This window comes from Streptomyces zaehneri (genome assembly GCF_032248645.1).
Lineage (GTDB): Bacteria > Actinomycetota > Actinomycetes > Streptomycetales > Streptomycetaceae > Streptomyces > Streptomyces coriariae.
Map to the genome: position 1 here is coordinate 279447 of NZ_JASTTJ010000007.1, position 57671 is coordinate 337117.

46 protein-coding genes (2 of these 46 cut by a window edge) are annotated in these 57671 nt (G+C 70.6%); 31 read left to right on the forward strand and 15 right to left on the reverse strand.

Features of this window, described 5'->3' with window-relative positions; all coding sequences use genetic code 11:
• The 7 genes from QQM72_RS14760 to QQM72_RS14790 form a co-directional block, all read left to right on the forward strand.
• Window positions 1-1103, forward strand: partial view of an AfsR/SARP family transcriptional regulator gene (locus tag QQM72_RS14760; RefSeq protein WP_314221318.1) — the 3' portion only. It extends 727 nt beyond the left edge of the window; only the last 1103 of its 1830 coding nucleotides appear in the window; its start codon lies off the left edge, out of view; it ends in the stop codon at window positions 1101-1103.
• 93 nt (window positions 1104-1196) lie between these two features.
• A complete protein-coding gene (locus QQM72_RS14765) occupies window positions 1197-2561 on the forward strand; it encodes a DUF4190 domain-containing protein (protein ID WP_314221319.1) in 1365 nt (454 codons plus the stop codon).
• Between the two features lie 147 nt (window positions 2562-2708).
• On the forward strand, window positions 2709-3461 hold the full coding sequence (locus tag QQM72_RS14770) for a GntR family transcriptional regulator (RefSeq protein ID WP_314221320.1): 753 nt from the start codon (window positions 2709-2711) through the stop codon (window positions 3459-3461).
• 469 nt (window positions 3462-3930) lie between these two features.
• Window positions 3931-4152 carry an SPOR domain-containing protein gene (locus QQM72_RS14775; RefSeq protein WP_267018579.1) on the forward strand — a complete coding sequence of 74 codons (222 nt, stop codon included), beginning with the start codon at window positions 3931-3933 and terminating at the stop codon, window positions 4150-4152.
• A gap of 30 nt (window positions 4153-4182) precedes the next feature.
• A complete protein-coding gene (locus QQM72_RS14780) occupies window positions 4183-4593 on the forward strand; it encodes a (deoxy)nucleoside triphosphate pyrophosphohydrolase (protein ID WP_314221321.1) in 411 nt (136 codons plus the stop codon).
• Between the two features lie 489 nt (window positions 4594-5082).
• Window positions 5083-5511 carry an ATP-binding protein gene (locus QQM72_RS14785; protein WP_314221322.1) on the forward strand — a complete coding sequence of 143 codons (429 nt, stop codon included), beginning with the start codon at window positions 5083-5085 and terminating at the stop codon, window positions 5509-5511.
• 270 nt (window positions 5512-5781) lie between these two features.
• A complete protein-coding gene (locus QQM72_RS14790) occupies window positions 5782-8430 on the forward strand; it encodes a SpoIIE family protein phosphatase (RefSeq protein ID WP_314221323.1) in 2649 nt (882 codons plus the stop codon).
• A gap of 150 nt (window positions 8431-8580) precedes the next feature.
• On the opposite strand, the gene QQM72_RS14795 is transcribed toward QQM72_RS14790, so the two are convergent.
• On the reverse strand, window positions 8581-10275 hold the full coding sequence (locus QQM72_RS14795) for a hypothetical protein (protein ID WP_314221324.1): 1695 nt from the start codon (window positions 10273-10275) through the stop codon (window positions 8581-8583).
• Between the two features lie 325 nt (window positions 10276-10600).
• Between QQM72_RS14795 and QQM72_RS14800 the strand changes: the two genes are divergently transcribed.
• Together QQM72_RS14800 and QQM72_RS14805 are read left to right on the forward strand one after the other, a co-directional pair.
• Window positions 10601-11716, forward strand: coding sequence for a glycoside hydrolase family 18 protein (locus tag QQM72_RS14800; protein WP_314221403.1), 1116 nt, complete (start codon window positions 10601-10603; stop codon window positions 11714-11716).
• A gap of 73 nt (window positions 11717-11789) precedes the next feature.
• Complete coding sequence (locus QQM72_RS14805; RefSeq protein ID WP_314221325.1) at window positions 11790-12125, forward strand: hypothetical protein; 336 nt, start codon at window positions 11790-11792, stop codon at window positions 12123-12125.
• Here the strand turns inward: QQM72_RS14805 and QQM72_RS14810 are convergent.
• Together QQM72_RS14810 and QQM72_RS14815 are read right to left on the reverse strand one after the other, a co-directional pair.
• The gene (locus QQM72_RS14810) at window positions 12106-12876 is read right to left on the reverse strand and encodes a succinate dehydrogenase/fumarate reductase iron-sulfur subunit (protein ID WP_314221326.1); all 771 of its coding nucleotides are present in this window, start codon (window positions 12874-12876) and stop codon (window positions 12106-12108) included. The genes QQM72_RS14805 and QQM72_RS14810 overlap by 20 nt on opposite strands.
• Window positions 12873-14810, reverse strand: a complete 1938-nt coding sequence (locus QQM72_RS14815; protein WP_314221327.1) for a fumarate reductase/succinate dehydrogenase flavoprotein subunit — start codon at window positions 14808-14810, stop codon at window positions 12873-12875. The genes QQM72_RS14810 and QQM72_RS14815 overlap by 4 nt, the downstream gene beginning before the upstream one ends.
• A 169-nt stretch (window positions 14811-14979) precedes the next feature.
• On the opposite strand from QQM72_RS14815, the gene QQM72_RS14820 reads away from it, so the two are divergent.
• Window positions 14980-16176, forward strand: a complete 1197-nt coding sequence (locus tag QQM72_RS14820; RefSeq protein ID WP_314221328.1) for an RNA-guided endonuclease InsQ/TnpB family protein — start codon at window positions 14980-14982, stop codon at window positions 16174-16176.
• Window positions 16177-16210: 34 nt separating this feature from the next.
• Here the strand turns inward: QQM72_RS14820 and QQM72_RS14825 are convergent, their stop codons facing one another.
• Window positions 16211-17044 carry a hypothetical protein gene (locus QQM72_RS14825; protein WP_314221329.1) on the reverse strand — a complete coding sequence of 278 codons (834 nt, stop codon included), beginning with the start codon at window positions 17042-17044 and terminating at the stop codon, window positions 16211-16213.
• 35 nt (window positions 17045-17079) lie between these two features.
• Window positions 17080-17370, reverse strand: coding sequence for a hypothetical protein (locus tag QQM72_RS14830; protein ID WP_314221330.1), 291 nt, complete (start codon window positions 17368-17370; stop codon window positions 17080-17082).
• Window positions 17371-17701: 331 nt separating this feature from the next.
• On the opposite strand from QQM72_RS14830, the gene QQM72_RS14835 reads away from it, so the two are divergent.
• From QQM72_RS14835 to QQM72_RS14865, 7 genes are all read left to right on the forward strand, one after another.
• Window positions 17702-19912 carry an ABC transporter family substrate-binding protein gene (locus QQM72_RS14835; protein WP_314221331.1) on the forward strand — a complete coding sequence of 737 codons (2211 nt, stop codon included), beginning with the start codon at window positions 17702-17704 and terminating at the stop codon, window positions 19910-19912.
• 151 nt (window positions 19913-20063) lie between these two features.
• Window positions 20064-21971: a translational GTPase TypA gene (typA, locus tag QQM72_RS14840; protein ID WP_314221332.1), complete on the forward strand. Its 1908-nt coding sequence runs from the start codon at window positions 20064-20066 to the stop codon at window positions 21969-21971.
• 674 nt (window positions 21972-22645) lie between these two features.
• Entirely contained in the window at window positions 22646-23680 is a 1035-nt protein-coding gene (locus QQM72_RS14845; protein WP_314221333.1) for an ABC transporter permease, read from the forward strand.
• Between the two features lie 65 nt (window positions 23681-23745).
• Window positions 23746-25551 carry an ABC transporter substrate-binding protein gene (locus tag QQM72_RS14850; RefSeq protein ID WP_314221334.1) on the forward strand — a complete coding sequence of 602 codons (1806 nt, stop codon included), beginning with the start codon at window positions 23746-23748 and terminating at the stop codon, window positions 25549-25551.
• A 122-nt stretch (window positions 25552-25673) separates the two neighbouring features.
• Entirely contained in the window at window positions 25674-26654 is a 981-nt protein-coding gene (locus QQM72_RS14855) for an ABC transporter permease (protein WP_314221335.1), read from the forward strand.
• Between the two features lie 32 nt (window positions 26655-26686).
• The gene (locus QQM72_RS14860; protein ID WP_314221336.1) at window positions 26687-27748 is read left to right on the forward strand and encodes an ABC transporter ATP-binding protein; all 1062 of its coding nucleotides are present in this window, start codon (window positions 26687-26689) and stop codon (window positions 27746-27748) included.
• 47 nt (window positions 27749-27795) lie between these two features.
• Window positions 27796-28917, forward strand: coding sequence for an ABC transporter ATP-binding protein (locus tag QQM72_RS14865; protein WP_314221337.1), 1122 nt, complete (start codon window positions 27796-27798; stop codon window positions 28915-28917).
• Window positions 28918-29091: 174 nt separating this feature from the next.
• On the opposite strand, the gene QQM72_RS14870 is transcribed toward QQM72_RS14865, so the two are convergent.
• Complete coding sequence (locus QQM72_RS14870) at window positions 29092-29841, reverse strand: class I SAM-dependent methyltransferase (RefSeq protein WP_314221338.1); 750 nt, start codon at window positions 29839-29841, stop codon at window positions 29092-29094.
• 97 nt (window positions 29842-29938) lie between these two features.
• Between QQM72_RS14870 and QQM72_RS14875 the strand changes: the two genes are divergently transcribed.
• A complete protein-coding gene (locus tag QQM72_RS14875; RefSeq protein ID WP_314221339.1) occupies window positions 29939-30445 on the forward strand; it encodes a DinB family protein in 507 nt (168 codons plus the stop codon).
• 324 nt (window positions 30446-30769) lie between these two features.
• Window positions 30770-34243 carry an AfsR/SARP family transcriptional regulator gene (locus QQM72_RS14880; RefSeq protein WP_314221340.1) on the forward strand — a complete coding sequence of 1158 codons (3474 nt, stop codon included), beginning with the start codon at window positions 30770-30772 and terminating at the stop codon, window positions 34241-34243.
• Between the two features lie 6 nt (window positions 34244-34249).
• On the opposite strand, the gene QQM72_RS14885 is transcribed toward QQM72_RS14880, so the two are convergent.
• From QQM72_RS14885 to QQM72_RS14910, 6 genes are all read right to left on the reverse strand, one after another.
• Window positions 34250-35035 carry an AfsR/SARP family transcriptional regulator gene (locus QQM72_RS14885; protein WP_314221341.1) on the reverse strand — a complete coding sequence of 262 codons (786 nt, stop codon included), beginning with the start codon at window positions 35033-35035 and terminating at the stop codon, window positions 34250-34252.
• 336 nt (window positions 35036-35371) lie between these two features.
• Complete coding sequence (locus tag QQM72_RS14890; RefSeq protein ID WP_314221342.1) at window positions 35372-36433, reverse strand: ABC transporter ATP-binding protein; 1062 nt, start codon at window positions 36431-36433, stop codon at window positions 35372-35374.
• A gap of 26 nt (window positions 36434-36459) precedes the next feature.
• Window positions 36460-37497: an ABC transporter ATP-binding protein gene (locus tag QQM72_RS14895; protein WP_314221343.1), complete on the reverse strand. Its 1038-nt coding sequence runs from the start codon at window positions 37495-37497 to the stop codon at window positions 36460-36462.
• 48 nt (window positions 37498-37545) lie between these two features.
• Window positions 37546-38526 carry an ABC transporter permease gene (locus QQM72_RS14900; protein ID WP_057603253.1) on the reverse strand — a complete coding sequence of 327 codons (981 nt, stop codon included), beginning with the start codon at window positions 38524-38526 and terminating at the stop codon, window positions 37546-37548.
• 101 nt (window positions 38527-38627) lie between these two features.
• Window positions 38628-40430 (reverse strand): ABC transporter substrate-binding protein, encoded by a 1803-nt coding sequence (locus QQM72_RS14905; RefSeq protein WP_449657428.1) that lies wholly within the window; start codon window positions 40428-40430, stop codon window positions 38628-38630.
• Window positions 40431-40467: 37 nt separating this feature from the next.
• Window positions 40468-41496 carry an ABC transporter permease gene (locus QQM72_RS14910; protein WP_314221344.1) on the reverse strand — a complete coding sequence of 343 codons (1029 nt, stop codon included), beginning with the start codon at window positions 41494-41496 and terminating at the stop codon, window positions 40468-40470.
• 554 nt (window positions 41497-42050) lie between these two features.
• On the opposite strand from QQM72_RS14910, the gene QQM72_RS14915 reads away from it, so the two are divergent.
• The 5 genes from QQM72_RS14915 to QQM72_RS14935 are packed head-to-tail and all read left to right on the forward strand — an operon-like array spanning window position 42051 to window position 47792.
• Window positions 42051-43682, forward strand: a complete 1632-nt coding sequence (locus QQM72_RS14915; RefSeq protein ID WP_314221345.1) for a peptide ABC transporter substrate-binding protein — start codon at window positions 42051-42053, stop codon at window positions 43680-43682.
• 6 nt (window positions 43683-43688) lie between these two features.
• On the forward strand, window positions 43689-44612 hold the full coding sequence (locus tag QQM72_RS14920; RefSeq protein ID WP_314221346.1) for an ABC transporter permease: 924 nt from the start codon (window positions 43689-43691) through the stop codon (window positions 44610-44612).
• Window positions 44605-45615, forward strand: a complete 1011-nt coding sequence (locus QQM72_RS14925) for an ABC transporter permease (protein WP_314221347.1) — start codon at window positions 44605-44607, stop codon at window positions 45613-45615. The genes QQM72_RS14920 and QQM72_RS14925 overlap by 8 nt, the downstream gene beginning before the upstream one ends.
• A 7-nt stretch (window positions 45616-45622) precedes the next feature.
• Window positions 45623-46624: an ABC transporter ATP-binding protein gene (locus QQM72_RS14930; protein WP_314221348.1), complete on the forward strand. Its 1002-nt coding sequence runs from the start codon at window positions 45623-45625 to the stop codon at window positions 46622-46624.
• Entirely contained in the window at window positions 46617-47792 is a 1176-nt protein-coding gene (locus QQM72_RS14935; protein WP_314221349.1) for an ABC transporter ATP-binding protein, read from the forward strand. Before QQM72_RS14930 ends, QQM72_RS14935 begins: the two co-directional genes overlap by 8 nt.
• 156 nt (window positions 47793-47948) lie before the next feature.
• Here QQM72_RS14935 and QQM72_RS14940 read toward each other — a convergent pair whose 3' ends face one another.
• The gene (locus tag QQM72_RS14940) at window positions 47949-50066 is read right to left on the reverse strand and encodes a S9 family peptidase (RefSeq protein WP_314221350.1); all 2118 of its coding nucleotides are present in this window, start codon (window positions 50064-50066) and stop codon (window positions 47949-47951) included.
• Between the two features lie 180 nt (window positions 50067-50246).
• Between QQM72_RS14940 and QQM72_RS14945 the strand changes: the two genes are divergently transcribed.
• A complete protein-coding gene (locus tag QQM72_RS14945; RefSeq protein ID WP_314221351.1) occupies window positions 50247-50441 on the forward strand; it encodes a hypothetical protein in 195 nt (64 codons plus the stop codon).
• Between the two features lie 94 nt (window positions 50442-50535).
• Here the strand turns inward: QQM72_RS14945 and QQM72_RS14950 are convergent, their stop codons facing one another.
• On the reverse strand, window positions 50536-50745 hold the full coding sequence (locus QQM72_RS14950) for a DUF397 domain-containing protein (protein WP_314221352.1): 210 nt from the start codon (window positions 50743-50745) through the stop codon (window positions 50536-50538).
• The gene (locus QQM72_RS14955; RefSeq protein ID WP_314221353.1) at window positions 50742-51620 is read right to left on the reverse strand and encodes a helix-turn-helix domain-containing protein; all 879 of its coding nucleotides are present in this window, start codon (window positions 51618-51620) and stop codon (window positions 50742-50744) included. Before QQM72_RS14955 ends, QQM72_RS14950 begins: the two co-directional genes overlap by 4 nt.
• A gap of 112 nt (window positions 51621-51732) precedes the next feature.
• Between QQM72_RS14955 and QQM72_RS14960 the strand changes: the two genes are divergently transcribed.
• The 6 genes from QQM72_RS14960 to QQM72_RS14985 all read left to right on the forward strand — a co-directional run.
• Window positions 51733-52203, forward strand: a complete 471-nt coding sequence (locus tag QQM72_RS14960) for an ATP-binding protein (RefSeq protein WP_314221405.1) — start codon at window positions 51733-51735, stop codon at window positions 52201-52203.
• Between the two features lie 337 nt (window positions 52204-52540).
• The gene (locus tag QQM72_RS14965; protein WP_314221354.1) at window positions 52541-53416 is read left to right on the forward strand and encodes a helix-turn-helix domain-containing protein; all 876 of its coding nucleotides are present in this window, start codon (window positions 52541-52543) and stop codon (window positions 53414-53416) included.
• A gap of 24 nt (window positions 53417-53440) precedes the next feature.
• Complete coding sequence (locus QQM72_RS14970; RefSeq protein ID WP_314221355.1) at window positions 53441-54319, forward strand: hypothetical protein; 879 nt, start codon at window positions 53441-53443, stop codon at window positions 54317-54319.
• 57 nt (window positions 54320-54376) lie between these two features.
• Entirely contained in the window at window positions 54377-55291 is a 915-nt protein-coding gene (gene mshB, locus QQM72_RS14975) for an N-acetyl-1-D-myo-inositol-2-amino-2-deoxy-alpha-D-glucopyranoside deacetylase (RefSeq protein ID WP_314221356.1), read from the forward strand.
• Window positions 55291-55701, forward strand: a complete 411-nt coding sequence (locus QQM72_RS14980) for a DUF6113 family protein (protein WP_314221357.1) — start codon at window positions 55291-55293, stop codon at window positions 55699-55701. The genes mshB and QQM72_RS14980 overlap by 1 nt, the downstream gene beginning before the upstream one ends.
• Before the next feature lie 153 nt (window positions 55702-55854).
• Window positions 55855-57671: the 5' portion of a hypothetical protein gene (locus tag QQM72_RS14985; RefSeq protein ID WP_314221358.1), read on the forward strand. The gene runs 715 nt beyond the window's last position; only the first 1817 of its 2532 coding nucleotides appear in the window; it begins with the start codon at window positions 55855-55857; its stop codon lies off the right edge, out of view.

Here is a 57671-nt window from a genome sequence, read left to right on the forward strand (position 1 = left end):
CGGACCTGCACGGCTCGGGGGGACCCGCCCTCGCGGCGGGCGGCGCCGAGCCGTCCGGCGACCGCGGGACGGGACCCTCCGCACCGCCCGGGAACGGCAGGCACTACCTGCCCCACGACCTCACGGACTTCACCGGGCGTACCGCGGAACTGGCCACCCTGTCGGCCGTCGCCGCGCAGGAGCCGGGCGGCTCGCCGGTGATGGTGGCGATCGACGGCATGGGCGGGGTCGGCAAGACGACGCTCGCGGTGCGCCTCGCCCACCGGGTCACCGAGCTCTACCCGGACGGGCAGTACTTCATCAACCTGCACGGCTTCAGCGCGACCCGGTCGCCGGTGCCGACCGAGCAGGCGCTCGCCGTCCTGCTCCAGGCGAGCGGCCTCACCGCGCAGGAGATCCCGCCCAGCCTGGAGGAGCGCAGCGCCCTGTGGCGCTCACGTCTGGCGGGCCGTCGCTGCCTGGTCGTCCTCGACGACGCGGCGGACAGCGCCCACGTCACGCCCCTGCTGCCGGGCACCGGGGGCACGCTGGTGCTGGTGACCAGCCGGCGCAAGCTCACCGCCCTGGACGGCGCCCTGCCGCTCTGCCTCGACGTGCCGCCGCCCGCCGACGCCGTGACGCTGTTCCGGCGGATCGTCGGAGAGCCGCGCGCGCGGCGCGAGCCGGCGCAGGTCGCGCAGGCCGTGGAGCTGTGCGGCCGGCTGCCGCTGGCCCTGCGCATCGCCGCGACCCGGCTGCGCGACCGTCCGGCGTGGGCCGTCGCCGACCTCGTCGAGCGCCTCGCGCACCCGGCGCAGCGGGCCCGCTGTCTCCAGACCGCCGACCGTGACCTGATGGCCGTCCTGCGGGTGTCCTACGACCATCTGAGCGCGCCCGAAAGGCGGTTCAGCAGGCTCATCAGCCTCCAGCCGTCCGCCTCCTACGACATCGCGCACGCGGCCCTCGTCACGGGGCTGCCTGCCGGGGACGTGGAACACCACTTCGACGCACTGATCGAGAACAACCTGATCCGGGAGGACACCCCGGCCCGGTTCTCCTTCCACAGCCTGATCCGGGACTGCACCCGGGAGCTGCTCGCCGAGGAGGCGGGCGCGGCCGTCTGAAGCGAATCTCCGTTCCGCCCCTGGTCGTGCCGCGCTTACGATGCGCGCAGTCGTACAACTGCCTGAACCGTCTGAACCAGGAGCACGGTACTCGTGTCCATACCCCCGCCTCCCGGGCCGCACCAGCCCCAGGACCCGTACCAGCCTCCGCAGCCGCAGAGCCCGTACCCGCAGGACCCGTTCGCCCCGCCCCCGCAGGACCCGTACGCCCAGGGGCCGTACGGCCCGCAGGGAGCGCAGGGCCCCATGGGTCCGGGTCCGATGGGTCCGGGTCCGATGGGTCCGGGGCCGATGGGTCCGGGGCCGATGGGGTCGTACCCGCAGGCGCCGTACCCGCAGGCCCCGTACGGCGCGGTGCCGTATCCCGCCTGGGGCCAGGGCTACAGCCCCTACGGCCGGCCCTCGCCGGTCAACGGTGTGGCCATCGCCGCCCTCGTCCTCGGCCTGCTCTGCTTCCTGCCGGGCGTCGGGCTGCTCCTCGGGATCATCGCCCTGGTGCAGATCAGGAAGCGCGGGGAGCGCGGCAAGGCGATGGCGATCGTGGGCACGGTCCTGTCCTCGGTCGGACTCGCGGTGTGGGTCCTCGCGCTGTCCACCGGCGGCGCCTCCGACTTCTGGGACGGCTTCAAGGAGGGTGCGAGCGGCAACTCCAGCTTCGCGCTCGCCAAGGGCGACTGCTTCGACGTGCCGGGTGAGACCTTCGACGAGGACGTCTACGACGTCGACGAGGTGGACTGCTCCGGCGAGCACGACGCCGAGGTGTTCGCCACGGTCCCGCTGACCGGCGACAGCTTCCCGGGCGACGACCACGTCACGGACGTGGCCGACGACAAGTGCTACACGCTCCAGGACGCCTACGCGATGGACCCCTGGGTGCTGACCGACGAGGTCGACGTCTACTACCTCACGCCCACCGCGGACAGCTGGAGCTGGGGCGACCGCGAGATCACCTGTGTCTTCGCCAACGTGGACGAGAAGGGCACCCTGACCGGCTCGCTGCGAGCCGACGCGTCGACGCTGGACGCCGACCAGTTCGCCTTCCTCAAGGCGATGGCCGCCGTCGACGACGTCCTCTTCGAGGAGCCGGAGGAGTACGCCGAGGAGGACCTCGCGAGCAACCGCACCTGGGCCGGTGACACCGGCGATGTGACCGGCGATCAGGCGGACCGGCTGGGCTCGCGCCTCTGGGAGACGGAGACCCGGAAAGCGCCCGTGGCCGCCCTGGTGAAGGACATGCGGGACGCGGCGAAGGAGTGGGCGGCGGCGGAGAAGGCGACCGACGCCGACGGCTTCTACGAGCACTACGACAAGGCCTACGCGTACGTCGACGGCGCCACCACCGTCACCGCCCGCATGGCTCTGGGCCTGGCCACCACCCCGCCGGCCTACGACGAGGACTCCGACAGCGGGAGCGGAGGCGCGGGCGGGGGCGACAGCGACAGCGGTCTGGATGTGTGATCGCGTCCGCAGCGGGGAGAAAGTGCCTGGGTAAAGCGTTTCCCGGGATCTTGTCATCACATCGAGTGATTCTCTGGCCTTTACTTGCACGGTACAACCCACGGTTGCCAGGCTGTAGCTGTCTGTACAACCTGATGGGAGTGGCCAGTGACATTCGGTGAGCAGCCGGCGTATCTGCGTGTCGCGGGTGATCTCCGCAAGAAGATCGCCGACGGGTCGCTGCCGCCGCACACCCGGCTCCCTTCGCAGGCGAGAATCCGGGAGGAGTACGGGGTCTCCGACACCGTCGCCCTCGAGGCGCGCAAGGTGCTGATGGCCGAGGGGCTGGTCGAGGGCCGCTCCGGTTCGGGCACCTACGTGCGCGAGCGGCCCGTGCCGCGCCGGATCGCCCGCTCCGGCTACCGCCCCGTGAGCGGCGCCACGCCGTTCCGGCAGGAGCAGGCCGAAGCGCACACACGGGGGACCTGGGAGTCCAGCAGCGAGCAGGTCGAGGCGGGCGTCTGCGTCGCCGAGCGGCTCGGCATCGCGTCCGGCGACCGCGTGATGTGCACCAGGTACGTCTTCCGCGAGGCCGGCGAGGCGATGATGCTCTCCACCTCCTGGGAGCCCCTGGCCGTCACCGGCCGCACCCCCGTCATGCTGCCCGAGGAGGGCCCGCTCGGCGGGATGGGCGTCGTCGAGCGGATGCGCGCCATCGACGTGATCGTCGACAACGTCACGGAGGAGGTCGGCGCCCGGCCCGGTCTCGCCGAGGAGCTTCACTCCCTCGGCGGCGTGCCGGGGCACGTCGTCCTGGTCGTCCAGCGCACGTACTACGCCTCGGGCCGCCCGGTCGAGACGGCCGACGTGGTGATCCCGGCCGACCGTTACCGGGTCGCCTACCACCTGCCGGTGAAGTAACCGCCGGACAACCGCCGGAGTGCGCCGGGAGCGTCTCCCGGCGCGAGGCGGGGTCCGCCCCCGGCGGTGTGGGTGAAGCGGTGGGGGCGGGGTGTCGTCCGGGGCGGTAGCGCATTCCCCCTGGGCGGCGCACACCCTTCCGGCAGTTGCCCCCGGTATCCGCCCGCCGTGAGCCCGCCCGCGCGCCGTCGGAATCCGGTCGTTTCCGGTTGTTCCCGCAGGTCGTCCCGTTGGTGCCCAGCAGCCCGCCGACCGGACGCATCGCGGCGCGCGCACGGCGCGTTCGGCCTCGTGCGCCCCCTGCGTCTTGGCTGGTTGCGTACCTCTTTGTGCAAAGTCGTGTTCGGTGCGTGAAGGTAAGGCGTACGCTCGGGCATATGCGGATTGCGGTTTCCTCAGAGGGCGGGGCGCGCGGCGTGCCGCGGACGGGATCCGGGCGGGCCGGGACGAGAAGGGGGCGTGGGGCTCGATGAACGACAGCACCATCTCCCTGCCCTGGCTCGTCATACGGCAGGACGACAACGGCAATCGCTACCGCGTGGGCAGGTACGCGACCCGGGCCGAGGCCCAGAAGATCGCGGACAGCCTCGACAGTCGCGGCCACAAGCAGCTCTACTGGGTCGAGCGCATCGGCCAGAGCCAGGGCCAGGCGCAGGCCCAGGCACAGAACGGGGACGGCACCCTGAACTGACGTTCCGTGCGGTCCCGTAGGCTCCGGCACATGACGGAACGGATCGTGGTGGTGGGAGCCGCTCTGCTCGACGCCGGCCGCCTGCTCGCCGCGCGCCGCAGTGCACCCCCGGAACTCGCCGGCCGCTGGGAACTGCCCGGCGGCAAGGTCGAGCAGGGAGAGGCGCCCGAGGCCGCCCTCGTGCGCGAACTGCGCGAGGAACTCGGCGTCGAGGCCGAGACCGTCGAGCGCGTCCCCGGCGAGTGGCCGCTCAGGTCCCCCTACGTCCTCCAGGTGTGGACCGCCCGGCTGCGCCCCGGCTCCGCCGCTCCCGAGCCCCTCCAGGATCATGACGCCCTGCGCTGGCTCGCCCCCGCCGAGATCTGGGACGTCGACTGGCTGGACCAGGACGTGCCCGCGGTGCGCGAGACACTCTCGAAGCTCGGCACCGGAGCCCGCTGAACCGGAGACCCCCTGAACCGGGCCTCGCCGAACCAGCGGTGCTGAACCGAGGCCCGCGCGAGCGCCGCTGCACGGGGATCCGCGCAACCAGCGCCGCTGGACCCGCGCCGCTTGACGGGGGCCCGCGCAACCGGAGCCGCAGGGCCGGGGCCCACCGAATCGGGGCCGATGGGTCAGCGCCGTCGAACCGGTCCCGTCGAACCGGTCCCGTCGAACCGGTCCCGTCGAACCGGTCCCGTTGAACCGGGGCTCGCGCAACCAGCGCCTCTGGGCCGAGGGTCGCTGGACCCAGGGGTGCCGGACCGAGGGGTGCCGGATCGGGGAGCCGCCGGGCCGGGGGCGCGTCGGGTGGTGGTGGGGCCGATCCGGGGGCGCTTCGGCCGGGGCCGGTCGCCGCGTACGCCGTTCGTGCCACAGTGCGCCGCGCTCTGCGGTACTGCCTGCCGAATACCGGGTATGTGGCCATTAACCCCACGAAACCGGACATGGGTGTACTCGCTGGCCCGGGAAGTGATCGGCGTGATCGACACCGACGGAGCATGCGCCGAGTGGACGTTCCCCGCGGACCCCGGTGCGGTGCGCACTGCCCGCGGTGCCGTCCGCGGCCAGTTGCACGGCTGGGGCCTCGACAGCCTGAGCGACATCGCGGCGCTGCTGGTCAGCGAGCTGGTGACCAACGCCCTGCGGCACGCGACCGGCCCCATCGGCCTCCGTCTGGTCCGCCCCGCCGGACTGGCGGACGTCCTGCTGGTCGAGGTCTCCGACCCGCTGCCGGACCCGCCCCGCGAGCGGATCGCCCAGCCCGAGGACGAGAGCGGGCGCGGACTGCAGCTGGTGGCCTCCTCCTCGCGCCGCTGGGGCACCCGGCCCGGGAACACCGGCAAGACGGTCTGGTTCGAGCTCGCGGTGTCGGGTTGACGGGGCGCCCCGCGGGGATGAGCCGGTGTACAGCGGGGCTCGCGGTGTCGCCCGTTCGGTTCCGGTCTCCGAACGGTCCCGGAAGAGGTGGTTCGATGGCGTGTCCGCTGGTTAGAAGACTGGAAGTGTTGTCGCGGGACGGGCCAAAAAACGCCTGGACCGTGCTGTGATCGTGAACATCGTGTCGTGCGGACCCGTAGTGCTGGATACTGCGGGCAGCCGCCGCCGGTGACCGGTGCCGGACGCGGTGAGCTGGAGGGGACGGTTCGCGTGAGCGAGATACCAGCGAAGGCCACGGAGTCCGAGGACCCGTCGGGCGGCGCGAGGGCGAAGGCCGCGGGTGCGCTCGCCGCCGATGCCGCGCACGGCTTCGCCGACGGCCCGGGCGAGGCGGCGACGCCAGGTGACGCCATGTGGCAGAGCAGTCCGCCCGGTTCGATCTACGACTACATCAAGGTCGCCTCGTTCTCGATCGGCCCCGACGGCCTCGTCGACCAGTGGAGCCTGCGCGCCGAGCAGATCTTCGGCATCCCCGCCGACCGGGCCGTCGGCATGGACCCCATCGACGCGTTCGTCGACCCCGACCTGCGCGAACGCGGCCAGCGCAAGATGGCCGAGATCCTCGACGGGCGGGAGTGGACCGGCGTGGTGCCGTTCCGGATGCCGGACCCGGTGCCCGGCGGCGGCCGAGGTGAGAAGGGCCTCGCCGAGGTCTACGTCATGCCGACGCGCAGCCTGGACGGCGAGAAGGCCGCCGTCTGCATCGTCGTCGACGTCCGCACGCTCCGCAGCATCGAGACCGACCTCGCCGCCTCGCAGGCCATTTTCGGTCAATCCCCGTTCGGCTTCCTGCTGATCGACCCCGACCTGCGGGTCCGCCGCGCCAACCACCGGTTCGCCTCGATCTTCGGCGGCACCCCGGACGACCACCGCGGCAAGGGCGTCCACGACTACCTGCCCCGGCCCGAGGCCGACCGGGTCAGCGCGACCCTGCGCAGGGTCCTGGAGACCGGCGACTCCATCACCGACATGCACGTCACCGGCTTCGTGCCGGGCTCCGACGAGCGCCGGCACTGGTCGATCAACCTCTACCGCGTGCACGGCGGCACCGGCCGGCCCATCGGCGTCGCCTGGCTCGGCACCGACATCACCGCCCGTCGTGCCGCCGCCCGCGAGGCCGCCGCCGCACGGCGCAATCTCGCCCTGCTGAACGAGGCGGGCGCCCGCATAGGGAACTCCCTCGACCTGGAGACGACCGCGCGCGAACTCCTCGACGTCGTCGTGCCCGGCTTCTGCGACCTCGCCACCGTGGACCTCTACCAGGGCCTCCTGGCCGGCGACGAGACCCCGCCCGGTCTCGCCGACGGCAGCGCCGAACTGCGCCGGGTCGCCTTCTCCTCCGCCGTCTCCGACGCTCCCTTCCCCGGCGCCGGCGCGCCCGTCGCGGTCGGCGCGGTCCATCACTTCCCGTTCAACTCGCCCTGCGCGGACGCCCTGCGCACGGCCCGCCCGCAGGCCATCCCCGGTGAGGAGGGCGGCCTCGTGCAGTCCACCCTCGCCGTCCCGATGGTCGCCCACGACACCGTCGTCGGCCTCGCCCAGTTCTCCCGGACGAAGGGCAGCGAGCCGTTCGGCGACCGGGACCGCGATCTGGCGGTGGAGCTGGCGGCGCGGGCGGCCGTCTGTATCGACAACGCGCGCCTGTACCGGCGGGAGCACGAACGGGCGCTGATACTGCAACGGTCGCTGCTGCCGCCCGGGGACCCGGTGGCCTCGGGCCTGGACATCGCCTGCCGCTATCTGCCGGGCAACGCCTCCACCGGCCGTCCGAGCGAGGTGGGCGGCGACTGGTTCGACGTCATCGAACTGCCCGGCCACCGCACGGCGCTGGTGGTGGGCGACGTCATGGGCCGCGGTCTGCGGGCGGCGGTCGCGATGGGCGAACTGCGCACGGCCGTCAGGACGCTGGCGTTGCTGGACCTGGAACCGGCCGAGGTCCTCTCCGCGCTGGACGAGATCGCGCGCGGTCTCGGCACTCCCGGAGGCGTCCAGCAGGCCACCCGGGCCGCCCGCCGTCCCCGCGAGGCCGACCTGTCCGAGGTGTACCTCGCGACCTGCGTGTACGCGGTCTACGACTCGGTGACCCGGCGCTGCACGTTCGCCAACGCCGGCCATCTGCCGCCGGTGCTCGTCGAACCCGGTGAGCCGGCCCTGATGCTCGACGTGCCGCCCGGCCTCCCGCTCGGCGTCGGCGGCGAGCCCTTCGAGGAGGTGGAGGTCGATCTCCCCGAAGGCGCCCTGCTGGCGCTCTACACGGACGGGCTGGTCGAGTCGCGCGACCATCCGCTGGACGAGGGCCTCAACGCGTTCGTCGGAGCCCTCACCGACCCCTCCAGCCCGCTGGAGGACGTCTGCGACCACGTCCTCAACACCCTCGACTCGCACCACGGCGAGGACGACATCGCGCTGCTGATGGCACGCGTGCAGGGCCTGCCCGTCGACTCGGTCGGGGACTGGACCCTGCCGCGCGAGCCGCGCAGTGTGGGCCGGGCCCGGGAGCACGCCCGCGGCCAGCTGCTGGCCTGGGACCTCGAACCGCTCGTCGACACGACGGAACTGCTGGTCAGTGAGCTGGTCACCAACGCCCTGCGGTACGGCGAGGGCGAGATCCGGCTCCGGCTGCTCCTCGACCGCACGCTGGTGTGCGAGGTCTGGGACGCGGGCCTCGTCCAGCCGCGCCGCCGCCGCGCCCGGGACACCGACGAGGGCGGCCGGGGTCTCCAGCTCGTGGGCCTGCTGTCGGCGGCCTGGGGCTCGCGCCGCACTCCCCGCGGCAAGACGGTGTGGTTCGAACTTCCGCTGCCGGACGGCGAGACGGGCCTGGCGGACCCTGCGGAGGCGTTGCTGAGCCTGTTCTGATGCCGGACGGCGAGACGGGTCAGGCGGACCCTGCGGAGGCGTTGCTGAGCCTGTTCCGAACCCGTTCCGAACCGGTCCTGGGCCGGTCTCACAGCTGTTCCGCGGCTGTTCCGGAGCTGTCGCGGACCTTCCCGCGGCCCGTCGCGCCGGTCACTCGTGCTCGCTCGGGGCCGCGCCGCGCCTGGACGGGCCCTGCCGGGCCGGGCCGGCGAGGCCCGCGGGCGTCCCGTCCTCGGGATCCTCGGCGAGGACGATGCCGCCGAGCACGGCCCCGCCGGTGCCGGCCGTCTCCTCGGCGCCGACGGCACCCACGTACGGGTTCCCGTGCGCGCGCACGTCGCGCTCGGCCAGCTCCCGGGCCTCCAGGGCGAGGAGGTCGGCGGGCGGACGGTCCGCCGGGTCGCCCGTGGCGAGGAGCCGCTCCGCCTCGGCCAGCCGGGTGCGCGCGGTGGCACCGACCGCGCCCCGGTGCGTCGCGACGAAGTCGGCCGCGGCGGCGGTGGCGGTGCGGGCGATGATCAGCGCGGCGGCCGGCAGCACCCCGGCCCGCCCCGAGGCGACCGTCGCGGTCGCCCGCACGATCCGACGCAGCACCCCGACCGGGTCCGTGGGCTGACCGCCGGTCAGCTCCTGCCGCACGGAGTCGAGCACGGCGTCGACGTGCAGCAGCCGGACCTCGAACCCGCCCGGGGTCGTCCCGGCGGCACCGGGCGACGCGCTCGCGTCGGGGCGGGGCTCGGCCGGGCGCGGGGTCGCCGGTCCGGGGGCCGGCCGCGGTCGCGCCGACGGGTCCGCCCGACGTCTGGCCCAGGCGAGCTCCGCCTCCGCGCCCGTGAGGGCGGCCGGCACGGTCTGCTCGGCCGACCGCAGCTCCGCGGCCAGCCGGTCGACCCCGTCGACGAAGACGGCCGCCTGGGCGACGGCGCCCTCGGCGGCGCGCAGTTGCCGGGCCGCCCGCTCCGGTCGCCCCGAATCGGCGGACTGGCGGGCCTGGTTCAGCCGGACGGTGGCGAACAGGAGGCGGTCCTTGGCCTGTTCGACACTCCCGGTGACGGAGGCGGTGGCCGTGGGCGCGTACCGGTCCCGGAGTCCGGCGAGCACCGCTTGCGAGGCCCCCGCCCGCCCCGCCAGCTCCCGGAACCGGCCCTCGGCGACCCCCAAGGCCTCACCCAGCCCCTGTTCCAGTCCCCGTAGCCGCCCGAACTCCACGGCCACGGAGTCCAGCCGCCGTCCGGCCTCCGCGCACCGTCCGACGATCCCGGCGAGCGCGTGCTCCCGGGCAGCCTCCTCCGCCGGCACGCCCTCGTCGTAGCGCTGCCGCATCCGGAACGCGGCGGCGAGTTCGCTCTCCGCCTCGCGGACGGCCCGGCGGAAGGTCTCCAGGTCCTCCGCCGGGCACAGTGCCCCGGCGAAGCCGAGCTCGGTGCGTGCCGCCCGGACCCGGTTGTCGGCCTCGACCAGCGCCGCGCCGGCCTGCTCGTCGAGGGCGGCGAGGGGTGGTGACGACCTCGGCGGCGGTGGGCTGCCCGCCGCGCCGGGAGTCGTCCGGACGCGGGTACGGCGAACGCGTCGTAGGTACCCGTATCCGGCGATCGCCCCGGCCGTGCCGACCGCCACGAGCGGCAGCACCAGATCGATGGTGGACCTCTCGTCGTCCGCGGCCACGGCGGCGCTCGCGCCGGGCGCCGGGTTCTTGATCGCAACCGGAGCGTCGCCACCGGACGTCATCACTGGCAACACCAGCCACACGACCCCGACCACACCGCCCAGCACGGCATGCGCCACCCGCACGGATATGTGCGACTTGGCACGCCGCGGCCGGCCCCGGTGCAAGGAAGAGGTCACATTTGGGAGCGTATGGCCGCGATTACGGCCACGCGACCGGGATGCACCCGACACGGGTGCGGTGGGGCGGAACGACACGCGAGGGGGAACCGCGATGGAACGGCCACCGGGTCGGACGAAGACGAAGACGGACGTGAGCGGGGCGTCGGAGGCAGAGCCGCGGTCGGGGACGGGCGTGAGCGGTGTGCCGGAGGTAGACCCGCGGTCGGGGGCGGGCGTGAGCGGGGCGTCGGAGGTAGAGCCGCGGTCGGGGGCGGGCGTGAGCGGGGCGTCGGAGGTAGAGCCGCGGTCGGGGACGGGCGAGGCGGCGGGCGGGTCCGGTGCGGTGGACGACGAGAGTGCCGCGGGCGGCTCCGGAGGCACGGGTGGCGCCGGCGGCGCCGGGGGGAACAGGACCGACGACGGTCCCGGCGCGGAGACGGCCCCTCCGCGACGGCGTCGCGGACGGCTGGTGCGGCGCACCGTCCTCGCTCTGGTCCTGCTGCTGCTCGTCCCGGTCCTCGCCGCCCAGACGGCCCTCCGCCTGAACTACCTCGGCGACCCGGCCGACGGCACGTACACCCGTGGCAAGGACGCCATCTGGCTGGGCCACGCCTGGGTCGACGGCCGCAAGACCGACGCCGACGTCAGGGCCCTGGCCGACCGGCTTCGGAAGACCGGCATCCGCGACCTGTACGTCCACGCCGGCCCCCTGGAGCACGACGGCACGCTTCCCGCGTCGGCGTACGCGGGCGCGCCCCGGTTCATAGCCGCCGTCCACCGGGAAGCACCGAAGCTCCGCGTCCAGGCCTGGCTCGGCGACGTCCTCGCCAGCGAGAGCCCGAACGGCATGCGGCTGGAGCGGGCCGAGACCCGCGCCGCGGTCGTGCGGTCCACCCGCGAGATCCTCGCCGCAGGCTTCCAGGGCGCCCACTTCGACCTCGAACCGCTGCACTCGGGCGACGGCGACTACCTCGGCCTCCTGGACGACCTGCGCGCCGTCACCAAGGCCCGGAACGCCCAACTCTCCGTCGCCGCGCACCAGATCGACCCGGTCCCGGGCTTCCACTCCTTCTGGGGCACGACCACCGGCCACCCCAAGTGGTGGTCGCAGAAGTTCTTCGGCGAGGTCGCCCGCCGCGTCGACCAGATCGCCGTGATGTCGTACGACACCATGCAGCCGCTGCAGAGCACGTACGGCGGTTACGTCGCCCAGCAGACCTCGCTCGCCCTGGAGGTCACCCCGGCCTCCACCGACCTCCTGATGGGCCTGCCCTTCTACCACGAGAACCGGTTCGGCCACTGGAATCACGCCGAGACCGTCGCCGCCGCCGTCCGGGGCGTCCGGCTGGGGCTGTCCCGCACCGACGCCGACCGCGAGAACTTCGGCGTCGCGGCATACGTGGACTTCGCGGCCACCGAACAGGACTGGGCGTCGTACGAGAAGGGCTGGGTCCGGTAGGCCGGCAGTCCGGTAGGCCGGCGGATCCGGCGCACCCCTCCCTTCGGCGCGGCCCGGGTGGGATCATGAGCGCATGCTGCACTGGAGTCTGGTGGTCACGGCCGTCGTCTGTGTGACGGTCATGGCGGTGGTCGGCGTCGCGGCCGTCACGCGCGAGTGGGTGCCGCCGTTCGGCCGCAAGCGGGTGCTGCGGCCGCGACTGTGGGGTGTCGGCGCCCTGATGAGCGCCCTGGGTCTGGGCCTCTTCATGTTCCTGGGCCCGATGGGCTCGCACGACCTGGCGGTCAACCTGTACGTCCCGCCCGTCGGAATGGCCGTCAACCTCGCCGGGCTCGCCGTCCAGGCGCTCGCCCAGCGTCCCGGACGCGCGCCCCGGCTGCCCCCGACGTCTACGACGAGCGCCTCCTGATCTTCGAACCCAGCCACACCAGCGGGTCGTACTTGCGGTCGACCGCGCGTTCCTTCAGTGGGATCAGCGCGTTGTCCGTGATCCTGATGCCCTCGGGGCAGACCTCCGTGCAGCACTTGGTGATGTTGCAGTAGCCGAGGCCGTGTTCGTCCTGGGCCGTGCGGCTGCGGTCCAGGCCGCTCTCCTCGGCCGCGTCCAGCGGGTGCATGTCCAGTTCGGCGACCCGCATGAGGAAGCGCGGGCCCGCGAACGCCGTCTTGTTCTCCTCGTGGTCGCGGACGACATGGCAGGTGTCCTGGCACAGGAAGCACTCGATGCACTTGCGGAACTCCTGCGAACGGTCCACGTCCTCCTGGAACATCCGGTACTCGCCCGCGCCGACCCCCTCGGGCGGCACGAACGCCGGAATCTCCCTCGCCTTGTGGTAGTTGAAGCCGACGTCGGTGACGAGATCGCGGATCACCGGGAAGGCGCGCAGCGGCGTGACGGTGATGGTCTCCTCGCGGTCGAACACCGACATGCGGGTCATGCACAGCAGCCGGGGCCGCCCGTTGATCTCCGCGGAACACGAACCGCACTTGCCCGCCTTGCAGTTCCAGCGGACGGCGAGATCGGGCGCCTGGGTGGACTGGAGGCGGTGGATGATGTCCAGGACCACCTCACCGTCGTTGACCTCGACCGCGAAGTCCTTCAGGCCGCCGCCCTCGATGTCGCCCCGCCACACCCGGAAGCGGGCCTCGTAGCTGCTCACTCGTAAAGCTCCTCTTCGGTGAGGTACTTGACCAGCTCCTCTTTCTCGAAGAGGGCGAGCAGGTCGGGGCGGATGGGTTCGGTGGTCTCGCGGGTGAGGGCGATCCGGCCGCGTACGGGGTCCGTCGCCGCCGGGCCGTCGACGGGGTCGACGGGCGCGCACAGCAGGTTGACGTTGCGCCACGCGCGGTCCATCGTCGGGTGGTCCTCGCGGGTGTGCCCGCCGCGCGACTCGGTGCGTTCCAGCGCCGCCCGGGCCACGCACTCGCTGACCAGCAGCATGTTCCGCAGGTCGAGCGCCAGGTGCCAGCCGGGATTGAACTGCCGGTGTCCCTCGGCCCCGGCCCGCCACGCCCGTACCCGCAGCTCGGCCAGCTTCTCCAGGGCGTGTGCCATCTCGCCCTCGCGGCGGATGATGCCGACCAGGTCGTTCATGGTCTGCTGGAGTTCCTGGTGGAGGGTGTACGGGTTCTCCGGCGCGTGGTCTTTCCGGTCCCCGGGGCCCTCCGCGGAGAACGGCCGCAGCGCCTCCGCGGCCGCCGCGTCGACCTGCTCGTCGTCCACCGCAGGGCGCCGCGCACCGGCCCCGGCGGTGTACTGCGCCGCGTGCAGTCCCGCCCGGCGGCCGAACACCAGCAGGTCGGAGAGGGAGTTGCCGCCGAGCCGGTTGGAGCCGTGCATCCCGCCGGCCACCTCGCCGGCCGCGAACAGTCCGGGCACGCCGCGGGCGGCCGCGGTGTCGGAGTCGACGGCGATGCCGCCCATCACGTAGTGACAGGTCGGCCCGACCTCCATGGCCTCCGCCGTGATGTCGACGTCGGCCAGTTCCTTGAACTGGTGGTACATGGAGGGCAGCCGGCGCCTGATGACCTCGGCGGGCATGCGCGTCGACACGTCCAGGAAGACCCCGCCGTGCGGGGAGCCGCGGCCCGCCTTGACCTCCGAGTTGATCGCGCGGGCCACCTCGTCACGCGGGAGCAGTTCCGGTGGGCGCCGGTTGTGTTCCGGGTCCTCGTACCAGCGGTCGCCCTCCTCCTCCGACTCGGCGTACTTCTCCTTGAAGACGTCCGGGACGTAGTCGAACATGAACCGCTCGCCCTCGGAGTTCCTGAGCACCCCGCCGTCGCCGCGCACCGACTCGGTGACGAGGATGCCCTTCACCGACGGTGGCCAGACCATGCCCGTGGGGTGGAACTGCACGAACTCCATGTTGAGCAGCGGCGCACCGGCGAGCAGGGCCAGCGCGTGGCCGTCGCCCGTGTACTCCCACGAGTTCGACGTCACCTTGAAGGACTTGCCGATGCCGCCGGTCGCGATCACCACGGCGGGTGCCTGGAGGACGAAGAACCGGCCGGTCTCGCGTTCGTAGGCGAAGACCCCGCTCACCCGGGAACCGTCCTTGAGGACCCGGGTGACCGTGCACTCCTGGAAGACCTTCAGCCGGGACTCGTAGTCGCCGGTCTCGCGGTGGTCCTCCTGCTGGAGCGAGACGATCTTCTGCTGGAGCGTGCGGATCAGTTCCAGACCCGTGCGGTCGCCGACGTGCGCGAGGCGCGGGTACTCGTGGCCGCCGAAGTTGCGCTGGGAGATCCGGCCGTCCTCGGTGCGGTCGAAGAGGGCGCCCCAGGTCTCCAGCTCCCACACCCGGTCCGGGGCCTCCCGGGCGTGCAGCTCGGCCATCCGCCACTGGTTGAGGAACTTGCCGCCGCGCAGGGTGTCGCGGAAGTGGACCCGCCAGTTGTCGTGCTCGTTGGCGTTGGCCATCGCCGCCGCGATGCCGCCCTCGGCCATCACCGTGTGCGCCTTGCCGAACAGCGACTTGCAGATGACGGCGGTGCGGGCGCCGCGTTCGCGTGCCTCGATGGCGGCACGCAGTCCGGCGCCTCCCGCGCCGACCACGACGACGTCCCACTCCTGGCGGTCGACCACGGACATCAGCAGGCCCCACTCATCGGATACCTCCGAGGAAACCCCGGCCTTCAGGCCGGGGAGGAATCGGACTCCTGCGGAGCAGAGCAGGGAGCTGGGATTCGCCGCCAGGGCGGATCGCAGTGCTCTGACCCGCAGATTTGGAACTTACCAGCAATGGCACTACTTTGTGAGAATGACCACAAACCGTGTGAAGCGGGCGTTCAAGTACCGCTTCTATCCGACGGATGCGCAGGCGGCTGAGCTGTCGCGCACCTTCGGATGCGTGCGGAAGGTCTACAACCTGGCGCTGAGCGCCCGCACGGAAGCGTGGGTGCGGCAGGAGCGGGTCAACTACAACCAGACGTCCGCGATGCTCACGGCGTGGAAGAAGACGGAGGAGCTGGCCTACCTGGGTGAGGTGTCGTCGGTTCCGCTCCAGCAGGCGCTGCGACACCTTCAGGTGGCGTTCACGAACTTCTTCGGCAAGCGGGCGCAATACCCGCGCTTCAAGTCGCGGAAGAAGTCCCGCAGGAGCGCGGAGTACACCACCAGCGGTTTCCGCTTCCGTGAAGGCCGGCTGACTCTCGCGAAGATGGCCGATCCGCTGGACATCGTGTGGTCGAGGCCGCTGCCCGAGGGGGCGCAGCCGTCCACGGTGACGGTGTCCCAGGACGGGGCGGGGCGCTGGTTCGTGTCGCTGCTCTGCGACGACACGATCACCCCGGTCCCGGCCACCACGGTGGCCGTCGGCATCGATGCGGGGACCACGTCCCTGCTGACGCTCTCCACTGGGGAGAAGATCACCAACCCCGAACATGAGCGCAAGGACCGCACCCGGCTGGCCAGGGCCCAGCGGGAACTGTCCCGCAAAGCCAGGGGCGACGGGACCAACCGGGCCAAGGCCCGCAGGAAGGTCGCTCGCATCCATGCCCGGATCGCCGACCGGCGCCGGGACTTCCTGCACAAGCTGACCACTCGGCTCGTCCGTGAGAACCAAACGGTCGTGATCGAGGACCTCACCGTCCGCAACATGGTCAAAAACCACCGGCTCGCCCGTGCGATCTCCGACGCCTCGTGGAGAGAGCTGCGGACGATGCTGGAGTACAAGAGCGCCTGGTACGGGCGGGAACTCGTGGTCGTCGACCGCTTCTTCCCCAGCTCGAAACTGTGCGGTGCCTGCGGAGCGATCCGGGCGAGGCTGCCGCTGAACGTCCGTACCTGGACATGCGAGTGCGGTGCGGTCCATGACCGGGACGTGAACGCGGCGAACAATCTTCTGGCCGCCGGGCTGGCGGTGTCTGTCTGGGGAGCTGGTGTAAGACCTCAACGGGAGTCCTCCCGGACGGGGCAGTCGGCGATGAAGCAGAAACCCCCACGGCGCGAGCCGTAGGAATCCCCCTCGTTCACGAGGAGGAGGAAGCCAACTAGAAAAACCTCGGATCGTCGAAGGCGCCGGACGCGACGAGATACACGTAGAGGTCGGCGAGCGACACGCTCAGCAGCGACACCCATGCCAGCAGCATGTGATGGGCGTTCAGCTTCCCCACGAACCGCCAGGCCCGGTAGCGCACGGGGTGTCGGGAGAAGTGCTTCAGCTGGCCGCCGACGATGTGCCGGCAGGAGTGGCAGGAGATCGTGTACGCCCAGATCAGCACGATGTTGACCAGGAAGACCAGGGTCCCGAGGCCCATGTGACCCCAGGCGTAGTGCTCGTCGCGGAAGGCGAGCGCGGTGTCGTAGGTCAGGATCCCGGCGACGACGATCGCGGCGTAGAAGAAGTACCGGTGGACGTTCTGGAGGATCAGCGGGAAGCGGGTCTCGCCGGTGTACTTCCTGTGGGGCTCGGCCACCGCGCAGGCGGGCGGGGACGCCCAGAAGCCGCGGTAGTACGCCTTGCGGTAGTAGTAGCAGGTCAGGCGGAAGCCCAGCGGGAAGATCAGGATGAGGATCGCGGGGGAGAGGCTCCACCAGCTGCCGAACAGGTCCCAGTTGGGGCCGGACCGCATGGTCTGGCAGTTCTCCGCCAGACACGGGGAGAACAGCGGCGAGACGTACGGCGCCGCGTAGTAGTCCGCGTTCGCGAAGGCCCGCCAGGTCGAGTAGACGACGAACGCCAGCAGGCCGGCGGCGGTGGCGGCGGGGGCCAGCCACCAGCGGTCGGTCCGCAGATGGGGAGCGGCGATCGCGGCGCGTCCGGCGCCGCGTACGCCGCTCGGGGGACGATGTTCCGTGGGTGATGGTTCCGTGCCAGTGGCCAACTCAGGACTCCGGTCGGGTCAGGGGGCGTGCCGGGTCAGGGGGCGTGCCGGCCCCGGGCGCCGAGTCCCTCGTCGTCCGTGTCGATCCACAGGGAGTCGTCGTACGGGGTGTCGGGGATGGTGACGAGCTCGGGCCTGCGCGACGAGCCGGGCTGGGAGACGGCCTCGCGCAGCAGCGCGACGCTCTCCCTCAGATGGTCTGCGTCGGTACGGACCCGGCGCATCTCGAGGCCGGTGCTGCCGAGCTGTTGCTCCAGGCGGCCGACGGACCGGGAGAGGTCGTCGAGGCAGCGCTGGGCGGTTGTCAGGTCGTCGTGCACGGACATGAGCAGTCCTCGCTTCCGTGGGGGCTGGGCCCTGGACGGCAACGTTCATGCGCCTGCGAGTGTTGCGCGTCACACCGGTGGATGTGAAGGCGTGTGCAGCGATTGGCGGGTGCGTTGCTCCGCACGAGTGGCCTTGGCAGGCCCTGCCGCCGTGTCGCCCACGGCAGGCGAACCCTTTCCTCTTCAGTGAGCTGTAGATCTGATCAACTCCAAAATACCGCCAAACGTGATCAAAACGCACCCGCGTCGACGTATGCGCGTCCATGTATGTCGTCCATGTAGGTCGGGGTGCCGGGTCACCGGCGGCAGCGGCTCACCGGAGGTACCAGAGATGTCCCACGACGGCGTCGGCCCGCGCGCGGTGATGCGCTCGGTCGCCTTCCTCACCGCGGGCGCGCTCGCGGTGCCCCTGCTGTCCGGCTGCGGGTCCGCGGACGAGGCGGGCAAGCCCCTGGCCCGCCAGGACATCGCCCCGGCCGGCCGTGCCCAGGTCGCCGAGGGCGGCACACTGCGGTGGGCCGTGGACACGGTTCCGGAGACCTTCAACACCTTCCAGTCGGACGCCGACGCCACGACCACGCGGGTCGCCCAGGCCGTCCTGCCCTCGATGTACCGGCTCGACGCGACCGGGCGCCCGCAGCGTGACTCCGACTACCTGGAGTCCGCGAAGGTCGTCGACACCGAGCCCAGGCAGGTCGTCCTGTACAAGCTGAACCAGCAGGCCGTCTGGAGCGACGGCCGGGAGATCGGCGCCGCCGACTTCGCCGCCCAGTGGCGGGCCCTGTCGGGCAAGGACAGCGCCTACTGGACCGCCCGCAACGCCGGCTACGAGCGCATCGAGAAGATCGAGCGCGGGGCCAACGACCTGGAGGTCCGGGTCACCTTCAAGCGGACGTACGCGGACTGGCGGTCGCTGTTCTCCCCGCTGTACCCCAAGGACGTCATGGGCACGCCGGACGCGTTCAACGACGGGGCGCGCCGCAAGCTGAAGGTGACCGCGGGGCCGTTCGTGGTGAAGAAGGTCGACCGCAAGAACGACCGGGTCCGGCTCACCCGCAACACCCGCTGGTGGGGCCGGCCGGCCAAGCTCTCCGAGATCGTGCTGACGGCCGTCCCGAGGGACGAGCGGGCGTCCGCGCTGGCCGCCGGGGAGATCGACCTGGCCGAGATCGACCCGGCCGCCGCGCAGCGCGTCGACGGCGCCGCGAACGGCACGGCCGGACCGCTGGCCGGTCCCGGCTCCGGGCGCACGGCCGCGAAGGCGCTGCGGTCCTGGGCGCTCGCCCACGGTTCGGACGAGGACACGGCGGAGGACGAGGTCGAGGCCCGCACCGAGCTGCGCAAGGCGATCGCGAAGTGGGAGGTGCAGCAGAAGGCGCTGCGCGACTTCGAGGTGCGCAGATCGCTGGAGCCGGCGTACACGCAGCTGGCGCTGAACGGCGCGGACGGGCTGCTGGCGGACGAGCGGGTGCGGCGGGCGGTCGCCCGGGCACTGGACCGCAGGGAACTGGCCAAGGTGGTGCTGAAGCCGCTCGGTCTGCCCGCGGAGCCGGTCGGCAGCCATCTGGCCCTGGCCGGGCAGGACGCGTACGCGGACAACAGCGGTGCGCTGGGCGGCCAGGACACCGCCGAGGCGCGGGCGCTGCTCGCGGACGCCGGGTGGGTGCCCGGAGGTCCGGTCAAGAAGGAGGAGAAGAGCGAGGAGGCGGCCGGCTCGGAGGGCAAGAAGGCGGGCGGGTCGAAGGGGAAGGGGAAGGGGAGAGACTCCGACGACGACTCCGCGGACGGCGACGGCACGTACGTCGTCGGCGGGGACGACAAGGGGCGCAACGCGCGCCGGAGCGACGACGACGGCCGGCAGCTCGCCCAGGACGGCAAGCAGTTCAAGCAGGTGCACGGCGGTGCCCCCGGCGCCTACGCCCCGAAGGGGACCGCGGCGCCGGCCGCCGCCCCGGCCAAGGCGCTGGCCAAGGACGGCAAGGCGCTCAGTCTGCGGTTCGTGCTGCCGTCCGGCCCGGGGTCGGAGCCGCTGGCGGCGGTCGCCGCGCGGATCACGAGGATGCTGGCGAAGGTCGGCATCGGCACGGACGTCACCAAGGTCTCGGACGAGAGCTACTTCAAGGACCACATCGCCTCGGGTCAGTACGACCTCGCGCTGTACTCCTGGCCCGGGTCCGCCTTCCCCGCCACCGACGCCCGGCCGATCTACGCCAAGCCGGTGCCGGCCGCCGACGGCTCGCTGAACGTGGAGCAGAACTACACCAGGGTCGGCACCGATCAGGTCGATCACTTGTTCGAACAGGCGGTCTCGACCCTGGACGAGGGCGAGAAGCGGTCCCTGATCCGCAAGGCCGACTCCCGCATCTGGGCGGCTGCCGGATCGATTCCTCTCTATCAGCGCCCGCAGCTCACCGCGGTACGGAAGAGCGTGGTCAACGCGGGTGCCTTCGGCTTCCAGACCCCCGTCTACGAGGACATGGGCTTCCTGAAGAAGGGCGTGACGAAGGGGGCGAAGGCCTCCGCGAGCCCGTCCGGAAAGTGAGCGGAAGGTGAGCCGAGTGGCCCTGCGGGGGCCGTCCCCCGCCGGGCCACGTACCATGGGGTGAGGCCGTGGCGTGTCAAGCCCGGCAGGGCCCGCGTAACACAGACGTACGCAGCAGGGTCGCCCTCACACTCCGGGAGAACGCCGCTTTATGGCCACGCGCCACGACATTCGCAACGTAGCCATCGTCGCCCACGTCGACCACGGCAAGACGACCCTGGTCGATGCCATGCTCAAGCAGGCCGGTGCCTTCGCCGCGCACGCTGCCGAGTCGCTCGACGACCGCATGATGGACTCGAACGACCTGGAGCGTGAGAAGGGCATCACGATCCTCGCCAAGAACACGGCGGTGAAGTACCACCCCAAGGACGGGGGGGACGTCATCACCATCAACATCATCGACACCCCCGGTCACGCCGACTTCGGCGGCGAGGTGGAGCGCGGCCTGTCGATGGTCGACGCCGTCGTGCTGCTGGTGGACGCCTCCGAGGGCCCGCTGCCGCAGACCCGCTTCGTGCTGCGCAAGGCGCTCCAGCAGCGTCTGCCCGTCATCCTGTGCATCAACAAGACCGACCGGGCGGACTCCCGGATCGACGAGGTCGTCAACGAGACGTACGACCTCTTCCTGGACCTGGACGCCGACGAGGACCAGATCGAGTTCCCGATCGTCTACGCGTGTGCGCGTGACGGTGTCGCCTCGCTGACCAAGCCGGAGGACGGCACGGTCCCGCAGGACAGCGACAGCCTGGAGCCGTTCTTCTCCACGATCCTGTCCCACGTCCCGGCCCCCGAGTACGACGAGGAGGCTCCGCTCCAGGCGCACGTCACCAACCTGGACGCCGACAACTTCCTCGGCCGTATCGCGCTGCTGCGCGTCGAGCAGGGCGAGCTGCGCAAGGGCCAGACGGTCACCTGGATCAAGCGCGACGGCACGATGTCCAACGTGCGCATCACCGAGCTGCTGATGACCGAGGCGCTCACCCGCAAGCCGGCCGAGATGGCGGGCCCCGGTGACATCTGCGCCGTGGCCGGTATCCCGGACATCATGATCGGTGAGACCCTCGCCGATCCCGAGAACCCGATCGCGCTCCCGTTGATCACGGTCGACGAGCCGGCGATCTCCATGACCATCGGTACCAACACCTCGCCGCTGGTCGGCCGCGGTGGTACCGGCAAGGGTGCCTCGGCCAAGGCCGCGGTCAAGGACCGCAAGGTCACCGCCCGTCAGGTCAAGGACCGCCTGGACCGCGAGCTGATCGGTAACGTCTCGCTCCGCGTCCTGGACACCGAGCGTCCCGACGCCTGGGAGGTGCAGGGCCGCGGCGAGCTGGCGCTGGCCATCCTGGTCGAGCAGATGCGCCGTGAGGGCTTCGAGCTGACCATCGGCAAGCCCCAGGTGGTCACCCAGGAGATCGACGGCAAGGTCCACGAGCCGGTCGAGCGCATGACGATCGACGTCCCCGAGGAGCACATGGGCGCGGTCACGCAGCTCATGGGCGTCCGCAAGGGCCGGATGGACAACATGTCCAACCACGGTTCGGGCTGGGTCCGCCTGGAGTTCGTCGTCCCCTCCCGCGGCCTCATCGGCTTCCGGACCGAGTTCCTGACCGGCACCCGCGGCACGGGCATCGCCCACTCCATCCACGAGGGCCACGAGCCGTGGTTCGGCCCGCTGACGACCCGTAACAACGGTTCGCTGGTCGCCGACCGCGCGGGCGCCGTCACCGCCTTTGCGATGACGAACCTCCAGGAGCGCGGTGTGCTGTTCACCGACCCCGGCACCGAGGTGTACGAGGGCATGATCGTCGGCGAGAACTCTCGCGCCGACGACATGGACGTGAACATCACCAAGGAGAAGAAGCTCACCAACATGCGCTCCGCCGCGGCCGACTCGTTCGAGGCGATCGTGCCGCCGCGCAAGCTGTCGCTCGAGCAGTCGCTGGAGTTCTGCCGTGACGACGAGTGCGTCGAGGTGACCCCGGAGGCGGTTCGCATCCGCAAGGTCGTGCTCGACCAGCGTGACCGCGCCCGCACCGCGAGCCGCGCCAAGCACGGCTGATCCGCGGGTAGTTCACCGCCGCAGCACACTCGGAAGCCCGGGTGTCCCCATCGTGGGGGCACCCGGGCTTTCTGCAACCCGTTTTTCGGGGCCCTCGCGGTGACCGCTGTCCGAAATGCGGTGATCCTCGCCCGATACCCATGTAACAAGTCCGTTTCGCGCCCTTCTCGCGCCAGAGACTTTGTCCGGATTTTGGAAGATCTAGGCGTCAGCTGTGACTGAATTGAGATTTAAAGACGGTGGTCGGCACATGGCGCATGCCAGATAGTTAGCCGCGTAACGCTCGGGTCAATGGGTCTCGCGCTGTGGGGACAGCGCCGACTCGCGAGCACCAGGGGGTGTCTGACCCTCCGTCAGGGGTGTCGGAGGTCGGACGAACGCCCCCTCCTGTCGGTGAACACGTGGAGTCACAAGGAGGATCCCCATGCCAGTCAACCGGCCCATGCGGTCCATCACCGGTCTGTCCGCCTTCGCCCGCGGCGACTGTCACTGACCTGATCTCCGGCCGCCCACCGCGGCCGTTCGGCTACGCGCGTCCGACTGCGGCTTCTTGCGAGCCGTCCGTACGGCGCGCTCCGGCGTCCCTTCATGCACCGATCGGCGATGACGCGGCAGCAGCCCACGTCCGTCGCCGGCTCGGCACACCCACACCCGTGAAGTGAAATGGGCGAACTGTGACAAGTCCTACCGACATCGAGGGCGGCGGTACGTCGGTCGTGGTCGACGGCGACCAGGAACCGGCGGCGGCGCCCGAGGCCAAGGTGCCCGTGGGCCGGTCTCCCGGTCAGCTCATGTGGCTCCGCTTCAAGCGGGACCGCACGGGCGTGATCTCCGCCTATGTCGTGCTGTTCTTCTTCCTGGTCGGCCTGCTCGCCCCGCTGATCGCGAAGCTCTACGGCAACAACCCGTACACCGTGTACGCGGACGAACGGCCGGAGTTGTTCGACAGCGCGGGTGTGCCGGTGCAGCCCAACGGAGGCATCAGCGGCGAGTTCTGGTTCGGCCTGGAACCGGGCAACGGCTACGACGTCTTCACCAAGCTGCTCTACGGCATCCGCAACTCCCTGGGCATCTCCCTCGCGGTCACCCTCGCCACCGTGCTGACCGGCATCGTCCTCGGGGTCGCGGCCGGCTATCTCGGCGGCAGGACGGACTTCCTGATCAGCCGGGTGATCGACTTCCTGCTGGCCATCCCGGCCCAGCTGTTCTTCATCGCGAGCATGCCGGTCGTGGTCTCCCTGTTCGTCAGCCCGCGCGACGAGACGCCCGTCTACGTCCGGGTCGTCGCCCTGATCTCGGTGCAGTGGTTCCTCGGCTGGATGAGCCTCGGCCGCATCCTGCGCGGCACCAGCCTCGCCCTGCGGGAACGGGAGTTCATCGAGGCCGCCAAGGTGAGCGGGGCGCCACCGGGGCGGATCATCCGCAAGGAGATCCTGCCCAACGTGGTCACGCCGATCCTGGTGCAGGCCACCTACATGCTGCCGAACTTCGTGACCGCCGAGGCCGGTCTGTCCTTCCTCGGCGTGGGACTGGTCGAACCGACGCCGGACTGGGGCCAGATGTTCTCCAAGGCGGCGACCGAACTCGTGATGCAGAACGACATCACCTACATGTTCTTCCCCGGCGTCTCGATGATCATCTTCATCGTGGCGTTCAACCTGCTCGGGGACTCGGTCAGGGACGCCTTCGACCCCAAGACGGCGCGCTGATCCGCACATCACGTCTTCTGGATTCACAGACTGCTGGACTCAAAGAGATGGGTGGGAAACGAGTGATGGGTAAGGGTGGACGCCGCGCGTACGCCGCGCTCTCGCTGGTCGCCGCCGGAGCGCTCGTGCTCTCCGGTTGCAGCGAGGGCGGCAGCAAGGAAGGCAGCAACAAGGACGACAAGGAGAACGCCCAACGGCAGCAGTCCTCCATCGACTTCGGCGACGCGAAGGCCTCGACCGGCCCGGCCGCCGAGGTCCCCGGCGCCAAACCCGGAGGCGCGGTCACCGTTCTCCAGAGAGACAGCTACGCGCACCTCGACCCCGGGCAGATCTACGTCTCCGACGAGATGGCGCTGTCGCAGCTCATCCACCGCGGTCTGACCGGCTACAAGGCGACCGGCGAGGACGGCAAGAAGCACGAGGTCGTCGGCGACCTGGCCACCGACAGCGGCACCACCACCGACGGCGGCAAGACCTGGAAGTACACGCTGAAGGACGGGGTCAAGTGGGCCGACGGCTCCGCGATCACCGCCACCGACGTACGGCACACCTTCGAGCGGCTGTTCGCGCCGTTCGTCGCCAACGGCCCCACCTTCATCCAGCAGTGGCTCGCCGACACGCCGGGCACCGGGTACCGCGACCTGCTGAAGGGCGGCCCGTACGGCGGCAAGCACCTGCCGGACACCGTCCTGGAGACGCCGGACGCGAAGACGGTCGTCTTCAAGTTCAAGAAGGCCAAGCCGGACCTGCCGTACGCGCTGGCCATGGCCGGCTACTCGCTCGTCTCGAAGGCGAAGGACACCAAGGAGAAGTACGACAAGGCCCCGATGACCTCGGGCCCGTACAAGATCCAGGACTTCAAGTCCGGCAAGTCGATGGTCCTGGTGAAGAACACCGAATGGGACCCGAAGACCGACCCGATCCGGCACCAGTACATCGACCGGTTCACCTTCGCGTTCAACAAGCAGTACGAGGACTCCACCAAGGCGATCCTCGACGACTCCGGGGCCAACGCCACCGCGGTCAGCTTCAACAACGAGGTCGACGCGGGCAACCTGTCCAAGGTCCTCGCCGACGCGACGCTGAAGTCCCGCACGGTCGCCGGCTACCAGCCGTACGTGGGTCAGATGGACATCAACCTGACCCAGAAGGAGATGCAGGACAAGACGGTCCGCGAGGCCATCGCCTACGCCCTGCCGATCACCCCGTTCGTGCGCGCCTACGGCGGCACCGCGGCCCGCGAGGTCGCCGGCGGTCTGATCAGCCCGACCGTCTCCGGCTACAACCCGAACTTCGACCCGTTCGGCAAGAAGAAGAAGCCGGCCGGTGACCCGGTCAAGGCCAAGGAACTCCTGGAGAAGGCCGGCAAGGTGGGCCTGAAGCTGACCTTCGGCTACATCAACACCCCCGAGGGCCAGCAGTACTCCACCGCCATGGCCGCGGGTCTGGAGAAGGCCGGCTTCGACGTCCAGCGCCAGGAGATCCCGGCCGAGACGTACTACGACCAGGTCGGCAAGGTCAAGAACAACTTCGACATCTACCACACCGCCTGGGGCGCCGACTGGCCGAGCTCCTCGACCGTCATCCCGCCGCTCTACGACGGACGCCAGATCCAGGACGGCGCCGCGAACTACTCGCACATCAACGACCCGAAGGTGAACGCCGACATCGACAAGGCGAGCACCATCACCGACCCGGTCAAGGCCGCGGAGGCCTGGAACAAGATCAACGAGTACATCGTGAAGGACGTCGTCTCCAACATCCCGACGGCGTACTACAAGCAGACCCAGATCGCCGGTTCGAAGATCGGCGGCCTCGTGTACGACGACGTCATCGGCGGCATCGACCCGCGCAGGCTGTTTGTGAAGTAACCCCTTCCCGAGCGCGGCGCCCGGTGCGCCCCGTCCCGCTTCCGGACGGGGCGCACCGGCCCGCACGGCCCTTTGAGCCGGCTCCACGAGCCGGCCTCACGAGCCCGAAAGCTGCCACTGAGATGCTGCGCTTCCTCCTTCGCCGGACCCTCGGCTCGCTGGTGATCCTGGTCCTGCTGACCGTCGTCGCCTTCCTGCTGTTCTTCGGCATGCCCCGTGACCCGGCGCTGCTGATGTGCGGCAAGACGTGCACGCCCGACGCGCTGGCGAACATCCATCGCACGCTCGGCATCGACAAGTCGATCCCCGAGCAGTTCTGGATCTTCCTGCAAGGGCTTCTCGCGGGCCGGGACGACTTCGCCCAGGGGCCCTGCCCCGCCCCCTGTTTCGGCTACTCGTACCACACCAACGAGCAGGTCTGGTCGACCCTGATGGACCGGCTGCCGCTCACCGTCTCGCTCGCGCTCGGCGCCACCGTCGTCTTCCTGTTCGTCGGACTCGGCACCGGAATGCTGGCCGCCTGGCGGCGCGGCACGCTCATCGACAAGTCGTTCACCGCGGGCTCCATGGTGCTCAGTTCGATGCAGATCTACTTCCTGGGCCCGCTCGCCCTCGCCGTGCTGGTGTACCAGACCCATATCTTCGACGAGCCCCGGTACACCGAGCTCACCAAGGATCCCGTCGCCTGGTTCACCGGGCTGATGATCCCCTGGGTCGTGCTGTCCACGATCTTCGCCGCGCAGTACACCCGTATGGCGCGCTCGTCGATGATCGAACAGCTCCAGGAGGAACACATCCGCACCGCCCGCGCCAAGGGGATGAGCCGGCGGTACGTCTTCTTCCGGTACGCCTGGCGCGGCTCCCTCATCCCGATCGTCACCATCCTCGGCATCGACCTCTCCTCGATGCTCGGCGGCGCGATCATCACCGAGTACACCTTCGGACTGCCCGGCCTCGGGCATCTCGCGGTCGAATCGGTGCAGTTCAGCGACCTTCCGCTGCTGTTGGGAGTGATGCTCTTCGCCGCCGCCGTGATCCTGCTCTGCAACATCGTCGTCGACGCCTGCTACGCCTTCATCGACCCGCGCGTACGGCTGTCCTAGCCGTTTCCCGTACCGTCGTCAGGAGCTTTTTCGTGACCACTGTGACCAAGGAGGCCGGGGCGCCCGTCCCGGCCGGCGCGGGCGCGTTCCTCTCGGTGCGGGACCTGCACGTCAGTTTCAGCACCGAGGACGGATCCGTCCGGGCCGTCGACGGGCTCTCCTTCGACCTCGAACGCGGCCGCACCCTCGGCATCGTCGGCGAGTCCGGATCCGGGAAGTCCGTCACCAACCTGACCATCCTCGGGCTGCACAACCCGATGTTCACCACCGTCGAGGGCGAGATCCTGCTGGAGGGCCGGGAGCTGACCACGGCCCGGGAGTCGGAACTGGAGAAACTGCGCGGCAACAAGGTCGCGATGATCTTCCAGGACCCGCTCACCGCGCTCTCCCCGTACTACACCGTCGGCCGGCAGATCGCCGAGCCGTACATGAAGCACCGGGGCGCCTCGAAGAAGGCCGCCTGGGAGCGCACGGTGGAGATGCTCGGCAAGGTCGGCATCCCCAACCCCCGGGAACGGGCGAAGGACTACCCCCATCAGTTCTCCGGCGGGATGCGGCAGCGCGCGATGATCGCGATGGCGCTGGTCTGCGACCCCGACCTGCTGATCGCCGACGAGCCGACCACGGCGCTCGACGTCACCGTCCAGGCACAGATCCTCGACCTGCTGAAGGACCTCCAGCGGGAGTTCGGCACCGCGATCATCTTCATCACGCACGACCTCGGTGTCATCGCCGACATGGCCGACGACATCATGGTGATGTACGCGGGCGGCGCGGTCGAGCGCGGGACGACCGAGCAGGTGCTGCGCGCACCGCAACACCCTTACACCTGGGGTCTGTTGAACTCCATGCCGCGGCTCGACTCGGACCTGGGCACTCCGCTCGCCCCCATTCCGGGCGCCCCGCCGTCGCTGCTGACCCCGCCCTCCGGCTGCCGCTTCCACCCCCGCTGCACCTTCCGGGACCGGGTGGGCGGCAACCGCTGTGTCACCGAACGTCCCCCGCTGGCCCCGGACCGCGCCTCCGCCTGTCACCTCACGGCGGAGCAGAAGCGGACCGTCTTCGAGGAAGAGATCAAGCCCCGACTGGGGTAGGGGCAGGACCTGAGGAGCAAGCACGTGAAGAAGGCCAGGAGGAGCACGTGAAGAAAGAGGAACTCGTTCTCCCCGCCCCGCGCGAGGCGGACGCCGGCGGCGACGGGGAGCAGCTGCTCGTCGTGGCGGGGCTCACCAAGCACTTCCCGGTCAAGGGCGGCTTCCCGATCCGGCGTACGGTCGGTCAGGTGCAGGCCGTGGACGGCATCGACCTGAGCGTGCGGGCCGGCGAGAGCTTCGGTCTGGTGGGGGAGTCGGGGTGCGGCAAGTCCACGACGGGACGGCTGATCACCCGGCTCCTGGAGCCCACGGCCGGGACGATCACGTACCGCGGGCAGGACATCTCGCACGCCTCGCGCCGGCAACTGGCGCCGATCCGGTCCGAGATCCAGATGATCTTCCAGGACCCCTACTCCTCCCTCAACCCCCGGCAGACCGTGGGCAAGATCATCTCCGGTCCGATGGAGGTCAACGGGATCGAGCCCGCGGGCGGCCGCGAGGCGCGCGTGCGCGAGCTGCTGGAGATCGTCGGTCTCAACCCCGAGCACTACAACCGCTTCCCGCACGAGTTCTCCGGCGGCCAGCGGCAACGGATCGGTGTCGCACGGGCGTTGGCGCTCGAGCCGAAGCTGATCGTGGCCGACGAGCCGGTCTCGGCCCTCGACGTGTCGATCCAGGCGCAGGTGGTGAACCTGCTCCAGCAGGTCCGCCAGGAGCTCGGCATCGCGTTCCTGTTCATCGCCCACGACCTGGCCGTCGTACGGCACTTCTCGCAGCGCGTGGCCGTCATGTACCTCGGGAAGATCATCGAGGTCGGCGACCGCGACTCCATCTACACGCGGCCCCGGCACCCGTACACCCACGCGCTGCTCTCCGCGGTCCCCGAGGTGAACGTCGCCGGCGGGGAGAGCGCCGCCCGGGAGCGGATCCGGCTGGCCGGGGACGTGCCGTCGCCCATCGCCCCGCCCTCGGGCTGCCGGTTCCGGACCCGGTGCTGGAAGGCGCAGGACAAGTGCGCGGCCGAGGAGCCGCCGCTGATCCGGATCTCCGGGAACCACGAAGGCCATCTGACGGCCTGCCACTTCCCGGAGGAGCCGACGATCGAGGCGCGCGAGGAGGACATCGTGCTGGACCCGGCGCTGGCGGCGCTGGAGGAGGGACGCGGCTGAGATGCCGTCCCGGCGGGTGCGGGTCCGGGTTCGTCTTGGCTGGTCCCGCAGTTCCCCCGCGCCCCTTGGGTGGGTGTTCCGGCGTCTGGTGGCGGGTGCGGGTTCGTGGTGGGCCGGTCGCGCGGTTCCCCGCGCCCCTGGTGGGCCCTGCGGGCCCCAGGCTCCCGCTCGGCGTCACCTCGCGGTGGCCGCCGGGGTCGCCACCGTGATGATCTCCGGGCTAGTCCGGGTCAGGGGTCCCCGGTCCCAGTCCCCGTACTGCTCCTCCACCCGCAGCCCCGCCTCCGCCAGGAAACCGGTCAGGTTCCCCGGGGTGAGGAAGCGGAGGGTGGCGCGGCCGGTGTGGCGCCGGGGCCAGCCGGGGGAGTCGAAGGTCTCCGTGAACGTGACCCGGTCACCGGACGGTTCGTCCGCCACCTCGTGCCAGACCCGTACGACCCGGCCTTCCGCGTCCGTGACCTCACGCACGCGGTCCGGGGTCCAGCTCTCCCAGGTCCGCACGGCCGGGTTGCGGGTCTCGAACACGAACCGCCCTCCGTCGCTCAGGGCCGACCGTACGGCCCGCAGCGCGCCGCGCAGTTCCTCGTCGCCGAGAAACACCTGGAAGGCATGGCCCGTCATGATCACGAGGTCGAAGTCGCCCTGCCACATACGGGTGCCGAGGTCACCCAGCAACCACTCCACGCCGGGCGCCCGGCGCCGGGCCTGTACGAGCATCGCGGCCGCCGGGTCGAGGCCCGTGAGCCGCCCCGGATGGCCGTCCGACGCGGCCCGCGCGAGGAGCCTGCCCGTGCCGCAGCCGACGTCGAGCACCGCGTCGGCGGATCTCACCAGGTTCAGATAGAAGTCGTCGTCCGGCCCCCACGGATTGATGCTGTCGTACAGCGCGGCGAGTGTCAGATCAGCGAACGAATGATCGACCACCGCGGCAGTGTGCCACACCCCGGCGCGGCACAGGACAAGATCCAGAACATCCGAATTCCCTCGACAGGCGGGCCGGGGGCCGGACATGCTCGGCGTGATGACGAGAACAGACGACATGCCTTCCGCGTGGGACGAACGCACCCAGCTCACCACCTTCCTCGACTACGCCCGCGACACCGCCCGCGCCAAGTGCGAGGACCTCTCCGCCGAGGACGCCCGCAGGGCGCCCCTGCCGGGTTCGCCGCTGATGACCCCGAGCGGCCTGGTCAACCATCTGCGCTGGGTCGAGTACTACTGGTTCCGGGTCGTGTTCCTCGGCGAGGAGGACGAGGGGCCGTGGACCGACGAGGACCCCGACCGCGAGATGCGCATCGCCGTCGACCTCCCGCTCGCGCAGGTGCTCGACGAGTACGCCGAACACGCCGAGCGGCACCGCGAGCTGGTCGCCGAGCACGACCTCGACAGCAAGGCGCGGCGGGCGGCGGGCGACGGCCGTCATGTGGACCTGCGCTGGATCCTGCTGCACCTGATCGAGGAGACGGCCCGGCACAACGGCCACCTCGACATCCTGCGCGAACTGATCGACGGCCGCACCGGCGTCTAGGGCCAAGCCGCGCGTCTCTCCCCCCGTGTCGAGGAGGTTTCCGCTGGTCGGGACGGGGTGAGTGACCGGCGAAAGACCTGTGAAAGATCACCGAAAGGGTCCGGAAAGACGGCTCGGCGAGACTCTTGTCCGGGGCGGGCGACCGACGGGGGACACGCGGCGCCCGCCCCGCCCGGGCCTCGCCGCCCCGCCTCGTACGGCACCCGGCCGCCGCCCCGGCCCCGGCCCCTGGGATTGGCCGGATCCCGACGTCCGGGAACCCGCCGGTTCCCGATCGTGAAGGTCGGCGTTGCCCGGCAGTCGCCCCTGGACTACGTTCTGTGAATGCTCACCCCACGGCCCCGGTTCCGCCTGCTCGGACCGCTGGACGTCGAGATCGACGGACGGGCCGTCGTACTCACCGGCCGGCAACGCGCGCTGTGCGCCGTGCTCCTGCTGCACGCCAACCATGTCGTCTCCGTCGACCGGCTGATTCAGTGCCTGTGGGACGACCGGCCGCCCGGCGCGGGCGCGGCCCGGGTGCGGGCCCTCGTCGCGGAGGTGCGGCGCGCTCTCGGCCCGGCGGGGACGGAGCTACTGACCACCCGTCGGCCCGGCTACGTCATCCACGCGGGCCCGGACGAACTCGACCTGCTTGCCTTCGAGAACCTCATCAGGGACGCCTCGCGGGCCGCGGCCGACGGCGACTGGCGAGCGGCCCGGCGCAGCGGTGAACAGGCCCTCGCGCTGTGGCGGGACGAGCCGCTGGCCGACCTGTCGGAGGTCGCGGTGCGCGAGGCCGAGCGCCAACGCCTCGCCGAACTGCACCTCGTGGCCCGCGAGGGCGTGGCCGAGGCGGGCATCGAGACCGGCCGGCACCGCGAGGCCATCGCCGAACTCCTCCGGCTGACCGCCGCCCACCCGCTGCGCGAACGCCCGCACGGCCTGCTGATGCGCGCCCTGCACCAGGACGGCCGCAGCGCCGAGGCCCTGGAGCTGTACACCGTGCTGCGCCGGCGCATGGTCGACGAACTCGGCATGGAGCCCTCGGCCGACCTCAGGGACCTGCACCAGCGGCTGCTGCGGGGCGGCGCTCTGTCCGCCGGCGCCCCGCCCGAGCGGTCCGCCCCGGTGTCCGAGCGCCCCGTGCCGCGCCAACTCCCGCCCACCCCACGCCGTTTCGTCGGCCGCGACGGTGAACTCGACCGCCTCGACTCCTGTCTGCGCACCTCGGAACCGCTCGCCCTGATCGTGGGACCGGCGGGCGTCGGCAAGAGCGCGCTGGCGCTGAACTGGGCCCACCGGGTCGCCGACCGCTTCCCCGACGGCCAGCTCTTCCTCGACATGCGGGGCTTCGACAACGCCGAGCCGATGACCCCCGGCGAGGCCCTGCCGCTGCTCCTCCAGGGCCTGGGCTGCGCCCCGCGCGACATCCCGCTGGGCGCCGAGGCGCAGACCGCGCTGTACCGGACGCTGCTCGCGGACCGCAGGGTGCTGGTCGTCCTCGACGACGTGGCGGACGCGTCGTACGTACGGCGGCTGCTGCCCGCCTCGACGGGCTCGCTGACGCTGGTGACGAGCCGCGACAAGCTCAGCGGCCTGGTCACCCTGGACGGCGCCTACCGGGTGTCCTGCGACGTCCTGGACAGCGCCGCCGCACTGGAGCTGATCAGCGGCGCGGTCGGCGCGGAGGCCGTCGCCGCCGATCCGGAGGCCGCGGCGCGGCTCGTCGAACTCTGCGACCACCTGCCGCTCGCCCTGTGCGTCGCGGGCTCCTGGATCGGCGACCGGCCAGGCAGTATCCGGGCCTACGTCCGCGACCTCGCGGACCGGGGGCGACTGGCCAGGCTGCACGTCGAGGGCGAGGAGTCCGTCGCCGTACGGGCCGCGCTCGACCTGTCGTACGGTGCGCTGCCGGACGAGGCCCGGCGGGCCTTCCGCGCGCTGGGCGCGCTGCCGGGCACCGGCCGGTCGGTCCCGGCGGCCGCCGCGGCCGCCGGGACCGACGAACATCGCCTGGCCGACCTGCTGCGGCTGGCCCAGCGGGTCCATCTGCTGCGCGACGTCGAGCACGGCCGTCCGGCCTGGCACGACCTCGTGCACGAGTACGCCCGTGACCGGACGGCCGCCGAGGACTCCCCCGAGGAGCGGGCCGCCGCCGTCACCCGCGTCCTCGACCACTACCTGCAGAGTGTGGTCAACGCGGCCGCCACGGCCGGCCTGTACGTCATGCGCACCCGTCCGCCCGCCGTCGAGGGCTCCCTGCCGCGGGAGTTCGACGGCGCCGAGGAGGCGTACGCCTGGTTCGACGGCGAGTGGGACGACATCGCGGCCGCGATCGGCCACGCCGCCGAGCACGGTCCCGCGCCGTACGTGTGGTGGCTGGTGGACGCGCTCCAGGACCTCTTCCACCACCGCAGGCCGCTCTCCGACTGGATGCGGCTGGCCACCCTCGCCCGGGAGGTGGCCGCGCGCGGCGGGGACGAGGTCGGCCAGGCCTCCATGAGCCTGTCCCTGGGCAGCGCCCGCTGGCGCGACGGGGACCTGCGGGGCGCCCTGACGGAGTACGAGGAGGCGGAGCGACTGGCCCGCCGGGCCGGCTGGACGTACGGCGAGGCCGGCAGCCTCCAGGGCAAGGGCGTCACCCTCAAGCTGCTGGGCGAACTGCGCCGCGCGCTGCCCTGCTACGACCGTGCCCTCGCCCTCTACCGCACCCTGGACAACGTCAAGAACGTGGAGATCATGCTGATCAACACGGCGTCCCTGAACCTCGCCCTGGGGCGTCTGGGCGCGGCCGAGGAGGCGGCGTGCGCCGCCCTCGACCTGATCGGCGACACGGTCCACCACAACCGTGCGATGGCCCTCGTCAACCTCGCCCTGGTGCTGCAGAAGCAGGCCCGGTTCGACGAGGCGACGGCGGCGCTGCGCTCCTGCTTCCTGGTCTCCCGCGACTCCGGGTCCACTTACACGGAGGCCGTGGCCCTGGAGGCGCTCGGCCGGGTCAGGGCCGACGCCGGCCGGGACGACCGGGCGCTGCTCGCCTACGAGGACGCCCTCGCCGTCTCCCGGCGGGTGGAGAACCGCAACTGCCAGGTCGACAGCCTGGTCGGGGTCGCCTCGGTGAAGCTGCGCGCGGGCCGCGCCGAGGAGACGGCCGAACACCTCGACGCCGCCTTCGAGATCGCCGAGCGCACCGGACACCGGGCGGGCCTCGTCGAGGTCCTGCTGGCCCGCGCCGACCTGGCCCGCACCCAGGGCCGCCCGGCCGACGCCCTGGACCATCTGGAGCGCGCCGAACGCCTCGCGTCCGACGGCAACCCCCTCACGCTCCCGCGCGTCCACCTCACCACCGCCCTGACGCTCCTCGACGCCGGCACCAGCACCCACGCCGACACCAGCACCCACGCCGATGCCGGCACCCACGCCGACACCAGCACCGGAACGGGCACCGATGCCGGCACCGACACCGGAACGGGCACCGATGCCGGCACCAGCACCGGCACCGACACCGACGCCGCTCCTACCCGGGCCCGTGACGCGGCGACCCTGGCCGCAGCCCTCGCCCGGGACTCCGGCCAGCGCCTCCTGCACGCCCGTGCCACGGAGGCCCTCGCCCGCGCCCACGAGGCGCACGGTGACACCGGCCGGGCGCACGAGGCCAGGACGGAGGCGACCGCCCTGTACGCGACGCTGGGCGTCCGGCATCCCCCCGGGGCGCCCGCCCCGTCCCGCCCGGCGCCCCACCACCGTCACCGTGAACTCCCTTCGGACGCCGAGTCCCGCCTCACCCTCTACCTGACCGAGCACTTCGACGGCTGAGCCGGTTCAGACGGACGTGGCGTACGCGCTGCCGAGCCGCAGCCGCGGGTCGCGGGCGAGGATCCGTTCGTGCAGGGACCGCAGCTCCTGGCCAGGTTCGCAGCCCAGCAGGTCGACCATCCGCAGGCGCAGCAGCTGGAAGCAGTCCAGCGCGTCCGCCTGGCGTCCCCCGCGGTGCAGGGCCAGCATCAGCAGGCCCGTGACCTTCTCGTCGAAGGGGTGCATCTCGGCCAGCCAGTGCAGCTGCGGCAGGCACTCCTCGTGCCGTCCCACGCGCAGGTACAGCTCGGTGCTGCCGACCAGCGCCTCCCGGTGCTCACGCCGCAACGTCACCCGCGTCGACTCCGCCCAGGCCGTGCGCACGTCGGACAGCGGCTCGCCCCGCCACAGCTCGAGGGCCCGCGCGTAGAGGCCGAGCGCCGTCTCGGTGCCGCCGGCGCGGGCCTCCTGCTGCGCCTGCCGGACCAGGGCGCGGAACCGCGCGGTGTCGACGCGGTGCTCGTCGATCGCGAGGACGTATCCGCCGCGCTTGCGGATCAGCTCGAAGCCCTCGGTCAGCCGGCCGTCGGCCCGCAGCGCCTTCCGCAGCCGGGTGGCCTGGATGTACAGGGCGTCGCGCGGGTGCTGGGGCCGGCGCTCCTGCCACACCCGCTCGATCAGCGTCTCGTCGGCGACGAACGCGCCGGGGGTCCAGGCCAGTGCCGCCAGCAGCAGTTTGGTGCCGTGCGGAAGCGGCAGCTTGTCGCCGGAGCGGGCCCGTGCCTCGACGCAGCCCAGCAGCTGAATTTCCATGTACCCCCCGTACCTCGAACCACTCGAGTCACCACTGTGCGCGCGAGGTGTTCGGCTGGCGCATGGATGCTGCACGGGATGGCTGCCGCCGGCTGGGCGGGGGCGCGGCGGGTGTGCGGGCGGGGTGCGGTGCGTCGGCGGGTGCCGGTTCGTCGTGGCTGGTCGCGCAGTTCCCCGCGCCCCTGGGCGGGCCCAGCCAGGCCAGGGCCAGGAAACGGTGAAGGCCCGCGCTGGGTGAGCGCGGGCCTTCGTCCCCTGGACCGGACGTTCATGGGCTCGGGTCAATGGGCCGAGAAAGTCCGCTCCGAAAGGGGGCGGCTGACGGAAAGGGGTGTGTCAGGCCGCCGCCTCGGGGTCCTTGGCGAGACGGGGAGCCGGCACGGTGGCCGGGACGTCCGTCGTCTCGGGATAGTGGCACGCCGTCAGGTGGCCGGGCTTGTTGCCCTCGACCTGCACCAGCGGCGGCGCCTCGCTCGCGCACTTCTCCGTCGCCTTCCAGCAGCGGGTGCGGAAGCGGCAGCCGGAGGGCGGGTTGATGGGCGAGGGCACGTCACCGACGAGGCGGATGCGCTCACGGCCCGCGACTCCCTCGTCCTGCACGGTGGCCTCGGGCACGGCGGACAGCAGCGCCCGGGTGTAGGGGTGGCGCGGGTTGCCGTACAGGTCGTCGCGGTCGGCGATCTCGACGATCCGGCCGAGGTACATGACGGCCACGCGCTGCGAGAAGTGCCGTACGACGGCCAGGTCGTGGGCGATGAAGACGAACGCGATGCCCAGGTCCCGCTGGACCTTCTGGAGCAGGTTGACGACCTGTGCCTGGATCGACACGTCGAGGGCCGAGACCGGCTCGTCGGCCACGATCAGCTTCGGCTCGAGCGCCAACGCCCGTGCGACACCGATGCGCTGGCGCTGGCCGCCGGAGAACTCGTGGGGGAAGCGGTTGTAGTGCTCGGGGTTGAGACCGACGATCTCCAGCAGCTCGCGCACGCGCGCCTCGCGCCCGCCGGCCGGGTGGATGTCGTTGATCTCCATCGGCCCGGAGATGATCTTTCCGACCGTCTGGCGCGGGTTCAGCGACGCGTACGGGTCCTGGAAGATCATCTGGATCTCGGAGCGGATCGGGGCCAGCTGCTTGCGGCCCGCGTGCGTGATGTCCTCGCCGCGGTAGGAGATCCGGCCGCCGGTCGGCTCCAGGAGCCGGGTGATCAGCCGGCCCGTCGTCGACTTGCCGCAGCCGGATTCGCCGACCAGGCCCAGGCTCTCGCCCTCGGCGACCTGGAAGTCCAGCCCGTCGACGGCCTGCACGGCACCGACCGTACGCCGGATCGGGAAGCCGCCCTTGATCGGGAAGTGCTTGGTGAGCCCGGAGACGTCCAGGAGGGGAGTGGTGCTGCTCATGGTGGTGAAATCCCGTCTCTTGTACGTCAGTTCGCGGCGCTGCCGGCGAGGTCCGTGAAGAACTCGGCGCGCTGGTCGGCGGTCAGGTGGCAGGCGGAACCCCGGCCGTTCGTGACCTCCAGCGGCGGCTGCTCCTTGGAGCACAGGCCCCCTTCGACCTTCTCGGCGAAGGTGCACCGGGGGTGGAAGCGGCAGCCCGTGGGCGGGTTCAGCAGCGAGGGCGGCGAACCGGGGATCGGGTTGAGCGGGATGTCCACCGGGTGTTCCAGGTTCGGCATCGAGCTCAGCAGGCCCAGCGTGTAGGGGTGCTGCGGGCTTTGCAGCACCTCCCTCTTGGTACCTCGCTCCACGCACCGGCCGCCGTACATCACCAGGACGTCGTCGGCGATGTCGGCGATGACGCCCAGGTCGTGCGTGATGAAGACGATCGAGGTGCCGAACTCCTGCTGGAGGTCCTTGAGCAGGTCCATGATCTGCGCCTGCACGGTCACGTCGAGAGCCGTGGTCGGCTCGTCGGCGATCAGCAGCTCCGGGTCGCACACCAGCGCCATGGCGATCATCGCGCGCTGGCGCATACCGCCGGAGAACTGGTGCGGGTAGTCGTCCACCCGGACCTCCGGCTGGGGGATGCCCACCCGCCTCAGCATCTCGATGGCCCGGGTACGCGACTGGCTCTTGGAGGCGCCGGTGTGCTTGCGGTACGTCTCACCGATCTGCTTGCCGATCGTGTGGTACGGCGACAGCGAGGCCAGCGCGTCCTGGAAGATCATCGACATCTTGTTGCCGCGCAGCCGCTCCAGCTGCTTCTCGGTGGCGGTCAGCAGCTCCTTGCCGTCCAGCAGGATCTCGCCCTCGATCGCCGTGCGGTCGCGGTCGTGCAGACCCAGGATCGCCAGGTTGGTGACCGACTTGCCTGAGCCCGACTCGCCCACGATGCCGAGCGTCTTGCCCTTCAACAGGTCGAAGGAGAGCCCGTCGACGGCCTTGACGATGCCGTCCTCGGTGGAGAAATGGACTTTCAGGTCCCTGACGGACAGGAAGGGCTGCTGATCGGTGCTCGTCACGGGGACGCTCCTGGGGGGTGATGCGAGAGGTAGGGGGTTTGGCGGAGGTCAGGCGAGCCGGATCCGCGGGTCGATGAGAGCGTAGACGGCATCGACGATGATGTTGAAGAACACGATCGCACCGGCCGCCAGGAGGGTCACGCCGAGCAGCATCGGCAGGTCGCTCTGGTCAACGGACTTCACCGCGAGCCGGCCGATGCCCGGGAGGCTGAAGGTCTGCTCGGTGATGATGGCGCCGCCGATCAGCGTGCCGAGGTCGATGCCGAACACCGTGACGATGGGTCCCATGGCGCCGCGCCAGGCGAACCGGAAGAACACGTTCGACCGGGACAGGCCCTTGGCGCGGGCGGTACGGACGTAGTCCTCGCTCAGCTGCTCCACGAGCTGCGAGCGGGTCATACGGGTGTAGTTGGCGGTGAAGATGATCGCCAGGACCAGCCAGGGCAGCAGCAGTCCGGAGAACCAGGCGACCGGGTCGTCGCTGAAGGGCGTCCACGACGGCTGGTCGAGCCATCCCAGCTGCGCGACGAAGTAGTACATCGCGATGTAGCCGACGAAGTAGATCTGCAGCGACGAGCCGAGCAGCGACGCCGAGCTGGCGAACTTGTCCAGGAACCGGCCCTGCTTGAGGGCGGCGAGCATGCCCGCGCCGACGCCGAGGACCAGGAAGACGACGGCCGCGCCGAAGGCGAGCGAGAGGGTCGTCGGCAGGCGGTCCATGATCGTGTCGAAGACCGGCACGTTGTTGGCGAAGGAGTAGCCGAAGCAGGGCGCGTCGCAGTACCCGTAACCGGCGTAGTCGCGACCGGCGAAGACGCCCTTCAGCCAGTACCAGTACTGCACCGGGATGGAGTGGTCGATGCCCAGGTTCTTCCGGATCTGCGCGAGGTTCTCAGGCGTGCAGTTCTTGCCGCAGGACATCATGGCGGGGTCACGCGGCACGGCGTAGAAGAGCCAGAAGGTGATGGCGCTGATGATCAACAGAATGACCAGCGCGCCGATGACTCGGCGGACAAGGAAGCGGAGCATGAGGCGTGACTTTCCGGACGGGGCGCCGTCGCCGCGGTAAGGAGAGGGGGGTGGACCGCAGGGGGTGGCCGCGGTGACGGCCACCCCCAGGGGGCGTGCGCTTACTTCTTGGCGTAGAGCTTGGAGAGCGCGACGCAGGTGTTGGCGCTGTCCCAGATGACGTTGCCGACCTTGGAGCCGTACAGGTAGTTACGGATCTTGTGGTAGTCCGGGACGACCGCGGCCAGCTCCATGATCATCTTGTCGATGTTGCCCCAGGCCTTGTTGGCCTCCTTCGGGTCCGCGATCTGAGAAGCCGCGTCGATGGCCTTGTTGACGCTCGGGTCGTTCAGCTGGGCGTAGTTGCTGCGGCCGTCGCCGATGTTCTTGCCGCTCCAGCAGGGGTAGAACTGCGAGTAACCGCCCGGCCAGTCCGGGCTCCAGCCGGCAGCGAACAGGTCGAAGTCGTTGTCGATCTTGCCGATCTGGGTGTAGAAGGTCGACTTGTCGACCTGCTTGTTGACGACCTCGAAGCCGGCCGCCTCCAGCGCCTGCTTGATGGCGACGGCGGTCTTCACCGCGGTGTCCGACTGCTGGTAGGCGATGACCAGCTTCTGGCCGACCTTGCCGGCCTCCTTCAGCAGGGCCTTGGCCTTCGCCGGGTCGCCGCCCGGCTTCTTGTCCACGCCGTACAGGTCGAACTTGGTGTAGCCGGGCGTCACCGGGGCGAAGATCGTGGTGGCGATCTCCTGGCTGTAGGCACCGCCGCCGATGGTCTGGAGCTGCTGGTGCGGCCAGGCGTGGTTGATGGCCTGGCGGACCTTGAGGTCCGTGATCCGGGTCATGTTGATCGGCCAGTAGTAGGTGACCGTGTCGACCGCGGTGAGGACGCGCTTCTTCAGCTCGGCGTTGGTGAGGACCTGGGCGATGCGCTCGGGCGCGACCTCGTTGAAGATCGGCACCGCGTACTGGTCGGTGCCCTTGTCCGCGATCCAGCGGTCGGTCGAGGCGACCAGCTCGTAGCCCATCTGGAACAGGTACTTGTCCGGGTAGGCGTTGCGGATCGCGTCCGTCTTCGGGTCCCAGTGCTCGTTGCGCACGTAGGTCATCGACTTGCCGATGTTGCGGCTCTCGACCTTGTACGGGCCGCAGGAGATCGGCTGCTTGTCGTACTTCTCCTTGGTGTCGTGCTTCTTCGGCACCAGGGAGTAAGCACGCATCGCGAGCGTGAAGTTGAAGTCGGCGCGGGCTTCCTTGAGACGGAAGGTGATGGTCTTGCCGTCGACCTCGATGGAGTCCAGGCTCTTGCCCTCGTACGGGCCCTTGTACTTGTCGCCGCCGACCAGGAAGTCCTGGACGTAGCGCGGACCCTCGGTGACGAAGGTGGCGAAGAGGCGCTCGAAGGTGTGGCGGAGGTCGTCCGAGGAGACCTCGGCGCCGTCCTCCCACTTCAGACCGTCCTTCAGCGTGAAGGTCCAGGTCTTGCCGCCGTCCTTCATGGTGCCGGCGTCGGTCGCGGCGTCGCCGACCAGGGTGGCGTTGCCCTTGGCGTCCAGCTTGTAGCCGGTCAGACCGCGCATGATCGGCACGGTGATGGCGCCCTCGGTGGAGACGTAGATCTGCGCCGGGTCCATGTGGTCCATGTCGAACTGCTGGAGCGAGTAGATCGTCCCGCCCTTGACCGCGCCCGTCACCTCGGGGGCCGGACCGGTGGAGTCGGCCTTGGTGCCGACCGGGATCTCGACGGTCTTGGCCCCGGTGACCTTGGGGGCCTTGTCCTGCGAGGAGCCCCCCTCGTCGCCGCTGCTGCAGGCGCTCAGCACCGACGTCGACGCCGCGGCAACGCCGGTGGCGATGAGGAAGTTTCTGCGCGAGAAGGACATGCTGCCTGCCTTGAAGTGGGAGTGATGAGAGAGATCCGGCACCCCGGCGTCCTTGCCGTGGTCCTGAAGAGGTCCGGAGCTAGCGCTTGGACTTGGGGTCGAGTGCGTCACGCACCGAATCGCCGAGCAGGTTGAACGCGAGGACGAAGATCACCATGGACAGGCCCGGGAAGAGCATGAAGGTGAGGTCCTCGGTGTAGAAACTTGCACCCCGCGCGATCATGACGCCCCAGTCCGGGGTCGGGTCGATCATGCCGACTCCGAGGAAGGCGAGACCCGCCTCAGCGGTGACGTACGCCGGGAGCATCAGCGTGGTCTGGATGATGATCGGCGTCCACAGGTTGGGCAGCAGCTCCTTGAAGACGATACGCCCCGGTGATGCACCCGTGACCTTCGCGGCCTCGACGAACTCCCGTTCCCGCAGGCCCAGTACCTGGCCGCGCAGCAGTCGGGCGATGGACGCCCAGCCGAAGGCGGAGAGGACGATGATCAGAGCTGTGGCCCGCAGCCAGGTCGGGATCTCCTCGTCGGGAGCGACGAAGAGCCCGAACACGACCGGCATGAAGGCGATGAAGAACAGCGTGGACGGGAACGACAGCAGGATGTCGATGACCCGGCCGACGAGATAGTCCGTCTTGCCGCCGAGGTAGCCCGCGGTGGTGCCGATGACCACACCGAGGACCACGGTGAGCACGGTGGCGGCGAGCGCGATGCCCAGCGAGTTGCGGATCGCGTAGAGCAGGAAGGTGAAGACGTCGCGCCCCAGCTGGGGTTCGATGCCGAACCAGAACTCCGAGCTCATGCCGCCGTTCGGGCCTGACGGATAGGCGAAGGGGTTCAGCAGCTCGGGTCGCTGGCTGGCGTACGTGGTGTATGGGTCCTTGCCGTACAGCTTGGCTATCAACGGAGCGGCGACGGCGACCACGAAGAAGAAGCCCACGATGCACGCGGACATGACGCCCGTGCGGTCCCGCTTGAAGCGGTTCCACGCCAGCCGTCCGGGAGAGCGGCCTTCGCTGCCCTTGTGGGTGGAGGGCGCGGGCGACTTCTCGACGCTCTCGTCGGTCACCTCGAGCGGGGCAGCCGCTGATGGAGTTGGGGGGGTCATGGTGCTCCTGGCCCACGGGAGGGTCTGATGACTCCGCAGGGCACTCCCTACGGGCTACGCCGGACTTTTTCAACGCAATTCGTTCACGGTCAATAAATTCTGGCCTCCCTTGGTTTTCTCTTTACTTTCTTTGCCTGGACTTGACCATATCGTAGCTACGCGTGTAGCGCGCCGTGATCGTTCCGTGTCTGAATTCGGGCCAACTACGCTAAACGGGCAAGGGGTTCGATATTCGGACGCCGGGGTGTCGGAATGCGTACATCTCAGGGTCACAATCCAACGGTTCGGCATCGGATGGTGAAGATCCGTTGCGTGCTACACCGAAGATCCATTGCGACCTGCGAAGAAGATCCTTTTCGACCCCCCGCCAGGATCCTGCTGCCGGCCTCCCGTGTACTTCTGCCGTCCCCCGAATAGCCCTCCGATGGCCTCCCGTTGGGCGCGGCCCCTGTGCGTAATGCACCTTTTCAGTTGATATTTGCTGGTAATGGATCAGTGCTTCGGTGCTGACGGCACAGCGCTCAGGTAAAAGCGCGGTCAATGAGGAGGCATCCATGCGTGGAGCCACGCACGCCAAGTGGGCCGCATGCGCGGCGGCGGCAGCACTCGCGGCGACGGCGTGCGGGGGCGGGGGGAGCGACGGCGGCGGCGGTGACGGCGGCGCGGTGCTCAGCTCCTCCTGGGGAGATCCGCAGAACCCGCTGGAGCCCGCCAACACCAACGAGGTGCAGGGCGGCAAGGTCCTCGACATGATCTTCCGCAGCCTGAAGAAGTACAACCCGGAGACCGGCGCGGCCGAGGACATGCTGGCCGAGAAGATCGAGACCACGGACTCCCAGAACTTCACGATCACCGTCAAGGACGGCTGGACGTTCAGCAATGGCGAGAAAGTGACGTCGAAATCCTTCGTCACCGCGTGGAACTACGCGGCGAGTCTGAAGAACAACCAGAAGAACGCCTACTTCTTCGAGTACATCGACGGCTACACCGCGGCCCACCCCGCCAGTGGCTCACAGACCACGGACGTCCTCTCCGGGCTCAAGGTCGTCAACGACAGGACCTTCACCGTCAAGCTCAAGCAGAAGTTCTCCACCTTCCCCGACACCCTGGGTTACCCCGCCTACGCCCCGTTGCCGCAGGCCTTCTTCACCGACCACGCGAACTGGGTGAAGAAACCGATCGGAAACGGGCCGTACACGATCGACTCCTACACCAAGGGCTCCCAGATGGCCCTGAAGAAGTGGGACGGCTACCCCGGTGACGACAAGGCGGAGAACGGCGGCGTGACCCTGAAGGTCTACACCGACAACAACACCGCCTACACCGACCTGCTGGCCGGCAACCTCGACCTGGTCGACGACGTGCCCGCGGCCCAGCTCAAGAACGTCAAGAACGACCTCGGCGACCGCTACCTGAACACCCCCGCCGGCATCATCCAGACCCTGGCCTTCCCCTTCTACGACAAGAAGTGGAACACCACCGGCTCGGACAAGGTGCGTACCGGCCTCTCTCGCGCGATCAACCGCAAGCAGATCACCGAGACGATCTTCCAGAACACCCGCACCCCCGCCTCCGACTGGACCTCCCCGGTGCTCGGCGAGGAGGGCGGCTTCAAGGAAGGCCTGTGCGGGGACGCCTGCGAGTACGACCCCGCCGCCGCGAAGAAGCTCATCCAGGAGGGCGGCGGCCTGCCCGGCGGCCAGGTCAAGATCACATACAACGCGGACACCGGATCGCACAAACAGTGGGTCGACGCGGTCTGCAACTCGATCAACAACGCCCTCGACAACGACAAGGCCTGCGTCGGCAACCCGGTCGGCACGTTCGCGGACTTCCGCACCCAGATCGGCGACCGGAAGATGACCGGACCCTTCCGGGCGGGGTGGCAGATGGACTACCCCCTCATCCAGAACTTCCTCCAGCCGCTCTACTACACGAACGCCTCCTCCAACGACGGCAAGTGGTCCAACAAGGACTTCGACAAGCTCGTCGACCAGGCCAACGCCGAGACCGACACCGCCAAGGCCGTGCAGATCTTCCAGCAGGCCGAGGAGGTCGTCCGCGACAACATGGCCGCCATCCCGCTCTGGTACCAGAACGGCAGCGCCGGCTACGCGGAGCGCCTCTCGAACGTCAAGCTCAACCCGTTCTCGGTCCCGGTCTACAACGAGATCAAGGTCAGCTGACCCGCCATGGGCCGGTACGTGATCCGGCGTCTGCTCCAGATGATCCCGGTGTTCATCGGTGCCACGCTGCTGATCTTCCTGATGGTGAACGTGATGGGCGACCCCATCGCGGGCCTGTGCGGTGACCGGGAGTGCGACCCGGCCACCGCCGCCCAGCTGGAGAAGGAGTTCGGTCTCGACAAGCCGGTCTGGCAGCAGTACCTGACCTACATGGGGAACGTCTTCACCGGAGACTTCGGTACGGCGTTCAACGGCCAGCCGGTCACCGAGCTGATGGCGACGGCCTTCCCGGTCACCATCCGGCTGACGATCGTCGCGATCGTCTTCGAGATCGTCATCGGCATCACCCTCGGCGTGGTGACGGGTCTGCGCCGCGGCCGGCCCGTCGACACCGGGGTCCTGCTCCTCACCCTCGTCGTGATCTCCGTCCCCACCTTCGTCACCGGCCTGCTGCTCCAGCTGCTGCTCGGCGTCGAATGGGGCTGGATCAAACCGTCGGTCTCCTCGGAGGCCACCTTCGGCGAGCTGATCGTGCCGGGCCTGGTGCTCGCCTCCGTCTCCCTGGCGTACGTCACCCGGCTGACCCGCACCTCCATCGCGGAGAACAAGCGGTCCGACTACGTCCGCACGGCCGTCGCCAAGGGGCTGCCGCGCCGCCGGGTCGTCACCCGGCACCTGCTGCGCAACTCCCTCATCCCGGTGATCACCTTCATCGGCACCGACATCGGCGCCCTGATGGGCGGCGCGATCGTCACCGAGCGCATCTTCAACATCCACGGCGTCGGCTTCCAGCTCTACCAGGGGATCCTCCGCCAGAACACCCAGACCGTCGTCGGCTTCGTGACCGTCCTCGTCCTGGTCTTCCTGCTGGCCAACCTGCTCGTCGACCTGCTGTACGCCGTACTCGACCCGAGGATCCGCTATGCCTGAGCCGATGCCGCCGGAGCACCTGCCGGGCGCGGGCCGCACCCCGGAGGACGGAGCCATCGCGGACACCGGCATGGGCGGCACGATGGACCTGGCCACCGCGGAGGGGGAGACCCTCGAGAAGACACCCGGCGGGCCGCAGGGCACCGGGCCGTCCGAGAAGGCCCGTTCCCTCTGGTCCGACGCCTGGCGGGACCTGCGCCGCAACCCGGTCTTCATCATCTCCGGCCTGGTGATCCTCTTCCTGGTCTTCATCTCCCTGTGGCCCGGTTCCATCACCTGGCTGAGCCCCCTCAAGTGCGACCTCGCCAAGGCCCAGGAGGGTTCCCAGCCCGGCCACCCGTTCGGCTTCGACGGCCAGGGCTGCGACGTCTACACACGCGTCGTCTACGGCGCCCGGACGTCCGTCACGGTCGGCGTGCTGGCCACCCTCGGCGTCGCCCTGCTCGGCAGCGTGCTGGGCGGTCTGGCCGGGTTCTTCGGCGGGGCGGGGGACTCGGTCCTGTCCCGGATCACCGACATCTTCTTCGCCATCCCGGTCGTCCTCGGCGGCCTGGTCCTCCTCTCCGTCGTGACCAGCAACACGGTCTGGCCGGTCATCGGGTTCATGGTGCTGCTCGGCTGGCCCCAGATCTCCCGGATCGCCCGCGGCTCGGTGATCACCGTCAAGCAGAACGACTTCGTCCAGGCGGCGCGGGCCCTGGGCGCCACCCACTCCCGGCTGCTGCTGCGGCACATCGCGCCGAACGCGGTCGCCCCGGTGATCGTCGTGGCGACCATCGCGCTCGGCACGTTCATCTCGCTGGAGGCGACCCTGTCCTACCTCGGCGTCGGACTGAAACCGCCGACCGTCTCCTGGGGCATCGACATCTCCGCCGCCTCGCCCTACATCCGCAACGCCCCGCACGCCCTGCTGTGGCCCTCGGGCGCCCTGGCCCTCACTGTCCTGGCGTTCATCATGCTCGGCGACGCGGTGCGCGACGCCCTCGACCCGAAGCTGAGGTGACGGCCGGATGCTGCTCGAAGTACGCGACCTGCACGTGGAGTTCCGCACCCGGGACGGGATCGCGAAGGCCGTCAACGGCGTCAGCTACGGCGTGGACGCGGGCGAGACCCTCGCCGTGCTCGGCGAGTCCGGCTCCGGCAAGTCCGTCACCGCCCAGGCGATCATGGGCATCCTCGACGTGCCGCCCGGCCGGATCACCGGCGGCGAGATCCTCTTCCGCGGCAAGGACCTGCTGCGCTTCAAGGAGGAGGAACGCCGCAAGGTCCGCGGCGCCGAGATGGCGATGATCTTCCAGGACGCCCTGTCGTCCCTGAACCCCGTGCTGTCGGTGGGCGACCAGCTCGGCGAGATGTTCGTCGTGCACCGGGGGATGTCCCGGAAGGACGCGCGGAACAAGGCCGTGGAACTCATGGACCGCGTCCGCATCCCCGGCGCCCGGGAACGGGTCAGGGACTACCCGCACCAGTTCTCCGGCGGTATGCGCCAGCGCATCATGATCGCGATGGCGATGGCCCTGGAACCGGCGCTCATCATCGCCGACGAACCCACCACCGCCCTCGACGTCACCGTCCAGGCCCAGGTCATGGACCTGCTCGCGGAACTCCAGCGCGAGTACCACATGGGCCTGATCCTCATCACCCACGACCTGGGCGTGGTCGCGGACGTGGCCGACCGGATCGCGGTGATGTACGCGGGCCGGATCGTGGAGTCGGCCCCGGTCCACGACATCTACAAGGCCCCGGCCCACCCGTACACGCGAGGTCTGCTCGACTCGATCCCGCGGCTGGACCAGAAGGGCCAGGAGCTCTACGCCATCAAGGGCCTGCCGCCCAACCTCATGCACATCCCGCCTGGCTGCGCCTTCAACCCGCGCTGCCCGATGGCCCAGGACGTGTGCCGCACGGACGTACCCCCGCTGTACGAGGTCGACGCGGCCGACGGGTCCGACGGGTCCGACGCGGACCGCACGAGCGCGTGCCACTTCTGGAGGGAGTGCCTGCATGGCTAGTTCCGCATCGGCCGAGCCGATCCTCGAAGTGAGCGGACTGGTCAAGCACTATCCGCTCACCCAGGGCATCCTGTTCAAGAAGCAGGTCGGCGCCGTCAAGGCCGTCGACGGCGTCGACTTCACCCTCCACCGCGGCGAGACCCTGGGCATCGTCGGGGAGTCCGGCTGCGGCAAGTCCACGGTCGCCAAGATGCTGGTCAACCTGGAGAAGCCGACGGCGGGGGAGATCCGCTACAAGGGCGAGGACGTCACCGGCCTGTCGGGCAAGGCGCTGCGTGCCGTCCGGCGCAACATCCAGATGGTCTTCCAGGACCCGTACACCTCGCTCAACCCGCGCATGACCGTCGGCGACATCATCGGGGAGCCGTACGAGATCCACCCCGAGGTGGCGCCCAAGGGCGACCGGCGCAGGAAGGTCCAGGACCTGCTGGACGTCGTCGGGCTCAACCCCGAGTACATCAACCGCTACCCGCACCAGTTCTCCGGCGGCCAGCGGCAGCGGATCGGCATCGCGCGGGGGCTGGCCCTGCGCCCGGAGGTGATCGTGGCCGACGAGCCGGTGTCCGCGCTGGACGTGTCGGTCCAGGCGCAGGTGATCAACCTGCTGGACCGGCTCCAGAGCGAGTTCGACCTCTCCTACCTCTTCATCGCCCACGACCTCTCGATCGTCCGCCACATCTCGGACCGGGTGGGGGTGATGTACCTCGGCCGGATCGTGGAGATCGGCCGCGACGCGGAGATCTACGACCATCCGACGCATCCCTACACCCAGGCCCTGCTCTCCGCGGTGCCCGTTCCGGACCCGGAGGCGCGCGAGCACCGGGAGCGGATCATCCTGGCGGGCGACGTACCGTCCCCGACGAACATCCCCTCCGGCTGCCGCTTCCGCACCCGCTGCTGGAAGGCGCGGGAGCGGTGCGAGCTGGAGGTGCCGGTGCTGGCGGTCCCGGCGGAGTTCCGGCTCGCGGCCGGCCCGGCGGCACACGACTCGGCATGTCACTTCGCGGAGGAGAAGCGGGTGGTCCCACCGGAAGAGCCACCGAAGGGACCACCGCAGGGACCAGAGGAACCACCGAAGGGACCAGAGGAACCACCGAAGGGACCAGAGGAACCATCGGAGGAACCATCGAAGGAACCGCCGGATGATCACACCAACGGCGGTGTATAGCAGCACATTTGCTCAGCAACCGCGTTAACACACAGGCAACTTGACCGACCCGATTCCGATATACGGACGGGCCACTCTGAACAGCGTACGGCCGTGCGGGTGCCGTAAACGGGCCGGGAGCGCCATGTCTCCCGGCCCGTTGCCGTGCCTACGGCACTACGTCAGCCCCAGCGAACGCTTCAGGAAGTCCACCTGGAGCAGCAGCAGGTTCTCCGCGACCTGTTCCTGGGGGGTCATGTGGGTGACGCCCGACAGGGGGAGCACCTCGTGCGGGCGGCCGGCGGCCAGCAGGGCCGAGGAGAGCCGCAGGCTGTGGGCGACGACCACGTTGTCGTCGGCCAGCCCGTGGACGATCATCAGCGGGCGGTGGGGTTCGGCGGGCGAGGAGAGCCCCTCGTCGGTGACGAGCGAGCTCTTCGCGTACGCCTGCGGGGTGGTGGCGGGGTCGCCGAGGTAGCGCTCCGCGTAGTGGGTGTCGTAGAGCCGCCAGTCGGTCACCGGGGCGCCCGCGATGCCGGCGTGGAAGACGTCGGGGCGGCGCAGCACCGCGAGGGCCGCGAGCCAACCGCCGTAGGACCAGCCGCGGATCGCCACCCGGGAGAGGTCGAGGGGATGGCTCTTCGCCAGCTCCTGCAACGCCTCGACCTGGTCGTCGAGGCTGACCGTGAGGTCGTGGTGGATCGCCTTCTCCCAGCCGGGGGACCGGCCCGGGGTGCCCCGCCCGTCGGCGACGACCACCGCGAAACCCTGGTCGGCGAACCACTGCGAGGTCAGGTGCGCGTTGTGCGCGGCGAGCACCCGGGGCCCGTGCGGGCCGCCGTAGGGATCCATGAGGACGGGCAGGGGGGTGTCACCGGGGTAGTCCGTAGGCATAAGCACGGCGCACGGGATGCGCCGTGCGCCCCCCTCGGTGAGGAGTACGCGGGGGGACAGACCGGGATCTTCCGCATACGACCGGACAGTCGCCGCCGGCTTCCCGTCCCGCACTACCCGCGCCACGCCGCCCGGCCGGTCGAGCACCGACGACACCAGAACGGTCACGTTCCCCGAGCGCACCGCCGAGTGCACCCCGGGCTCCTGGGAGAGGCGCTCGACGCCGAGTTCGTTGACGCGGTAGACGTGCACCTCGCCGGTCTCCGGCGCGGCCGCGTCCGCCCCGGCCGAGGCGGCGACCAGCACGTCGTCGGACGTGACGTCGAGCACCGCGCGTACGTGCAACTGGGCCCCCGTCAGCGGACGTTCCCCGACCGCCAGGACCCGGGCGCCGCCCTCGTCGGCGATCCTGACCAACTGGCCCGACGGGCTCCAGCACGGCACGCCAGGGAAAAGATCGAGCCAAATCCGATCTTCGTCGGCGTGCACCATCCGGGTCGCCCCGGAGTCGGTGTCCACCGCCAGGAACAGCTGACTGCGCTGGTCGCGCGCCTGTACGAGCAGCAGCGGCGCCCCCGCCCCTGACCAGTGCACTCGCGCCAGATACGGATAGCGCGCCCGGTCCCAGACGACCTCGGTGCGCACCCCGTCGAGCCCGAACACGAACAGCCGCACCTCGGCGTTGGCCGTCCCGGCAGCCGGATAGGGCACGTGTTGTGGGTCACGTTTCGGCTGGGCCGGATCGGAGATCCACCACCGCTCCACCGGCGTGTCGTCCACCCGCGTGACCAGCAGCCGGTCCGACTCCGGAGACCACCAGAACCCCCGCGAACGGCCCATCTCCTCGGCCGCGATGAACTCGGCCAATCCATAGGAAACCGTGTCCGATTCCGGCTCCACCAGCGCCCGGTCGCCGTCGCCCTCGGCTCCCACCACCCGCAGGGCGCCCCCGACGACGTACGCGAGGAGCCGTCCGTCGGGGGACGGACGGGGGTCGATCACCGGCCCCGGGACCGCGAGTTCGGTCGCCGTGCCGGCCCGCAGCTCCGCCGTGAAAAGCCGCCCTGACAAGGCGAAAGACGCCAGCTCGACGGTCTCGTCGGTGGCGTAGCCGATGATCCCGGCGCCGCCCTCACGGCTGCGCTCGCGGCGGGCGCGCTCCTGGGGCGAGAGGTTCTCCGAGGTGCCGCCGAGGAGGGCGCGCGGGTCGGCTGCCGGGCGCTCGGTGCCGTCCGCCGGGTCGAGGACCCACAGCGCGCCCGCGCGGTCCGTGCCGGAGGCGGAGCGCAGGAACACGACCCGGGAGCCGTCGGGGGCCACCGTGAACGAACGCGGCGCGCCGAGGGTGAAACGCTGGGTGCGGGCGTGCCTGCGGGGGAAGGAGTCGGACTCGGTCGTCATCCTCCGACCATATTGGCCATGCGACCCCCTTGTGCGGCTGTGCGCCGCGAGATGCGCACCCACACATAGTTATGATCACTAGCGCTGTGTGGGTATGAACCTGCTGGCTGATGTATGGATTTACAAGTTCCCTGTTCTGCTTCTGCCCCCACGTCCCCGGGTCCTTGGAGGTGAACCGCCGTGGCACTCTCGATTTCGGCGGTGGTGCTGCTGGCGATCATCGTCTTCTTGCTGATCAAGAAGTCGGGCCTGAAGGGCGGTCACGCGGTCGTCTGCATGCTGCTCGGCTTCTATCTGGCCTCCTCGACGATCGCCCCCACGATCAGCGACCTGACGACGAGCGTGGCGAGCATGATCGGCAGCATCAAGTTCTGACGCGTGCCGGCACAGGGCTCCGGCGGGCGACCGACCGGAGCTTGCCACCGGCCGTCTTGTGCTGCGCCTGCCCCGCATTCGGATCCGTATGCCGTCAGCCCTCGGACGCGTACGGCACGAAGTCGGCCCAGGCTTCCGGCGAGAGCCGGAGGCGGGGGCCGGCGGTGTGCTTGGAGTCGCGGACGTGGATGGTGGCGGGGGTGATGGCGATCTCCACGCAGGACTCACCGTCGGGCCCGCTGCTGTGGCTGCTCTTGAACCACGCCGGTTCGGATAGGCCGCCGGCGGCGTGCTTGCGGATCATGTCTCTCCCAGCAGTTTCTCGATGAGGGTCAGCGACTCCCCTGGGCGGAGAGCCTGCGCCCGGATGGTGCCGTACCGCAGCTCAAGGATGCGGAGCTGCCTCAGGTCGGGCGTCGGACGGCCACTGAACGCCCCGTCGGAACGGCCTACTCCTGTGCCGTCCTCGAACTTCAGCAGCTCGATCCTGCCGCTGAGGCCAGGGTGGGCCCCACTGTCCATCGGCATCACCTGAAGCGTCACGTTGTTCAACCGCCCCACCTGTAGCAGGCGTTCGAACTGCTGTCGCCTCACCATTGTGCCCCCAACCTTGCGGCGCAGCGTCGACTCTTCCAGGAGGAAGCCCAGCGCGGGCGCAGGTGACCGCTCGAAGACGGATTGCCGTGCCATGCGAGCCGCAACCAGCCGTTCCACATCCTCCGGCGTATAGGCGGGCTGCCAAGATTCCAGCAAGGCGCGCGCATGCTCGGGAGTCTGCAACAGTCCATGAATGTTGTTGCACTCGTACACCCCGATCTCGACCGCCCTCGCTTCCATCGCCGCCAGATCCCGCACCTTCTTCGGATACCGGACCTTCTTCACGTCCTCCTTCATCGCCGAGAGCAGCCCGCCCGCCCTCAGCACCTTGTCGGCCTTGTCCAGGTACTCGGGGCGGGGGATCCGCTTGCCGCTCTCGATCTTGTAGACGAGGTCCTCGCCGTACCCGACCGCCAAGCCGAAGTCGGCCGCGCGCATCCCCACGGCCTCTCGCCGCAGCTTCAGCTGTCGCCCCACCGTCTCCACGACGGCGATGCCCCAGTCGTCGTCCGGGTCCACCTCCCAACCCGGCTCGTCCGCCTCCTCCTTGAGCTGGACCGGCTTGCCGTTCACCTGCGTCATTCCGCACCCCTCCGTCACCCGGACCGACAGTCCGGACACGACCGGACAACGCCCGGACAGTCACCGTACGCAACGGCTCCATCACTGTTCACGGTAAGCGGGAGTGGCCACTCTGAGTGACGTGATCCAGGAATCCGTCTCCGCCGGGACCCGACCCGGCCAGCACTTCCGCAACTTCAGCGTGCGGTTGTCCCCCACGCCTCGCGGAGCGCGCCTCGCCCGTCTGCTGACCGCCGAGCAACTGCGCTCCTGGGGAAAGCCGGTGGACCCGGCGGGCCAGATCGTCGCCGAACTCGCGGCGAACGCGGTGACCCACGGACGCGTGCCGGGCCGGGACTTCAGACTCACGCTCTACGTCATCGCGAACACGCTGCGGATCGAAGTGACCGACACGGCGGGGGACCGGCCGCCCCGTCCAGGGCGTCCGGGCCCGGACGCCGAATCCGAGTCCGGCCGTGGGCTGCTCCTGGTCGAGGCGCTCGCCGACCGGTGGGGCTGGGGCCCGGAGCTGCGCCCGCGCAAGACGGTGTGGGCCGAGGTCGTACTTCCGCCGGATGACGTTCGGAGCCGCCACGGCTCCTGACCGGCGGAAGCCCCCGACGGGGCGACGCGCGTCCGTCACCGGAACCCGGATTCTCAGGCTTCGGGGCAGGTGGCGCTCATTCCAAAGGACCACGACGGCGGCGAAAGAACCCGACCAAGCCCCACCCCTCCCGCCCGTCGAGCAAACTCACTCCCGCGAGTGAATATGCCCAACTCGGCTGGATTCGTGACGGGTTGCCTGCCTTACGCTCAGCGCAACGCATGACCCCGTCGCAGGACCCCCATCGCAACACCACAACCGCAGACATGCGACGGCCCCCGCCGGGACGGCAATCCCAGTGCGAGGGCCTGACCACCGAGGAAGACAGGACTTCCCGATGGACACCCAAAACCCTAGCGCGCCCCCGTGCGCCGAGTCCGGTAACGCGGGTAACGCGGGTAAAAATCACCCCCGCGCGGGCGGACTCACCCACGACAACGCCCGCCACACCACCCGATTCACGGTGATCGGCAACCACCTCGCCCAGCACCGGGAGCTGTCGCTCCTGGCGATCGGGCTGGGCGTGCACATCCAGTCGCTGCCGAAGGGCGCGCGCGTCGACATCAAGTCCCTCACCGCCCGCTTCCCCGAGGGCGCCACCCGTATCGCCGCCGCCCTGCGCGAACCGGAGTCCCACGGCTACCTGCGCCGCGAACGCTCCCGAATCCCGGGCGGCCGGATCGTCACCCGCACGGTCTCCTGCAACCAGCCCGGCCATCACCGCCGGACGGCCGCCGTCGCCGACCGCGCCCACGCCCCGGGGGCCTCCGCCCAGCCGAAGAAGCGCACACCGCGCAAGCCGCTGCCCGCCGTGCCGCGTCCGGCCTACCCCGCCCCCGCGCTTCTCCAGACGGCTACGGACCTCCTGGCCGGCCTGCGCCGTCACGACCCGCGCCTCCTCCTCTCCGCCTGCGACACGGCCCATCTCGCCCCCGGCGTCGCCGCCTGGCTGGAGCGGGACGTACCCCCCGACGCCGTCCGCCAGGCCCTCACCGCCGGCCTTCCGCCCGAAGGCCCTCGCCGACCCGCCGCCCTCCTGGCCCACCGGCTCACAGCGCTGCTGCCACCACCGCCACCGTTCCGTGCGCCCGCGGCCCCACCGCCTGCCCCGGAGCGGATGCGGAACTGCGACGGCTGTGACCGCGGCATCCGCTCACCCGAGCCGGGCACCCGCTGCCGCGACTGCCGGGAGCGGCCGGCGACGACCCTCTGAAGACCCCGCAGGCAAAGGAACCGCATGGTCAGCTCACCGCACGAAGCGATGCACCGTATTTTTCAGCACGACACCAAGCTCTTCAGCCGTGTCTCAAGAGCCCTCGGATGTGACCTCCCCGTCCCGGACAGCGTCACCATCCTGCCCACGGACCTCACCGAGACCAGCCCTGTCGAACGCCGGGTGGATACCCTCCTGCGTCTCGACAGCGCGGAACACGGCGCGTTCCTCCTCGCCATCGAGGCCCAGGGCAGGAAGGACCTCGCCAAGCCCGCGAGCTGGGCGTATCACACCGCGTTTCTGTGGACCAAGTACCGGCTGCCCACCGCACTCCTGGTCGTGGTCCAGGACCGTGCTACCGCCGCATGGGCCCAGCGCCCGGTGGCCAGCGGGCCTCCCCAGCTGCCCACCCTCACCATCAGGCCCCTCGTGGCAGGCCCCCACAACATGCCGGTGATCACCGACGCCGCCGAGGCCCATGAGGACCTCGTACTGGCCACGCTCGCCGCCATCACACACGCGGGCGATCCGGCCATTGGTGACATACTGAAAGCCCTGTCTGTCGCGCTGCAGAACGAGCACGAAGACATCGTCGACCCCATCATTGAACTCGTCGCACAGGGCCTGGGCAGCCGCCCGGCCAAGGAGCTCTGGAGGAACCTGGTGGCCGTGGATCTTTCCTTCTACAAGTCGGACCTCGCGGAGGAGCTCCGCGACGAGGGGAGTGTCAACACCTACGGCACGGCCATACTGACCGTCCTGGAACAGCGCGGCATCGATGTGCCTGCCGACGCGCGTCAGCGGATCACGGAGTGCGGAGACCTCGAGACGCTCCACGCGTGGCTCGTCCGCGCCGCCACCGCCACGTCTGCCGCAGAGATCTTCGCGGACGGAAAGGCCTGAGTGGCAGACGGCCGGGCGGGCGACCCGGGGCGGGCGGCGGCCTCGTAGGCTGGCCTCATGACGGAACGCCCCTCCCCCGACCTCCGGCCGGGGGGACCCCCAGCTCGCGCCGCTCGGCGTCTGCTCCTGGTGCACGCGCACCCGGACGACGAGTCGATCAACAACGGCGCGACCATGGCCAGGTACGCGGCCGAGGGCGCCCAGGTGACCCTGGTCACCTGCACCCTGGGTGAACACGGCGAGGTCATCCCGCCGGAGCTGAGGCACCTGACCGGTGCCGCCCTGGGGGAGTACCGGCGCGGTGAACTCGCCGCCGCCATGGCCGCACTCGGCGTCGACGACTTCCGCCTGCTCGGCGGCCCCGGCCGCTACGGCGACTCCGGGATGATGGGCCTCCCCGACAACGACGACCCCGCCTGCTTCTGGCGGGCCGACGTCGACGAGGCCGCCGCGTCCCTCGTCGAGGTCATCCTCGAGGTGCGCCCGCACGTCCTCGTCACCTATGACGACGACGGCGGCTACGGCCACCCCGACCACATCCAGGCCCACCGCGTCGCCATGCGGGCCGCGGAGCTGGCCGAGGACGCCGGGTGGCGCATCCCCAAGGTGTACGTCAACCGCGTCCCGCGCTCCGTCGTCGGGGCCGCCTTCACGCGGCTCCGGGAGGAGCTGCCGAAACTGCCCTTCACCCGGAGCGCCGTCGTCTCCGACGTGCCGGGCGTGGTGGACGACGGCCTGGTCACCGCCGCGATCGAGGGCGGCCCCGAGTACACCGCCGCCAAGGCCGCCGCGATGCGCGCGCACGCCACCCAGGTCGAAGTCGCCCCCGGCGGGCAGTACTTCGCCCTCTCCAACGAGCTCGCACAGCCCCTGTTCCCGGTCGAGTACTACGAACTCGTACGCGGGGAACCCGCCGGGAAGCCGGAGACCGACCTGTTCGCCGGTACGGGCGACGCGACGGAGGTGGCGTGATGTCCGACCGTGGTTCGATGCTCGCCCAGCCGCTGCGGATGCCCCCCGCCGGACGGATCGCCGCCTGTGTGGGACTCCTGCTCCTCGGCGCCCTCGCCGGTCTCGCCGGGGCGCTCGTCCAGGCCGGCTGGTTCCCGGGCGGACTGCTCCTCGCACTCGTGGGCGCGGGCGGGCTGTTCCTCGGCGGGGCGCGGGCGCTCGGCAGCCGCGCCGGGGCCGTCGCGCCCGCCGCCGGCTGGATGATCTCCGTCATCCTGTGCACGGCGGGCCGTCCCGAGGGTGACTTCCTGTTCGGAGCGGGAGGCGGTTCGTACCTCTTCCTGCTCGGCGGCATGGCACTTGCTGTGATCTGCGCCACCATTGGTTTGGGGCGGCAACCGGTCGGCGGCGACGTCCGACTTGGCAAGTGACGTACCACTTCACCGTGGGGTGCCCGTGGGAGTCCCGTGTGGGTTTCCCCGGCGGTCGTGGGATACGGGCCAGAAGTGGCCAGTATGGTGGTGCGCGCCGCCGAACTGCCCGTGAGGCCGTGCGGGCGGCGGAGCCAACCTGGAGAACCTGCCTTGAGTCGTGAAACTGACAGTCCGTCCTCCGGGCCCAACGGGCGCGGCGGAGCCGCATACCCCTCGGGCACGCCGCCGTACGGCACCCCCGTGGTGTCCGACGGCGGTGCGGACGCGGGCCGTTCGTCCGCGCAGCCGGAGGAACGCAAGACCGAGACCACGCTGACGACCCGGATCCGCATCAACATCCCGGGTTCGCGGCCGATTCCGCCGGTCGTGATGCGCACGCCCGTCGCGGACGCGGAGAACAAGGGCGGTGACGGCCCCGACGGCAACGCCCGGGCCGGTGCCGACGCGCAGTCGGCGCCCACCGCGCCCGCCGTCGGCCACTCCTCGTCCGACACGGGCTCGTTCGAGCTGCCCGCCGAACCCGCGCCCGCCGCCGAGACGAGCAACTGGTTCGCGCCCCGCAAGTCCGGTCCCGCCAAGGGCGGGCAGGGCGGCGGCTCCACCAACGGCGCGGGTCTGCCGGGCGGTTCCGCCGCCGGTACGGGCGCGCCCACGGCCGCCCCCGCCGGCGCGGCGGGACCGGGTGCCGGAGCCGGCGCGGGTGCGCCCGGCGGCGCGCGGCCGGGCAACGGACGTCCCGGTGGCGTGGTCGGCTCCATGAGCGTGCCGGGCGGTTCGCGTCCCGGCGGCACCAACGGCGCCGGGGTCCCCGGTGGCGCCACCGGCGGTCCCGTGGCTCCGGGACACGGCGGCGGCACGGGCTCCTTCGACGTCACCGAGGCACTCGCCGCGGGCCCGCTCGGCAACGGCCCGCGGCCGGGCCAGCCGGGTCAGCCGCCCGTGCAGGGACAGGGGCCGGGGCCGGCACAGGGTCCGGGGCAGGGCGCCGGCGGCGCCGAGCCGCGGCGTGACAACCTGCCGTACTTCTCCGACAACGGCCAGAACGGCCAGCACGGTCAGCAGGGTCAGCAGGGTCAGAACGGCCGGCAGGGCTTCGGCGTGCCGAACGGCGTGCACGGGCAGGGCCCCCAGGGCGGTCTCCCGGCCGGTCCCGGCGGCTCCTACGACTTCAACGGCCCGGACGGACCCGGCGGTCCCGGCGGCCGTGGCGGCCCGCAGGGCGGCCCCGCGGGCCCGACCGGCGGTCCGGTCACCGGCGACGGCCCGATGGTGCCTCCGATGGGAGGCGCACCGCACGGCGCTCCCGGCGTGACCCGCCCGCCCGGCGCTCCCTCCGGTCCCGGTGGCCCCGGCGGCCCGAACGGCCTTGGCGGTCCGGGTCATCCGGGTGGTCCGGGTGGTCCTGCCGGACCCGGTGGCCAGGCAGGTCCCGGCGGTCCGCGTGCCGTCGGCGCCGCCCCCGGCACCGGTCGTCTCCCCGGCGGTGGCCTGAGCGACGACACCGCGATCCTCACCCCGCAGAAGCCCGCCCCCGAACCGGGCGCGGGCGGCTACGGCGGCCGTCCCGTCGACAACGTCTCCGGGAACACCGTCACCAGTGGCATCCCCGTCGTGCCCGGCGGCGGCCAGGGCGGTACGCGCACCGACGGTCCGCTGCCGCACACCCCGCCGAAGGGACCGGCCCCGGCCCCGCAGAGCTCGCCCGCGGGCGAAGCCAAGAACTCCAAGAAGAAAAAGAAGAAGGGCCGCGGCAAGCTGCCCCTGCTGGGCGGCCTGGTGGTCGTCGCGGGGATCGGCCTCTACGGCGCCGGCCTGCTGATGAACCACTCCGACGTGCCCAAGGGCACCACCGTGCTCGGCGTCGAAGTCGGCGGCGGCACCAGCGACGACGCCGTCAAGAAGCTCGACGACGCCTTCGGCAAGCGGGTCACCCAGGCACTGAAGCTGTCCGTCGACGGCGACACCGT

What these genes read in the sequence shown, in the direction of transcription:
- mshB (WP_314221356.1), top strand. Translation starts at nt 54,377, where the DNA reads ATGACGGAACGCCCCTCCCCCGACCTCCGGCCGGGGGGACCCCCAGCT.
- QQM72_RS14835 (WP_314221331.1), top strand. Translation starts at nt 17,702, where the DNA reads ATGTCCCACGACGGCGTCGGCCCGCGCGCGGTGATGCGCTCGGTCGCC.
- QQM72_RS14935 (WP_314221349.1), top strand. Translation starts at nt 46,617, where the DNA reads ATGGCTAGTTCCGCATCGGCCGAGCCGATCCTCGAAGTGAGCGGACTG.
- QQM72_RS14820 (WP_314221328.1), top strand. Translation starts at nt 14,980, where the DNA reads ATGACCACAAACCGTGTGAAGCGGGCGTTCAAGTACCGCTTCTATCCG.
- QQM72_RS14910 (WP_314221344.1), bottom strand. Translation starts at nt 41,496, where the DNA reads ATGACCCCCCCAACTCCATCAGCGGCTGCCCCGCTCGAGGTGACCGAC.
- QQM72_RS14830 (WP_314221330.1), bottom strand. Translation starts at nt 17,370, where the DNA reads ATGTCCGTGCACGACGACCTGACAACCGCCCAGCGCTGCCTCGACGAC.
- QQM72_RS14855 (WP_314221335.1), top strand. Translation starts at nt 25,674, where the DNA reads ATGCTGCGCTTCCTCCTTCGCCGGACCCTCGGCTCGCTGGTGATCCTG.
- QQM72_RS14805 (WP_314221325.1), top strand. Translation starts at nt 11,790, where the DNA reads ATGCTGCACTGGAGTCTGGTGGTCACGGCCGTCGTCTGTGTGACGGTC.
- QQM72_RS14890 (WP_314221342.1), bottom strand. Translation starts at nt 36,433, where the DNA reads ATGAGCAGCACCACTCCCCTCCTGGACGTCTCCGGGCTCACCAAGCAC.
- QQM72_RS14965 (WP_314221354.1), top strand. Translation starts at nt 52,541, where the DNA reads ATGGACACCCAAAACCCTAGCGCGCCCCCGTGCGCCGAGTCCGGTAAC.
- QQM72_RS14925 (WP_314221347.1), top strand. Translation starts at nt 44,605, where the DNA reads ATGCCTGAGCCGATGCCGCCGGAGCACCTGCCGGGCGCGGGCCGCACC.
- QQM72_RS14775 (WP_267018579.1), top strand. Translation starts at nt 3,931, where the DNA reads ATGAACGACAGCACCATCTCCCTGCCCTGGCTCGTCATACGGCAGGAC.
- QQM72_RS14900 (WP_057603253.1), bottom strand. Translation starts at nt 38,526, where the DNA reads ATGCTCCGCTTCCTTGTCCGCCGAGTCATCGGCGCGCTGGTCATTCTG.
- QQM72_RS14850 (WP_314221334.1), top strand. Translation starts at nt 23,746, where the DNA reads ATGGGTAAGGGTGGACGCCGCGCGTACGCCGCGCTCTCGCTGGTCGCC.
- QQM72_RS14780 (WP_314221321.1), top strand. Translation starts at nt 4,183, where the DNA reads ATGACGGAACGGATCGTGGTGGTGGGAGCCGCTCTGCTCGACGCCGGC.
- typA (WP_314221332.1), top strand. Translation starts at nt 20,064, where the DNA reads ATGGCCACGCGCCACGACATTCGCAACGTAGCCATCGTCGCCCACGTC.
- QQM72_RS14885 (WP_314221341.1), bottom strand. Translation starts at nt 35,035, where the DNA reads ATGGAAATTCAGCTGCTGGGCTGCGTCGAGGCACGGGCCCGCTCCGGC.
- QQM72_RS14915 (WP_314221345.1), top strand. Translation starts at nt 42,051, where the DNA reads ATGCGTGGAGCCACGCACGCCAAGTGGGCCGCATGCGCGGCGGCGGCA.
- QQM72_RS14880 (WP_314221340.1), top strand. Translation starts at nt 30,770, where the DNA reads ATGCTCACCCCACGGCCCCGGTTCCGCCTGCTCGGACCGCTGGACGTC.
- QQM72_RS14940 (WP_314221350.1), bottom strand. Translation starts at nt 50,066, where the DNA reads ATGACGACCGAGTCCGACTCCTTCCCCCGCAGGCACGCCCGCACCCAG.
- QQM72_RS14875 (WP_314221339.1), top strand. Translation starts at nt 29,939, where the DNA reads ATGACGAGAACAGACGACATGCCTTCCGCGTGGGACGAACGCACCCAG.
- QQM72_RS14950 (WP_314221352.1), bottom strand. Translation starts at nt 50,745, where the DNA reads ATGATCCGCAAGCACGCCGCCGGCGGCCTATCCGAACCGGCGTGGTTC.
- QQM72_RS14930 (WP_314221348.1), top strand. Translation starts at nt 45,623, where the DNA reads ATGCTGCTCGAAGTACGCGACCTGCACGTGGAGTTCCGCACCCGGGAC.
- QQM72_RS14815 (WP_314221327.1), bottom strand. Translation starts at nt 14,810, where the DNA reads ATGTCCGTGGTCGACCGCCAGGAGTGGGACGTCGTCGTGGTCGGCGCG.
- QQM72_RS14970 (WP_314221355.1), top strand. Translation starts at nt 53,441, where the DNA reads ATGGTCAGCTCACCGCACGAAGCGATGCACCGTATTTTTCAGCACGAC.
- QQM72_RS14920 (WP_314221346.1), top strand. Translation starts at nt 43,689, where the DNA reads ATGGGCCGGTACGTGATCCGGCGTCTGCTCCAGATGATCCCGGTGTTC.
- QQM72_RS14980 (WP_314221357.1), top strand. Translation starts at nt 55,291, where the DNA reads ATGTCCGACCGTGGTTCGATGCTCGCCCAGCCGCTGCGGATGCCCCCC.
- QQM72_RS14955 (WP_314221353.1), bottom strand. Translation starts at nt 51,620, where the DNA reads ATGACGCAGGTGAACGGCAAGCCGGTCCAGCTCAAGGAGGAGGCGGAC.